Source organism: Coprococcus sp. RTP31081st1_H1_RTP31081_211007 (genome assembly GCF_040227275.1).
Taxonomy (GTDB): domain Bacteria; phylum Bacillota; class Clostridia; order Lachnospirales; family Lachnospiraceae; genus Coprococcus; species Coprococcus aceti.
The window spans coordinates 57672-113922 of sequence record NZ_JBEHVP010000008.1; the positions used below are offsets into that span (position 1 = coordinate 57672).

General features: G+C 42.0%; 72 protein-coding genes (2 of these 72 only partly in view). 4 read left to right on the forward strand and 68 right to left on the reverse strand.

The features are described 5' to 3' along the window. From ABUA31_RS12140 to ABUA31_RS12190, 11 genes are all read right to left on the reverse strand, one after another. Positions 1–115 carry the start of a sensor histidine kinase gene (locus ABUA31_RS12140; RefSeq protein WP_349818931.1) on the reverse strand. The gene continues 1283 nt to the left of window position 1, outside the view, so the window shows 115 of its 1398 coding nt (coding positions 1–115); the start codon lies at positions 113–115; the stop codon falls past the left edge of the window. Next, on the reverse strand, positions 109–777 hold the full coding sequence (locus ABUA31_RS12145; RefSeq protein ID WP_015533818.1) for a response regulator transcription factor: 669 nt from the start codon (positions 775–777) through the stop codon (positions 109–111). The genes ABUA31_RS12140 and ABUA31_RS12145 overlap by 7 nt, the downstream gene beginning before the upstream one ends. A 160-nt stretch (positions 778–937) precedes the next feature. Then, entirely contained in the window at positions 938–2164 is a 1227-nt protein-coding gene (locus tag ABUA31_RS12150; RefSeq protein WP_055146486.1) for a PP-loop family protein, read from the reverse strand. A gap of 90 nt (positions 2165–2254) precedes the next feature. Continuing rightward, positions 2255–3661 (reverse strand): amidophosphoribosyltransferase, encoded by a 1407-nt coding sequence (locus ABUA31_RS12155; RefSeq protein WP_015533815.1) that lies wholly within the window; start codon positions 3659–3661, stop codon positions 2255–2257. 73 nt (positions 3662–3734) lie between these two features. Next, positions 3735–3971, reverse strand: coding sequence for a hypothetical protein (locus ABUA31_RS12160; protein WP_349818932.1), 237 nt, complete (start codon positions 3969–3971; stop codon positions 3735–3737). A gap of 125 nt (positions 3972–4096) precedes the next feature. Continuing rightward, positions 4097–5038, reverse strand: coding sequence for a DUF3137 domain-containing protein (locus tag ABUA31_RS12165; RefSeq protein ID WP_349818933.1), 942 nt, complete (start codon positions 5036–5038; stop codon positions 4097–4099). Between the two features lie 149 nt (positions 5039–5187). Then, complete coding sequence (locus tag ABUA31_RS12170; RefSeq protein WP_252203813.1) at positions 5188–6195, reverse strand: LacI family DNA-binding transcriptional regulator; 1008 nt, start codon at positions 6193–6195, stop codon at positions 5188–5190. A gap of 114 nt (positions 6196–6309) precedes the next feature. After that, positions 6310–7809 carry a 4-alpha-glucanotransferase gene (gene malQ, locus ABUA31_RS12175; RefSeq protein ID WP_215671537.1) on the reverse strand — a complete coding sequence of 500 codons (1500 nt, stop codon included), beginning with the start codon at positions 7807–7809 and terminating at the stop codon, positions 6310–6312. 85 nt (positions 7810–7894) lie between these two features. Then, positions 7895–8788, reverse strand: coding sequence for a carbohydrate ABC transporter permease (locus tag ABUA31_RS12180; protein ID WP_082423632.1), 894 nt, complete (start codon positions 8786–8788; stop codon positions 7895–7897). Next, positions 8788–9630, reverse strand: a complete 843-nt coding sequence (locus ABUA31_RS12185) for a carbohydrate ABC transporter permease (protein ID WP_349818934.1) — start codon at positions 9628–9630, stop codon at positions 8788–8790. The genes ABUA31_RS12180 and ABUA31_RS12185 overlap by 1 nt, the downstream gene beginning before the upstream one ends. A 266-nt stretch (positions 9631–9896) precedes the next feature. Further along, positions 9897–11234: an ABC transporter substrate-binding protein gene (locus ABUA31_RS12190; protein WP_022216659.1), complete on the reverse strand. Its 1338-nt coding sequence runs from the start codon at positions 11232–11234 to the stop codon at positions 9897–9899. Positions 11235–11529: 295 nt separating this feature from the next. On the opposite strand from ABUA31_RS12190, the gene ABUA31_RS12195 reads away from it, so the two are divergent. Continuing rightward, positions 11530–11964, forward strand: coding sequence for a cupin domain-containing protein (locus ABUA31_RS12195; protein ID WP_242859160.1), 435 nt, complete (start codon positions 11530–11532; stop codon positions 11962–11964). Positions 11965–12166: 202 nt separating this feature from the next. Here ABUA31_RS12195 and ABUA31_RS12200 read toward each other — a convergent pair whose 3' ends face one another. The 5 genes from ABUA31_RS12200 to ABUA31_RS12220 all read right to left on the reverse strand — a co-directional run bounded on the left by ABUA31_RS12200 (position 12167) and on the right by ABUA31_RS12220 (position 16378). Continuing rightward, positions 12167–12334, reverse strand: a complete 168-nt coding sequence (locus ABUA31_RS12200) for an ATP-binding protein (protein WP_022216657.1) — start codon at positions 12332–12334, stop codon at positions 12167–12169. 202 nt (positions 12335–12536) lie between these two features. Beyond that, complete coding sequence (locus ABUA31_RS12205) at positions 12537–13316, reverse strand: amino acid ABC transporter ATP-binding protein (protein WP_004850188.1); 780 nt, start codon at positions 13314–13316, stop codon at positions 12537–12539. Positions 13317–13417: 101 nt separating this feature from the next. Next, on the reverse strand, positions 13418–14104 hold the full coding sequence (locus ABUA31_RS12210) for an amino acid ABC transporter permease (RefSeq protein WP_004850185.1): 687 nt from the start codon (positions 14102–14104) through the stop codon (positions 13418–13420). Positions 14105–14155: 51 nt separating this feature from the next. Next, positions 14156–14953, reverse strand: a complete 798-nt coding sequence (locus ABUA31_RS12215) for a transporter substrate-binding domain-containing protein (protein WP_015533807.1) — start codon at positions 14951–14953, stop codon at positions 14156–14158. 240 nt (positions 14954–15193) lie between these two features. Beyond that, complete coding sequence (locus ABUA31_RS12220) at positions 15194–16378, reverse strand: cation diffusion facilitator family transporter (RefSeq protein ID WP_055146501.1); 1185 nt, start codon at positions 16376–16378, stop codon at positions 15194–15196. 248 nt (positions 16379–16626) lie between these two features. Between ABUA31_RS12220 and ABUA31_RS12225 the strand changes: the two genes are divergently transcribed. Next, a complete protein-coding gene (locus tag ABUA31_RS12225; RefSeq protein ID WP_349093396.1) occupies positions 16627–16866 on the forward strand; it encodes a DUF6061 family protein in 240 nt (79 codons plus the stop codon). A gap of 12 nt (positions 16867–16878) precedes the next feature. Here the strand turns inward: ABUA31_RS12225 and ABUA31_RS12230 are convergent, their stop codons facing one another. From ABUA31_RS12230 to ABUA31_RS12255, 6 genes are all read right to left on the reverse strand, one after another. Then, complete coding sequence (locus tag ABUA31_RS12230; RefSeq protein WP_173794872.1) at positions 16879–17271, reverse strand: hypothetical protein; 393 nt, start codon at positions 17269–17271, stop codon at positions 16879–16881. A 42-nt stretch (positions 17272–17313) separates the two neighbouring features. After that, entirely contained in the window at positions 17314–18354 is a 1041-nt protein-coding gene (locus ABUA31_RS12235; protein WP_201859025.1) for a hypothetical protein, read from the reverse strand. A gap of 187 nt (positions 18355–18541) precedes the next feature. Continuing rightward, positions 18542–19348: a type II restriction endonuclease gene (locus ABUA31_RS12240; protein ID WP_349093395.1), complete on the reverse strand. Its 807-nt coding sequence runs from the start codon at positions 19346–19348 to the stop codon at positions 18542–18544. A 21-nt stretch (positions 19349–19369) separates the two neighbouring features. Next, positions 19370–20287, reverse strand: a complete 918-nt coding sequence (locus ABUA31_RS12245) for a DNA adenine methylase (protein WP_238051503.1) — start codon at positions 20285–20287, stop codon at positions 19370–19372. Between the two features lie 12 nt (positions 20288–20299). Continuing rightward, entirely contained in the window at positions 20300–20767 is a 468-nt protein-coding gene (locus tag ABUA31_RS12250) for a hypothetical protein (RefSeq protein WP_173794875.1), read from the reverse strand. A 12-nt stretch (positions 20768–20779) separates the two neighbouring features. Further along, positions 20780–20977 (reverse strand): helix-turn-helix domain-containing protein, encoded by a 198-nt coding sequence (locus ABUA31_RS12255; RefSeq protein WP_022015336.1) that lies wholly within the window; start codon positions 20975–20977, stop codon positions 20780–20782. 275 nt (positions 20978–21252) lie between these two features. Between ABUA31_RS12255 and ABUA31_RS12260 the strand changes: the two genes are divergently transcribed. Then, the gene (locus ABUA31_RS12260; RefSeq protein ID WP_238051517.1) at positions 21253–21624 is read left to right on the forward strand and encodes a tyrosine-type recombinase/integrase; all 372 of its coding nucleotides are present in this window, start codon (positions 21253–21255) and stop codon (positions 21622–21624) included. Between the two features lie 182 nt (positions 21625–21806). Here the strand turns inward: ABUA31_RS12260 and rpsI are convergent, their stop codons facing one another. From rpsI to ABUA31_RS12455, 39 genes are all read right to left on the reverse strand, one after another. Beyond that, positions 21807–22202 (reverse strand): 30S ribosomal protein S9, encoded by a 396-nt coding sequence (gene rpsI, locus ABUA31_RS12265; RefSeq protein WP_004850181.1) that lies wholly within the window; start codon positions 22200–22202, stop codon positions 21807–21809. A gap of 18 nt (positions 22203–22220) precedes the next feature. Next, positions 22221–22655 (reverse strand): 50S ribosomal protein L13, encoded by a 435-nt coding sequence (gene rplM, locus ABUA31_RS12270; protein ID WP_117550692.1) that lies wholly within the window; start codon positions 22653–22655, stop codon positions 22221–22223. A 234-nt stretch (positions 22656–22889) separates the two neighbouring features. Further along, on the reverse strand, positions 22890–24107 hold the full coding sequence (locus tag ABUA31_RS12275) for an iron-containing alcohol dehydrogenase (RefSeq protein WP_238051519.1): 1218 nt from the start codon (positions 24105–24107) through the stop codon (positions 22890–22892). A 368-nt stretch (positions 24108–24475) separates the two neighbouring features. Beyond that, on the reverse strand, positions 24476–25213 hold the full coding sequence (truA, locus tag ABUA31_RS12280; RefSeq protein WP_055146746.1) for a tRNA pseudouridine(38-40) synthase TruA: 738 nt from the start codon (positions 25211–25213) through the stop codon (positions 24476–24478). Between the two features lie 186 nt (positions 25214–25399). After that, positions 25400–26200 carry an energy-coupling factor transporter transmembrane component T family protein gene (locus ABUA31_RS12285; RefSeq protein ID WP_015533803.1) on the reverse strand — a complete coding sequence of 267 codons (801 nt, stop codon included), beginning with the start codon at positions 26198–26200 and terminating at the stop codon, positions 25400–25402. A gap of 10 nt (positions 26201–26210) precedes the next feature. After that, positions 26211–27845, reverse strand: a complete 1635-nt coding sequence (locus ABUA31_RS12290; protein ID WP_349093394.1) for an ABC transporter ATP-binding protein — start codon at positions 27843–27845, stop codon at positions 26211–26213. A gap of 146 nt (positions 27846–27991) precedes the next feature. Further along, complete coding sequence (locus ABUA31_RS12295) at positions 27992–28528, reverse strand: bL17 family ribosomal protein (protein ID WP_015533801.1); 537 nt, start codon at positions 28526–28528, stop codon at positions 27992–27994. A gap of 80 nt (positions 28529–28608) precedes the next feature. Continuing rightward, positions 28609–29565 (reverse strand): DNA-directed RNA polymerase subunit alpha, encoded by a 957-nt coding sequence (locus ABUA31_RS12300; RefSeq protein WP_015533800.1) that lies wholly within the window; start codon positions 29563–29565, stop codon positions 28609–28611. Between the two features lie 71 nt (positions 29566–29636). Next, positions 29637–30230, reverse strand: a complete 594-nt coding sequence (gene rpsD / locus ABUA31_RS12305; RefSeq protein ID WP_015533799.1) for a 30S ribosomal protein S4 — start codon at positions 30228–30230, stop codon at positions 29637–29639. Positions 30231–30250: 20 nt separating this feature from the next. Next, positions 30251–30646 carry a 30S ribosomal protein S11 gene (rpsK, locus tag ABUA31_RS12310; protein WP_004850165.1) on the reverse strand — a complete coding sequence of 132 codons (396 nt, stop codon included), beginning with the start codon at positions 30644–30646 and terminating at the stop codon, positions 30251–30253. A gap of 45 nt (positions 30647–30691) precedes the next feature. After that, positions 30692–31060 carry a 30S ribosomal protein S13 gene (gene rpsM / locus ABUA31_RS12315; RefSeq protein ID WP_015533798.1) on the reverse strand — a complete coding sequence of 123 codons (369 nt, stop codon included), beginning with the start codon at positions 31058–31060 and terminating at the stop codon, positions 30692–30694. A 248-nt stretch (positions 31061–31308) separates the two neighbouring features. Next, positions 31309–31422 (reverse strand): 50S ribosomal protein L36, encoded by a 114-nt coding sequence (gene rpmJ / locus ABUA31_RS12320; protein ID WP_015533797.1) that lies wholly within the window; start codon positions 31420–31422, stop codon positions 31309–31311. An 89-nt stretch (positions 31423–31511) separates the two neighbouring features. After that, positions 31512–31730 (reverse strand): translation initiation factor IF-1, encoded by a 219-nt coding sequence (infA, locus tag ABUA31_RS12325; RefSeq protein ID WP_004850160.1) that lies wholly within the window; start codon positions 31728–31730, stop codon positions 31512–31514. A gap of 99 nt (positions 31731–31829) precedes the next feature. Continuing rightward, positions 31830–32600 carry a type I methionyl aminopeptidase gene (map, locus tag ABUA31_RS12330; RefSeq protein ID WP_015533796.1) on the reverse strand — a complete coding sequence of 257 codons (771 nt, stop codon included), beginning with the start codon at positions 32598–32600 and terminating at the stop codon, positions 31830–31832. Between the two features lie 2 nt (positions 32601–32602). Continuing rightward, on the reverse strand, positions 32603–33247 hold the full coding sequence (locus ABUA31_RS12335) for an adenylate kinase (protein ID WP_022216653.1): 645 nt from the start codon (positions 33245–33247) through the stop codon (positions 32603–32605). Between the two features lie 122 nt (positions 33248–33369). After that, complete coding sequence (gene secY / locus ABUA31_RS12340) at positions 33370–34683, reverse strand: preprotein translocase subunit SecY (RefSeq protein ID WP_022216652.1); 1314 nt, start codon at positions 34681–34683, stop codon at positions 33370–33372. Position 34684: 1 nt separating this feature from the next. Further along, on the reverse strand, positions 34685–35125 hold the full coding sequence (rplO, locus tag ABUA31_RS12345; protein WP_004850150.1) for a 50S ribosomal protein L15: 441 nt from the start codon (positions 35123–35125) through the stop codon (positions 34685–34687). Positions 35126–35146: 21 nt separating this feature from the next. Next, the gene (rpmD, locus tag ABUA31_RS12350; RefSeq protein ID WP_004850147.1) at positions 35147–35329 is read right to left on the reverse strand and encodes a 50S ribosomal protein L30; all 183 of its coding nucleotides are present in this window, start codon (positions 35327–35329) and stop codon (positions 35147–35149) included. 14 nt (positions 35330–35343) lie between these two features. Beyond that, complete coding sequence (gene rpsE / locus ABUA31_RS12355; protein ID WP_015533792.1) at positions 35344–35853, reverse strand: 30S ribosomal protein S5; 510 nt, start codon at positions 35851–35853, stop codon at positions 35344–35346. Between the two features lie 19 nt (positions 35854–35872). Next, entirely contained in the window at positions 35873–36241 is a 369-nt protein-coding gene (rplR, locus tag ABUA31_RS12360; RefSeq protein WP_022216651.1) for a 50S ribosomal protein L18, read from the reverse strand. A 17-nt stretch (positions 36242–36258) separates the two neighbouring features. Next, positions 36259–36798 carry a 50S ribosomal protein L6 gene (gene rplF / locus ABUA31_RS12365; protein ID WP_022216650.1) on the reverse strand — a complete coding sequence of 180 codons (540 nt, stop codon included), beginning with the start codon at positions 36796–36798 and terminating at the stop codon, positions 36259–36261. A 15-nt stretch (positions 36799–36813) separates the two neighbouring features. Next, positions 36814–37215, reverse strand: a complete 402-nt coding sequence (gene rpsH, locus ABUA31_RS12370) for a 30S ribosomal protein S8 (protein ID WP_022216649.1) — start codon at positions 37213–37215, stop codon at positions 36814–36816. A 23-nt stretch (positions 37216–37238) separates the two neighbouring features. Then, a complete protein-coding gene (locus ABUA31_RS12375; protein WP_004850137.1) occupies positions 37239–37424 on the reverse strand; it encodes a type Z 30S ribosomal protein S14 in 186 nt (61 codons plus the stop codon). Between the two features lie 20 nt (positions 37425–37444). Next, positions 37445–37984: a 50S ribosomal protein L5 gene (gene rplE / locus ABUA31_RS12380; protein ID WP_004850134.1), complete on the reverse strand. Its 540-nt coding sequence runs from the start codon at positions 37982–37984 to the stop codon at positions 37445–37447. Between the two features lie 20 nt (positions 37985–38004). After that, the gene (gene rplX / locus ABUA31_RS12385; RefSeq protein WP_004850132.1) at positions 38005–38322 is read right to left on the reverse strand and encodes a 50S ribosomal protein L24; all 318 of its coding nucleotides are present in this window, start codon (positions 38320–38322) and stop codon (positions 38005–38007) included. Between the two features lie 12 nt (positions 38323–38334). Next, entirely contained in the window at positions 38335–38703 is a 369-nt protein-coding gene (gene rplN, locus ABUA31_RS12390; protein ID WP_022216648.1) for a 50S ribosomal protein L14, read from the reverse strand. Positions 38704–38716: 13 nt separating this feature from the next. Continuing rightward, positions 38717–38971 (reverse strand): 30S ribosomal protein S17, encoded by a 255-nt coding sequence (gene rpsQ / locus ABUA31_RS12395; protein WP_022058713.1) that lies wholly within the window; start codon positions 38969–38971, stop codon positions 38717–38719. Between the two features lie 23 nt (positions 38972–38994). After that, positions 38995–39198 carry a 50S ribosomal protein L29 gene (rpmC, locus tag ABUA31_RS12400; protein WP_004850126.1) on the reverse strand — a complete coding sequence of 68 codons (204 nt, stop codon included), beginning with the start codon at positions 39196–39198 and terminating at the stop codon, positions 38995–38997. After that, entirely contained in the window at positions 39188–39625 is a 438-nt protein-coding gene (gene rplP, locus ABUA31_RS12405; protein ID WP_022216647.1) for a 50S ribosomal protein L16, read from the reverse strand. The genes rpmC and rplP overlap by 11 nt, the downstream gene beginning before the upstream one ends. After that, the gene (gene rpsC, locus ABUA31_RS12410) at positions 39625–40290 is read right to left on the reverse strand and encodes a 30S ribosomal protein S3 (RefSeq protein ID WP_022216646.1); all 666 of its coding nucleotides are present in this window, start codon (positions 40288–40290) and stop codon (positions 39625–39627) included. The genes rplP and rpsC overlap by 1 nt, the downstream gene beginning before the upstream one ends. A 10-nt stretch (positions 40291–40300) precedes the next feature. Continuing rightward, on the reverse strand, positions 40301–40687 hold the full coding sequence (gene rplV, locus ABUA31_RS12415; protein ID WP_004850120.1) for a 50S ribosomal protein L22: 387 nt from the start codon (positions 40685–40687) through the stop codon (positions 40301–40303). 33 nt (positions 40688–40720) lie between these two features. Next, the gene (gene rpsS / locus ABUA31_RS12420) at positions 40721–40999 is read right to left on the reverse strand and encodes a 30S ribosomal protein S19 (RefSeq protein WP_022216645.1); all 279 of its coding nucleotides are present in this window, start codon (positions 40997–40999) and stop codon (positions 40721–40723) included. Between the two features lie 16 nt (positions 41000–41015). Then, positions 41016–41861 (reverse strand): 50S ribosomal protein L2, encoded by an 846-nt coding sequence (gene rplB / locus ABUA31_RS12425; protein WP_022216644.1) that lies wholly within the window; start codon positions 41859–41861, stop codon positions 41016–41018. Positions 41862–41959: 98 nt separating this feature from the next. Beyond that, complete coding sequence (gene rplW / locus ABUA31_RS12430; RefSeq protein ID WP_004850114.1) at positions 41960–42259, reverse strand: 50S ribosomal protein L23; 300 nt, start codon at positions 42257–42259, stop codon at positions 41960–41962. Continuing rightward, on the reverse strand, positions 42259–42879 hold the full coding sequence (gene rplD / locus ABUA31_RS12435) for a 50S ribosomal protein L4 (protein WP_015533790.1): 621 nt from the start codon (positions 42877–42879) through the stop codon (positions 42259–42261). Before rplD ends, rplW begins: the two co-directional genes overlap by 1 nt. 23 nt (positions 42880–42902) lie before the next feature. Further along, positions 42903–43586 (reverse strand): 50S ribosomal protein L3, encoded by a 684-nt coding sequence (rplC, locus tag ABUA31_RS12440; protein WP_349818935.1) that lies wholly within the window; start codon positions 43584–43586, stop codon positions 42903–42905. Positions 43587–43746: 160 nt separating this feature from the next. Then, entirely contained in the window at positions 43747–44058 is a 312-nt protein-coding gene (gene rpsJ, locus ABUA31_RS12445) for a 30S ribosomal protein S10 (protein ID WP_004850108.1), read from the reverse strand. Positions 44059–44389: 331 nt separating this feature from the next. Further along, entirely contained in the window at positions 44390–45289 is a 900-nt protein-coding gene (locus tag ABUA31_RS12450) for an OST-HTH/LOTUS domain-containing protein (protein WP_349093393.1), read from the reverse strand. Positions 45290–45352: 63 nt separating this feature from the next. Further along, a complete protein-coding gene (locus ABUA31_RS12455) occupies positions 45353–46513 on the reverse strand; it encodes a class I SAM-dependent methyltransferase (protein ID WP_349818936.1) in 1161 nt (386 codons plus the stop codon). Positions 46514–46664: 151 nt separating this feature from the next. On the opposite strand from ABUA31_RS12455, the gene ABUA31_RS12460 reads away from it, so the two are divergent. Then, positions 46665–47528, forward strand: a complete 864-nt coding sequence (locus ABUA31_RS12460; RefSeq protein ID WP_022216641.1) for a class I SAM-dependent methyltransferase — start codon at positions 46665–46667, stop codon at positions 47526–47528. 149 nt (positions 47529–47677) lie between these two features. Here ABUA31_RS12460 and ybaK read toward each other — a convergent pair whose 3' ends face one another. From ybaK to ABUA31_RS12495, 7 genes are all read right to left on the reverse strand, one after another. Beyond that, a complete protein-coding gene (ybaK, locus tag ABUA31_RS12465; RefSeq protein ID WP_055146749.1) occupies positions 47678–48175 on the reverse strand; it encodes a Cys-tRNA(Pro) deacylase in 498 nt (165 codons plus the stop codon). Between the two features lie 123 nt (positions 48176–48298). After that, a complete protein-coding gene (locus tag ABUA31_RS12470) occupies positions 48299–49657 on the reverse strand; it encodes a citrate/2-methylcitrate synthase (protein ID WP_055223145.1) in 1359 nt (452 codons plus the stop codon). A gap of 186 nt (positions 49658–49843) precedes the next feature. Continuing rightward, complete coding sequence (locus ABUA31_RS12475; protein WP_022216638.1) at positions 49844–50440, reverse strand: metallophosphoesterase family protein; 597 nt, start codon at positions 50438–50440, stop codon at positions 49844–49846. 49 nt (positions 50441–50489) lie between these two features. After that, positions 50490–52448 (reverse strand): BMP family ABC transporter substrate-binding protein, encoded by a 1959-nt coding sequence (locus ABUA31_RS12480; protein ID WP_055273750.1) that lies wholly within the window; start codon positions 52446–52448, stop codon positions 50490–50492. Between the two features lie 355 nt (positions 52449–52803). Continuing rightward, positions 52804–54168, reverse strand: coding sequence for a sensor histidine kinase (locus ABUA31_RS12485; RefSeq protein ID WP_349093391.1), 1365 nt, complete (start codon positions 54166–54168; stop codon positions 52804–52806). A 3-nt stretch (positions 54169–54171) separates the two neighbouring features. Next, positions 54172–54846, reverse strand: a complete 675-nt coding sequence (locus ABUA31_RS12490; protein ID WP_022216635.1) for a response regulator transcription factor — start codon at positions 54844–54846, stop codon at positions 54172–54174. A gap of 93 nt (positions 54847–54939) precedes the next feature. Continuing rightward, positions 54940–56251, reverse strand: the 3' portion of a protein-coding gene (locus ABUA31_RS12495) for a Na/Pi cotransporter family protein (RefSeq protein WP_055146525.1). The gene runs 461 nt beyond the window's last position; the window shows 1312 of its 1773 coding nt (coding positions 462–1773); the start codon falls outside the window, past its right edge; the stop codon is at positions 54940–54942.

Genomic DNA, 56251 nt, shown 5'->3' on the forward strand with positions numbered 1-56251 from the left:
TATCATCCTTCTTAAGATTGTTCTGGATGACCAGCAGACAAGATATACCCACCACCAGAATAAGCGCTGTAATTATAATAGTGTATGTTACAAATGATATTTTTCTCTTTAACATTCCAGTTTATAGCCGACACCTCTTATAGTATGGATCAGCTTCTCCTCATAATTATCGTCTATCTTCCTTCTCAGATAACGGATATACACATCTATCACATTTGAATTGACATCGTCATCTATGTTCCAGATGTTCACCCGTATCTGTTCCCTAGTTACTACCACATTTCTGTTTCTGGCTAGGTACTCAAGGATAGCATACTCCCTGACCGTGAGATCAATTACCTTTCCATCCCTGATCGCCTGTCTGTTGTTCATGTCGACCACCAGTGAACCACAGGTTATCACATTCTCATTTACCGGATTCTGGGTTCTCAGCATGACCCTGAGTCTTGCCATAAGCTCCGAGAACTCAAATGGCTTTGTCATATAATCGCTGGCTCCGGCATCCAGTCCCCTGACTATATCCTGTGTCTCCGTCTTGGCCGTGAGGAAAAGCACAGGAACCTGTATCCCCGCATTTCTCATCTCGCGCAGGACTGTTATTCCGTCCTTGTTCGGGATCATTATATCCATGATCGCCCCGTCGTAATTCTCCGCTTCCATATAATCAAGTGCCGCCTGTCCGTCATAACAGGCATCCACATTATAGCCCTCTTTGACCAGCTTACTGCATATTATGCTGTTCAGATCCTTCTCATCCTCAACTACAAGTACACGCATACATCCATCCTCCCTGTCATTTTCATCTGTTGGTCACTACAGTATATCGCTGCACGATCGCTGAACAGATATATATTGCCATGCTTTTATGAAAATAACATTAAAAGCCGTCACTTACATCTGCCAAATGTAAATAACGGCTCTCAAATGCTGTTTTTATCTATTCTGTCTTACCGCTCTTCTCATCGTAGGTATCAAGAAAGCTGTGTCTCACGCCTCCCTGCTTGTACTCTATAAGGGTATCGATATTGACATTCTCCACACTCTTGAATATGTTGCCCTCCACAAACGGATTTGTCTTCTTGAGTGTCGCTATAAGCTGCTTGATCTCCTGACGCTTGGACTTCGTCTCCTCATTGTTACATGTTGTGCATGTGTCAGTGAACTTACATGCGCACTGTATGAAATGAAGCTCGTTGTAATCTCTCCACGCCTTGATGTCGTCCTCTCTCACCATATAGAGAGGTCTGATTAGTTCCATTCCCTCAAAATTGGTGCTGTGGAGCTTCGGCATCATGGTCTGCATCTGCGCTCCATAGAGCATACCCATGAGTATGGTCTCTATGACATCATCGTAGTGGTGTCCAAGAGCTATCTTGTTACAGCCAAGCTCCTTCGCATAGCTGTACAGATGGCCTCGTCTCATTCTTGCACAGAGATAACACGGCGACTTCTCTACGTTATACACTGAATCAAATATATCAGACTCAAATATCTGGATAGGGATGTTCAGCATCCTGGCATTATCCTCTATGACCTTGCGGTTTGCCGGGCTGTAACCCGGATCCATAACTATGAACTTGAGTTCAAATGGGAACTTGTTGTGCCTTTTCAGCTCCTGAAAACACTTTGCCATGAGGAAGGAATCCTTGCCGCCCGATATACATACGGCTATCCTGTCGCCCTCCTTCACCAGCTCATATCTGTTGATGGCCTTTGTGAAGTTGCACCATATCTTCTTGTGGAACTTCTTGCGGAGGCTCTTCTCAACATCGGCACATATATCAGTCTGTTCCTGCTTGCCCATGGTGTAGAGCAGCCATGATATATATCCGCCTTTGAGGCTCACCGCATCGTATCCCAGCTCTGTAAGTCTCTCCGCCAGCGGAATGCTGTTGGTTCCGTGGGTGCAGCAGATGATGAGTTTCTTTCCCTTTGAGTTGTCCCCGGGCATATATTTCTCAACCGGGAATATCTCACTGGCTGTCTCCGCCAGATTCTCTGGCATCAGCCTGTCCGTCTGGACTGCCATCGCACCCGGGATGGCTCCGTGGGATATCTCAACTTCATCCCTGATGTCAACTATCAGATATGAATCCTTATCCAGTTCCTGTATCTCTTCTATTGTGATTTCATTTGAAGTTTCTTTTGAGTTTTCTAATGCCATATCCCTGTCACCATTTTTCTTAGTATTACAAATAAGCTATTTTTATATATGCTACTGTCTGCTGCATATGGCATCGCCGTCATCCGCAGCTTACTCCTTGCCATCCCAGCAGTATGTACAGAGCTTGCACTTCTCAACTCCGCACGCCTCAAGCATATCGTCAAGTCTGTTGAATCTGAGTGATGTGAAATGCAGCTCCTTGCAGATCTCATCAACCATCTTCTCATACTTCTCTGAATCAGGATCTGTGTACTCCTGAAGTACCTCATCTGTCACATTTCCGTTCTCAAGTCTCTCGATAACTCTTCTTGTTATAAGATCCATCTCTGATGATGATCTTGAGAAGTTAAGGTATTTACATCCGTATACAAGTGGTGGACATGCAGGTCTGATGTGCACTTCCTTGGCACCGCTGTCAAACAGATACTCGGTTGTCTCTCTGAGCTGTGTTCCACGCACGATGGAATCGTCTATGAGCAGAAGGCTCTTATCCTTTATAAGATCCTCAACTGCCAGAAGCTTCATCTTGGCTATGAGATTACGCTGGCTCTGTATGGTCGGCATAAATGAACGTGGCCATGTCGGTGTGTACTTGATAAATGGTCTTGAGAAAGGTATTCCAGACTCATTTGCATAGCCGACTGCATGCGCTGTTCCTGAATCCGGAACTCCGGCTACGATATCAGGCTTAACGTTATCTCTCTTTGCCATGCTGGCTCCGCAGTTGTATCTCATCTGCTCTACGCTCATACCCTCGTATGAACTTGCAGGGTAACCATAGTATACCCACAGGAATGTACATATCTTCATGTCCTTGCCCGGCTGCACAAGCGTCACGCAGTTGGACGGTGTGAGTACGACAACCTCACCAGGGCCGAGTTCTTTATAGTCATGATAGCCAAGGTTCTTGTAGGCAAAGTTCTCAAATGACGCACAGAATGCACCATCCTTCTTGCCTATGACCACAGGAGTTCTTCCATGCATATCCCTGGCTGCATATATTCCATTCTGGTTCATGAGCAGGAGTGACAGAGAACCGTCTATCTTCTCCAGCGCATATCTTATTCCATCTATCAGATTATCCTTCTGGTTGATAAGGGCTGCCACCAGCTCTGTGCTGTTGATATCCCCTCCGCTCATCTCAAGGAAATGTGAATGTCCCTGATCAAATATCTCCTTGGATATCTCGTCAACATTGTTGATCTTGCTGACAGTTGTCAGAGCATATGTTCCGTGATGTGAACGCACTATGAGTGGCTGTGGCTCATAATCGGATATACATCCTATTCCAAAATAGCCCTTCATGTTCTGCATATCTTTGTCGAACTTTGTTCTAAATGGAGCATTCTCGATATTGTGTATGGATCTGTCAAATCCCTTATCTCCATACACTGTCATGCCTCCGCGCCTTGTTCCAAGATGTGAATGATAGTCTATTCCAAAGAACAGATCAAACACACAATCATCTTTTGCCGCTACGCCAAAAAATCCACCCATTGTTTTCCTCCTGAAGTGATAAAAATTTGTCATTTTCGCAAACATATCTATATTAGCATAGTATCGGCGGTGATTACAATACCTTCATCGCCAACTTCACTATCCCCGCAATGAAGATCAGCACAGCCAGTCCGAAAAAGCAAACCTCCATCTCTCTGTACACCTTGTTTGACTTCTTCTCATAGGCCGTTCTCTTTTCCCTAGAGTATAAAAGTTTATACTCGCTACCGATAGAATGTTTCTTTCTGTTTATCTCCTGATTTACCATATAAGAATCCGGCTCACCGCTGTATGGATCAATGTACCCCACCGTGGGATGTGCATAACCCGGAATGTTGGTTCTGCCGGTCAGGGTATCGTATCCTATGATCTTTCCGGTTATTTCCTACATTTAACACATTCTCACTGTATATAAACCTTCTATCATTTAACCAACTACTGAAAAAGATCTGTATTCATACCAAAGACATCAATAACTTTCAAAATATCGGAAAGTTCATCCCTAAATTTCTGACGATACTCCTCCATGTCACCATTATCCCTGCCATTGTTACTAAGTTCAAATAAATCTCTGTCATTCTTTATCGCTACTGCCACCATATTGCCAGCGATCTGTATCTCCATAAGTCCTTCAAGTCCCATAAGTTCCTGCATAAGCTGTGGTGTCAATACCCTCAAAGCAAGCTGGCTGTCAGAGGCAAATATATCGAACCTGTTATCAAATAACGCGTTGCCCGTCATAAAACTGTTACGTGAATTCTCAGAATCCAATACTCTTGATAATATGCCACTTTTCTTTTCGTTTTTCATTCTTGGACTAATTCTCTCCTGGATATGTACAAAACCATTAACATTCTTGTGGGAAGTAGCCGTTATGAGCTGACCTTTAAAATTAACAACATTATCGCCAGGGAACTCGCCGTCCGGTGAACCCTTTGTTTCTGTTCTGAGTGTGAGATCACTGAATGTAAATTCCACTCCCCTGTATATTCCATGTATAAAGTCAGAACCATCCATATTATTAAATGAAGGAAGAATCGGACAATTATGTAAAAATGCCTCATTTGTATATCCATTTGGCATGTATTCAATCACCTGCAAGCGCTCTCCAAGGACACTCCGTACAACATACTGTCCCATGAGTTCCTTGAGGTCTTTAAGTTTATTTGTCTCCATATATGAGAACAGGAAAAATCCGCCTACAAACAAAGCCGGAATCAGCAGCCAAGCAGAGTCTAATTCACAACCATTTCTTGATGCCACCATAAATGCAACAAATGACGCAAATATTCCTATAAAAGAAACAATCTTAAGCACCTTAAGCACTTTACATATTTTTCGTTTTTCTGATATTTCCGATTCTATATTCTGATCCATCTTCTCATCTCCAAACTGTGATAAATACTCTATACAAATCTCAGAGCCTTGCCCAAACTTTTATCTCATAAAAAATTCGCCCTATACTGATATATAATATACCAGTATAAGGCGAATTCAAACTTAATTAAAAAGATTTTCCCTGAATCCTAGCCGATGCTCTTAACGCTTTCACCCTCTATCAGGGAATATGGCACTATCTCATGTTCACCAGCCGCTGCATAATTTATATGCTTGAGCATGATGTCAACACTCCTTGATGCCATGATCTCTGTATTCTGCTTTATTGTTGTAAGTCTTGGTACACAGTATCCTGCCATCTCTATTCCATCAAATCCTGTAACTGACAGCTCTTTCGGAATATGTTTGTCCATATCAGCAGCCGCCCGCATGGCGCCGATCGCTATCATATCACTGAGAGCCATGACTGCTGTAACCTCCGGGTGATCCTTCAATAGACGTTTTGTAGCCTCATACCCCGCCTTCATAGAATATCTGCACGGAATATATGTAAACTCCGCCCTGTCATCATGCTGCCACTCGTCTATAGCCCGCTTGCAGCCTTCATATCTATTGAAACTTATCTGTTTCTCGGACACCTGCCCTCCGATGACTCCTATGTGCCTGTGGCCTTTTTCAAGAAGATACCTTGTCATATCGTATGTCGCTGCCGTGTCATCTATCGTTATGGAGGATATGTTGTCATTTGCAAGAATCTCTCCGCCAGTCGTGATTATGACTCCCGGAATCTCAAACTCTTTCACACGCTCATCAAAAAGTGCAAGATTGGCACCCAAAAACATGATTCCCTTTGGATTCACACTCCGGATCAGTTTGATGGCATATTCTATCTCATCACCATCCTCGTCTATGTACTCCACTATGACGTCTTCATCATATCCCGCAAGCTGGCTCTGTATACGCTCTACTATATCCGCAAACAGCATGTTCTGATTTCCTTTTATGATGACTACAACCGCCGATTTCGATGACATCTTGAGGTGTCTAGCGTTGACGTTCGGCTCAAAGCCGTTTTCCTCTACAACCCTGAGTATCTTCTCCCGGGCAGCATCACTGACTCCTGTCTGATTGTTTATCACTCTGGACACGGTTCCGATACCATAACCTGATATACGTGCAATATCCTTTATTGTCATAAGCTGTATCCCACTTTTCTCTTTTATTCCCAATAATTATATTATCCTGTTATGTGGAGATCAAGAAAATACTCAACTTATCATTCCCGATATTTATTTTTTAAGAGTACTTTTTCACATCTTGCTTCTCCCGGTCATCAGTGTAAGTCTGCCAATCTCCTCAGCAAGGTCATCATCCATATCATCGGATATCGTGCGCCACCTCCAGTTATCGCCAACTGTAGATGGCTTATTCATCCTCGATTTATTGTCGAGCCCCAAATAATCCTGCATCGGTATAATACAGAGATCTGCAATACTTCTCATAGCAAGCGTGATAAATGGAACGTTGATCAGACGGTCCGGTGTATAATGAGCTGCCATATAATCCCGCGCCATATCTCTGGCTCTCTGATCTATACTGCTCCACCAGCCAATAAGGGTCTCATTGTCATGGGTTCCCGTATATACAACACAATTTCGTATATAATTATGTGTAAGATAGTCAGATGCCGCCCCGGTGTCTCTCACATCAAAGGCAAACTCCACAACCTTCATTCCCGGAAATCCGGAATCATGAACAAGTTTTCTGACCGAATCAGTCACAAAACCAAGATCCTCGGCAATGACATCTCTCTTACCCAGTGCTTTTTCTATATTCCTAAACAGATCCATCCCAGGACCCTTTTTCCACTTGCCATTCACAGCTGTTTCCTCCCCATATGGAATGGCATAATATTCATCAAAGCCTCTGAAATGGTCAATCCGGACTACATCATAAAGCTTATAGCTGTGTCTCATTCTGGCTATCCACCAGCTGTAACCGGTCTGCCTATTCAGCTCCCAGTCATATATTGGATTGCCCCACAGCTGTCCGGTCTCCGAAAATCCATCAGGCGGACATCCGGCAACCTCATATGGACATCTGTCCTCATCCAGCCTGAAAAGCTCCGGGTGTGCCCACACATCTGCGCTGTCCATGGCTACATAGATTGGGATATCTCCTATGATCCTTATATGGTTCTTGTTGGCATAGCTCTTTAGTGCATTCCATTGAGTATAGAACAAATACTGCATGTACTGCTGAAAATGTATCTCCTCCGCAAGCTCAACCTGCATTTTCTGCACTGCATCAGGCTGCCTGTTTCTTATATCCTGTGGCCACTCTGTCCACGGAATTCCACCAAGCGAATCCTTTACAGCCATAAATAGTGAATAATCATATATCCACTCTTTGTTCTCGTCCATGAACAAAGAAAACTCCATGCTGTCAGTCATTTTCCATCTCTCATATGATTTTCTCAGGATTGGATATCTTCCTTCATATATTGTTCTATAATCCACATACCTGCCATCGTCGCCCCAGTCTCTCTCTCTGCACTCGCGGTCTGTGAGCAGTCCCTGATCCACAAGTGTATCAAGATCTATAAAATATGGATTTCCCGCAAATGTCGAAAACGATTGATACGGTGAATCCCCATATCCCGTAGGTCCCATAGGAAGTATCTGCCAATAACTCTGATGTGCAGCTCTGAGCCAGTCGACAAAACGATATGCCTCTTTCGAGAAACTTCCAATTCCATACTTTGACGGGAGGCTTGATATAGCAAGCAGTATTCCTGCTGATCTTTCCATCTGAAATCTCTCCTTTTAACCAATTTCAGGCGGCTGAGAATCTCACAACCGCCTGTTTTTTTACACTTAATAGTATTTTATCTTACTATCCCTTTACAGCACCGGCTGCAACACCCTTGATGATGTACTTCTGTGCACAGAGGTAGAATACAACAACTGGAATGATCGCCATAACAAGACACGCCATGATCGCTCCCATATCTACTCTTCCGTAGCTGCCCTTCATATACTGAACAACTATAGATATCGTCTTGTATTTCTTGATGTCGAGTACCAGATATGGCAGAAGGAAATCATTCCATATCCACATAGCCTCAAGTATTCCTACAGATATGTAAGTAGGTTTCATGATAGGGATAACAACCCTGAAAAATGTATTGAGCGGCGTACATCCATCTATCATCGCAGCCTCCTCGACCTCCAAAGGAATGGACTTGATAAATCCGCAGAACATGAATACTGCAAGACCTGTTCCAAATCCAAGATACACGATCACGATTCCCCATGGAGTAGTAAGGTGAAGTGCATCCGCAGTTCCAGCCAAAGTAAACATAACCATCTGGAAAGGTATTACCATAGAGAACACGCAGAGCAGATATATGATCTTTGTCACCATATTCTTGACTCTGGTTATATACCAGGCTGTCATAGAGCAGAACAGTAGAATTGCTGCTACTGAGAGAACCGTTATCACAACTGTCCAGCCCACTGCCTTTATGAAATCATACTGTGTTATAGCCGTTTTATAATTGTCCAGGCCTATGTAGCTGTGCTCATTTGGCAGTTCAAATGTCTCCAGACTGATAAACGTCTTGGCTTTCAGAGAGTTTATAATTACGATTATTATCGGTGAAACAAATATTATGGAAATAATGGTAAAGAATAAAGTAGCCAGAATTCCCATAGCCGTCGGTTTTCCTTTCACTCTGTATACCGGTTTTTTATCCGCTGTATTTGCCGTTTTCTGTATCTTTGCCATTACTGCTGCACCTCCTTTGATCTTGTAAGCCTAAGCTGTATGAGTCCTATCGCTACTACCAGTATAAAGAATATGACTGCCTTGGCCTGACCTACTCCCTCATATCCTACTCTTCCATAAAACGTCTCATATATATTGAGCGCAAGCATCTCTGTCTTATGAAGAGGCTCGCCTCCTGTGAGTGCCAGGTTCTGGTCAAACAGTTTGAACGAGTTGGTTATTGTGAGGAATGTACATATAGTTATGGATGGCATCATGTTCGGGATCGTAACTCTGAAAAGTCTCTGTGTTCTATTTGCGCCATCAATCATGGCCGCTTCCTGAATGTCTTCAGGTATTGCCTGAAGTCCTGCAATATAAACGATCATCATATATCCTATCTGCTGCCAGCACACAAGTATAACCAGTCCCCAGAAACCGAGGACTTCATTGAGTTTCAGGGCTGTGTCAAACTTTGAGAATATGGCATCAAATATAAGCTGCCATACATATCCAAGTACGATACCACCTATAAGATTCGGCATAAAGAATATCGTTCTGAATATATTAGTTCCTTTGATTTTCTGTGTAAGTGCCAGTGCCACAAGAAATGCAAGAACATTTATAAGCACAAGTGTGACAATCGCAAATAATGTTGTAAACTTAAATGCATCCGGGAATGTTGCGTCCTTGAATGCGTCTATATAATTCTGTAATCCTACAAATTCAGCGTCCCTTATGGTCGTGAACTTACAGAAGGACAGATATATTCCCTCGGCAAATGGCACGATAAATCCTATAACAAACGCAGCCATTGTCGGTATCAGAAACACCGGCCAATATCTTTTTATCGTTTTCTCCATAATTTTTTTGATAACCTCCACTCTGTTGCATATCAATTTTCTTTCCAATATCTTTTGAGTCTAAAAATGGATATGTAGACATATTTGCATATGAATACATATCCATCTCTAGTCTGGCACCTCCGGGTATGAGCTGCCTTTGCAAAGCTGTTAGCCTTCCTGGTGTCCTGCAGCTTGCAGGACTTTATTCATATTTTAAGTTGGGTTTATTTTGTGATGTTTTTTTATTTTGGGGTTGTGTACTATTGTTTATTTGTTAATATGTTTTATTTTGACTTTGCTGCAGCAGCCTCTTTAGCCCATCCGTCTACAAATGCGCTCTTTACAAGATCCCAGTTGGCATCTGTCTGATCTGCCGCATATGTTGTAAGTGCTGATCCGAGGTCGTTCTTCCACTGCTCTGATGGCATTGTTGTGAAGTTCCAGCTTACAGGTGTCTTGCCCTCTGCTACATACTCATTTGCAATGTTTACAAGAAGGTTTGTTGACTCAATGTTCTTCTTGAATGGTGTTACAAATCCCATTCCATCAGCTCCTGATGGCATAGCACCCTCTGAACCACAGATTGCCTTAAGTGCGACATCATCTGTAGCACACCACTCCATGAAGTCAAGAGTTGCCTGGATATCTTCCTCTGAAGCCTTAGCATTTACACACCAGTAATTCTCACTTCCTGTACAGAGTCCCTGATTCTCCTCACCATCTACTCCGATATAGATAGGGAGCATTCCGAGGTTGTCATCGCCAAGTGATGATACATCTGAGTATGCCCATGTACCATTCTGATAAAATACTGCCTGTCCTGAAACAAACTCTGCAACCGCATCATCACCAGTCTTTGTGCTGAGCTGCTTTGGATCGGTTGTTGAGTTGTTGATGTACAGATCCCATACATTTCTGTAATTATCAAGATATGTACCCTTGATCGCATCTGTAGTATCGATTCCATCAGCCTTGTATTCATAGTAGATTGGAAGATTTGCAAGATGTGTCTTGAATCTCCAATCTGATGATCCGTCCATTCCAGCTGATGTAAATGCTGAGAATCCTAATTTGTCTGAGTTAGCTGTTATATCCTCTGCCACCTTCTTGAGGTCTGCAAATGATTTGATATCATCCTCTGTGTATCCAGCTTTGCTTAAAAGCTCTTTGTTGTAAATGATTCCGTATGACTCTATAACATATCCGATTCCTGCGACCTTATCGCCATCCTTAAGTGCAAAGTCCTCAGATGTGAGTTCTTTATACACCTGTGATGATCCAAGATCATAACAATAGTCCTTCCAAGAAGCAAGACCAACCGGTCCATTTACCTGGAACAGGGTAGGTGATTCTGACTTACCCATCTCACTCTTAAGAGTAGTCTCATACTGACCAGAAGCTGCTGTAACTACCGTAACATCAACGCCTGTCTCTTCTGTGTACACCTTAGCAAGCTCCTGCCACTGTGCATCCTGCTCCGGCTTGAAGTTCAGATAATATACAGAGCCCTTTGCATCTGCCTTCTTTCCTGCTCCATCTGAATCTCCTGAGCCACATCCTGTCAACATGGTACCTGCCATCATAAGTGACAGTCCAAGTGCTGCAATACCTTTCTTGTTCATATTGGTTCCTCCCATAAAATAATAAAAATTTTTCCTTCAGGCATCTCCTATACGAGATACTTAATGGTTACTTTGTTTTTTCGGAAACGTTTCTGGAATCGTTTCCATCTGATGTATATTATATTAGTTGTTTATGTACAAAAAGTCAATACTAATTTCAATTTTTTTATCACTTTTTGCATTTTCTATATGTGGCTCTCCCTCCAGACTACATAAAAATGTATAATTTTTGTCATATTCTAACCTTTTTGAATACTATAAATAGAACAACTATTAAATCTGAAAGGGCTATCCTATGAAATGCTACAATAATTGTTCTCCGAACAGACCTGACTGTCATGACAACATATGCACTATAGATATCCGGGAGAAAGCTTTACAGAACCACAATTATCGCGAAACCGTATGGACCGGCTGTTTCATGCAGATGACCGTCATGTGTATACCTGCCTGCTCCGATGTAGGTTTGGAAATTCATGAAAATACCGATCAGATCATCAGGATCGAACAGGGACAGTGTTCAGTCAGGATGGGCTGCTGCCCGAACGAACTGTGCTTCCGTCAGAATCTTTGTGCAGGAGAATGCGTATGTATACCAGCCGGCACATGGCACAACATCATCAACATCGGCAATAATCCACTAAAGCTCTCATCCATCTATGCCCCACCACATCATCCCAGGGGGGAGACGCAGGCCACCAAAGCCACGGCTATGGGAATGGATTGCTGATATGTTTTCATGTGACATGAAGTAGAACGCATTGCCGGATTTATTGTCCCATTGTTTTTAGCATGCTTCTGTCCTCCATCAAAAAAGACACCAAATTCTGCCTGCCCGTCTGATATTGGGCAAGCGGCATTTAGTGTCTTTGCTGTTTCTGTATTAATTTTTCATACACATGCCATAATACATTGCCATGACCAAGTTATTTTTAATCTCGGTCAGTCGACATAGATATATTTATAGTAAATACCTCGCCGGCAACCTCCGCGCTCACCTCATGTCCCAGCTTGTCTGCAAGGCACCTTACTATGTAAAGTCCCAGCCCTGCGCCCTCCTTCTGTCTGGACTTTCCACGGCAGAACGCATCGAATATCATATCCACATCTATCTCATCGTCCGAATCTATGTCAGAGTGCCGCCACGTCCACGTCTACAGTCTCTATCGCATCGTCCAAGAACGGATTCCACCCTGACAAGCAGCTCATCCAGATCAAACGGCTTTGTGATATAGTCATCAACTCCATAAAAAAATCCCGAAATATCGATTCCTGTCGATACACCGGGATCTTATACATCTTTTATGAATATGATGAAAGGAACTGTTTTGTCCTCTCCATCTTCGGATTGTCAAATACCTGATCAGGTCTTCCCTGCTCAAGTATATATCCATCGTCCATGAATATGACCTGACTTGCAACATCCTTTGCAAATGCCATCTCATGGGTAACAATTATCATGGTCGTCTTTTTGTCCGCAAGGTTTCTGAGAACCTTAAGTACCTCTCCTGTGAGCTCCGGATCAAGAGCCGATGTAGGTTCATCGAAACACAGGATGTCCGGCTGCAACGCAAGCGCCCTTGCTATAGCAACTCGCTGGCACTGTCCGCCTGAAAGCTGGTGAGGATAGTTGTTCATTCTGTCCTCAAGTCCCATCTGGCGTAGAAGTTCCTCTGCCTGAACTCTTATCTCATCGAGTATATTCTTCTTATTTACTTTGAAATCCGGTCTCTCCTTTGCAAGAAGCTCTCTTGCAAGCATTACGTTCTGAAGCGCAGTGTACTGTGGAAAGAGATTAAATGACTGGAACACAAGTCCAAAATGCAGTCTCTTCTTGCGCACCTCCGACTCCTTGAGTGTCTCCGGCTTGTCAGTGTCAAGCAGGATCTCATCATTTACACGGATAACTCCATTGTCCGGCATCTCCAGAAAGTTCAGACAGCGAAGAAGTGTTGTCTTTCCACTTCCTGATGATCCTATGATAGAAAGGACCTCGCCCTGCTCCAGAGAAAAGCTTATATCCTTGAGCACATCTGTCTTGCCAAACTTCTTTTTTATATGTTCAACCTCTAATATAGCCATTTGCGGCTCCTCCTATTTAATATGTATCGCCCCTCTGCTCCGCAGCGGGGCAGGTTGTCAGAGCCGATTCCGAGTATGAACTGCGTTCATTGCGGCTCCTCCTATCTAAAAAAATCAAGTTTCTTCTCTAATTTGCCAAGTAAAACTGTGAGTACGCCATTCCATATCAGATAGTAGAATGCGCAGAAGAAGAGTGGCCATATCGCACCAGAGATTCCCTGTGAACCCTTCATGAATGCCTGTCCTGCCCAGATTATCTCCTGAAGTGCGATGATACGGGCAAGGGACGTATCCTTGACCAGAGTTATGATCTCGTTGGACATCGCCGGAACTATCTTCTTTATCATCTGCAAAAGCTTGACCTTGAAGAATATCTGCTTTGGAGTCATGCCAAGCACAAGTCCGGCCTCCTCCTGTCCTACAGGAATACCCTGAATACCTCCACGGTAAATCTCTGAGAAATAGCAGGCATAGTTCACTATGAATGACACCGATGCCGCAACAAATCTTCCGCCTTCGCCGCCGCCCCATACCGGGTTGTGGAATACAAGTCCCGGGAAATAATATATGATGAGCAGCTGTATCATAAGTGGTGTACCTCTCACTATCCATACGATGAACTTCATAAGATAGCTGAGTGGTTTAAACTTTGACATGGAACCGAGTGCTATAAGAAGTCCAAGCGGAAATGCACCAAGCAATGTCACGAAGAACAATTTTAATGTCTGTATAAATCCTGTATTAAGAGCTCCAAGTACGACCGGGAGCTGTTCAAAAAACAAATCCATAATAATTTTTCTCTCTAAGTGATGGTAAAAATACTAATTACATCTTATCTATTACTTTGCAAGTGCAGCCTGTACCTTATATGTCTCAGCACACTTCTCCATTGAGCCGTCAGCCTTACTGTCTGCAAAGAACTTGTTGAGCTCAGCTACAAGATCTGAGTCTTTTCTGAAACCAACGCCATACTCCTCACTGTTAAGACCTACGGTATATGTGAGCTTGTCATAACCTGTTCCCTCGCCAACCATAGCTGCTGCCATGAGTGAATCAATGATCGCTGCATCCGATGTTCCAGCTGCAACCTCCATGAGTGCATCTGCCTGTGCCTTTACCGCTGTATAGTTGAGACCAAGCGCCTTGGCCTGATCCTCGCCTGCGCTTCCTGCCTCTACAGCAAATGTAAGCTCCTTGATGCTGTCTACTGTCTGATACTTGTCTGCCTTATCATTTGGCACGATAACTACCTGAGCATTGTTGCAGTATGCATCTGAACATGCCATTGAGCTTGTAACCTCATCTGTAAGTGTCATACCATTCCATACACAGTCGATGGTCTTGCCGTCAAGCTCCATGATCTTGTTATCCCAGTCTATCTCTACGAACTCTGCCTTTACGCCAAGGCTCTCTGCAAATGCTGATGCCATATCTGCGTCAAATCCGATCCAGTTGCCTGACTCATCCTTGTAATCCATCGGTGCGAAGTCTGTAACGCCGACAACGAGAGTTCCCTTATCCTTTACATACTCCAGATCACTCTTTGACTCACTCTTAGATCCGTTATCAGATCCGCCACATCCAACCAGTGAAAGTCCCATTGCTGCCACTAAGAGCAGTGATAATAACTTTTTCATACTTCTTTCCTCCTGAAATATCCTTAAATATACTTGGCAGATGCATGAAACACACTACACCGGGCATCTGCATGATATATAAGCCCTATTAGGGCATAACACGGTAACATAGTAACAGTTTATCATGGTAAAGTCAAACCTAAGATTGAGGAAATGCCTGTAAATGTATTATGTATTATGTAATAATAATAACCACAGAAGGTCTTACTATTCTGTGGTCAGGATGCTCACCATCTGGAATTATTTTACATATGCTCTATCAATATGTATCACACAATAGTAATTTTTATTGTACTCACTAACTTTTTCCTTGATATAGGATATTATCTGTTCTTCTGACATTTGATATCCATGTGGCAAAACCACATCAAAAATCAGATTGGAATGTGTTGAACCCTTTACCATTCTAAAGTCGTGAAACTGAACATTTTCATTTTTTCTGCTATCCTTATTAAGTGATTCTATAATTTCAGTGATCCGCGCTTTCGCAGCATTTGTCTCCTCATCGTCATCTACTATCGGATCCATGTGAATGACAGGCTCACAATTTAATTTTTTTCTGAGAGAGAATTCTATCTGATCGATCAGATCATGCAGTTCAAGAATATCTTCCTTATAAGGAACTTCTGCGTGCAGACTAACCATAAGTCTGCCAGGTCCATAATCATGGACCACAAGATCATGAATACCAAGGATCCTTTTATCACACCTCACGATCTTCTCGATCTCGTCCACAAGCTCTGGTTCCGGTGCCTGACCAAGCAAGGGGCTGACCGTATCCTTCATTGCAGTGATGCCAGCTATGAGTATCATTACGCCCACCAATAACCCGCAATATCCATCTATAGGTATTTTCCAGAAATGAGCAGCAAGTGCAGATGCAAGAACAACCATTGTGGAAAATGTATCAGATAAACTGTCTTTCGCCGTCGCTATCATGGTCGCACTCTCTATCTTTCTGCCTATACTCCTGTTGTAGAAATACATATATATCTTTACTCCAATTGAAACAACGAGTATAACGGCAACTAGACTGCTGAATTTTGGAAGTTCCGGATGTAGGATCTTTCCGATTGAATCTTTAATAAGCTCGTAGGCCATCAATATGATCATGACTGCTACAAATAAGCCCGATATATACTCTATTCTTCCATGTCCAAACGGATGATCCGGGTCCGGTTTTCTGCCAGATAACTTAAAGCCTATCATAGATATAAACGAGCTTCCTGCATCTGATAAATTGTTGAACGCATCCGCCGTGATCGAGATGGCACCCGAAAGTAATCCAGCGAAGAATTTTCCCAGAAACAATAATACATTCAAAAATATACCAACAGCTCCGCAAAGAACACCATATTTCTCCCTCACCTTGCTATCCTTATAATTATCTGATTTGATCCACAACTTCGACAATAATGTCACCATATCTTTTGTTCCTCCTAATCTGAATCTCAAAAGTTCTGAAAAAAAGAACCCACAAAAGCGTTGGACTTCTGCGGGTTCTTGATATATCTGAAATGATATATAATTATCTCTTTGTTAACGTTTTGAGAACGAGAAAAGCCCATAAATAGAGGATTTGTGTATGGCAGTGTTGCATATGTGTTGTATGCGGTTGGCTGCCCACACATTCCCAGAGCTACTCATTACTTTAGCAAAAAAGGACTACTACTATGAAAATACATTTTGCTTACTACAACCAATACAAGAATGGAATTGACATTGCTTTTGCTGATAATACACTTCTATTCTTATCCTGTGCTGAAGCTAAAAAGAATCTCCATACTACACCTAACTCACAAAGGCTTATTGATAACCTTGCAATTGATAATCCACTTATGTATGCTGCACTTGCTCTTGATTGCGAGTTGCAGGCTTGGGCTGATGCTATGGATGAGGATTGGAATGTGTAAAAAAGTTTATCCTCACTTATTTTTGAATATAGGATTATTGGCAAGTTCCAGTAATCCTTGTAATTTTTGCGGTTCCTTAATTATATCAGTCATCACACTAAACATTGCCGCATCACTTTGCTGTTTTTCGTTGCTTTCAAGAGCATTTTTGTGTTCAATCTGCATTATTTCAATTTTATGTTTATGCTCCTGCTCACATTTCTCAGTTTCAAGCTGATGTTTTTCTTTTAATGATTCAATATCAACCTCATGTTGCTTCATTAGCTTTTCTATCTCATGCTTATTGCTTTCTTGTAATGTTGCAATTTCTGCTTTAACTTTCTTATTTGCCGTCAAATAAGAAATTATTCCTGTAATAATAGCAGGTACGCATGAAACCAATAACGTATTTAATATTTCTTTCAATTCTTTTACTCCTCCCACTCTTTATCATTTATCTTATATAGGTTACTTTATTGTTGCTTCTATTCGGTTCTTCAATCGTAATGGAATATCATCTTCCTTTTCCCACATAATCGTATTGACCTGTGCTATATCAAAATGTAATTCAACACCTTTTTTACATAATTGAATTACGTTTTTCCCTAGTCCCATTGCATATCCTTCTTCAAAGTAGGCTCCATTATTTTTATGCGTTAAATCAGCTACAACAAATCGACTCTTACTAATTCTGTTTAATAACTCTGGTGTTATAAACCCATTGTGTTCAACTTCGTCAATAAATACTGCATGATATCCTGCATCAAAAACGCCTTTTCTAATTGCTTCTCTTAATTTACTAGTTTCATTCCCAAATCTCATTGCCACCAATACATCTTTTCCATCATCACTATTTTTTTGTAATTTATCTATTCTGTCATAACCCTTAGGAGTAATTGAAATCCCTCCGTAATAACTCTCTTCGCTTGAGACATCACCATTTACACAATTTATCCCTTGAATATATCCTATTTCATACAAATATGCCGTCATATATAATGCTTGATTTACTAATTCTTTATCATCTAATTTTTCCCCACTATCCGGATTAAATCTTCTTACAAACATACAACTTAAAAAAGATGGAACATCTAGCATTATGTCCTGACCAACAAAATCTGTCAATTCATTTAATTTAAGCAAAATCATATCTATTTTTTGAGAAAAACTTTTTGGAAACCACAATGAAATAATATCTTGATCCATATGAACCGGCATTCCAGCAATGTTATTACCATTTCTGAATTCTGTTGTATATGTATCACAACTTTCTCTTGATTTTGTAGAATAATACCTGTGTTCTACTCTGCCTTGCTTATTTCTAAACCCCTCATAAAATAAAAATGGTGCTAATTCATTATAATCTAATTCTTCATATGTACTATTCTCCATTGAATATTCATATTGTCCACAAACTGGACATTCGTAAAAAACCGAATTAGGATCATAGCATACTTTCTTTAATATTCTTCTTCTACCACATACAGGGCACTGTTCATCATCATTCATATTTCTCATCTCCTAATTATTTATACATCATCTTTTTCACATCAGTATCTTCAAATTTTGATTGAGCTTAACTCCCTCTTTTTTATTAGTTCATAACCAAACACACTTTGCAGTATAATACTGATACCCGATTAGCATGGAATTAATAGCATACACTATCTAACCAGTAGTATATCTATATAGAAAATTATTTGTGCGTCTTTTTCCAATATTCATAATTTCTTTTTAATCTTGCAATGTCATTTCCTTGTTCTTCTTGAACATCAAAATATCCATCTAACGAAGTATATGTCAACTCTCCTCTATACTTCTTATATCCAGCCCAATAATCTTCATATATGTCAATTCCTAACCCGGAAAATGGACCTTCTCCATTTACTAAATATTCCATTCTATTTGTTTTAAAAGAACCGATATTTTCTGTATTTCCACTTCCTGGCTTATCACCTGATATTTTATATTTTTCTTGTACAAATACCTCTACATCTTTGTATGGCACTGGCAACTTACCCAAATCCTTAATATCAAACATTTGACCTTCTGAAGCATTGTCATTTCTAGTATATACAAAACCAATTACATAATGCTTTGCATATTGGTCATATGGAAATGAAATATTTTTCTTCCCATCTCGCATATATGAAGCAAAAGAACCTAATGTAAACACATATCCCGATGGCTGTCCATTCTTCAAAAACTTTCTGTATGTAGTCTTTATATCAACAGCAATTTTTTCTGTATCCGCTTCACTTTTCATTAATGTAAAATCTGGATATACTGTTTGCTGTTGAGATGGATATAAAATCAGTCCATTCTCATCTGCTATTTCTTGTAAAATATTGTACGAAATCAACTCGAAAATTCGTCCAATAAGTTTTGAATCACTTCCAAGTGAAAACAGCTTTCCATCTGGAGATGCTAATGCACTGACTTCCCAATCAATATCTTTTTCTTCTAACTTCTTGTTAAATAACCTTATAAAGTCTAATCCCATTTCATTCCTCCTCGTATATTGCTAAGCATTTGCCACTTCATCCAAAAAAGACATCTGGATATATGACTCCTCATTTTTTTTCATTGCTGGAACATTTTGTGGATTATAATTCATTAAAAGCGCTTCCAACATCGAATTCCTATTAGATTCCTTTGCCCCAACATGATAAAAATGTTCTTGATTTACCTTCCAACATTCTTTCCAAACTGTGTCGATATACTCATTTTTTCTATACTTGTTTTTGTCCCATGTAGATAACATAAAATGAGCTCCGGAATCTACTAGCACATCATGTAATCTAACCTCGTGATTCTCATCCCAACTATCATAATAATCAACATGTCTTCCAATATATGGTGGATCACAATATATAAAAGATTGAGTATCAGCTTCGCTTATTGTCTGTTCAAAAGATTGGCACTTAAATTTCCAATCGACATCTGGAAATATATCTTCCAGTCGTTTAACCTGATTCACTATCTTTGTAACATATGCCTTTGCAAATCTCTTCGGTTTATGTCCATATGGAACATTGAATTGATAATTTCGATTAAATCGAATCATTCCATTAAAACAACTTCTATTCAAAAACAAAAAATCAAGTGGATTATGCTCTTCATTAAATCTATCTCTAATATAATAATAATGCTTTTCGTCTTTTTCTTCTAATTTCTTTCCCTCCTTCTCCAAAAATTCTCTAACATCATATGATGTGATTTTTCCACTCTGTATGGCATTATATAATGCTATAGTATGCGGATTTGTATCAGCAAAAACCGCGTGCTTAGGTGCTAAATTTAATCCAACAACACCAGACCCCATAAAAGGCTCAATCCAAGTAATATTATCATCTACCCACGCAACTTCTGAAATAAGAGGAACAATTTTTGTTTTTATTCCCTGTATCTTTATTGGTGGAACATATACTTTATCAATCATTTTATCATCCTTTCAGCATACACATATATCTTTAGATGATATATGCGTAAAATCATGTTCTATTCTTTTATTTTTGTATTTAGTCCTTAAATCAATATATTTCAATAACTCTGGTTTATCATCTAGAAACATATATGATATAGGCACTCTAAAGCCAGAAATATCTTTCTCCATCCTACGCATATCAATTGGTTCTATTTCTTGAAAAGAAAATATCGGCATAGCAACTTTATTTCTAGTAAGATAATCTTTTATCCTTTCAACTGCTTCTTCATCATAGCTGTATTTTTCAAGCCAATCTTCGATATTTTCAGGTTTTCCCAATTCAACAATCGCAACCAATTGTCTATATGGCAATCCAATATATATATATGCTTCCACTGGCTCTTTACAGAATCTTTTCCTATGCTCATATATTTTCTCCCCTGATTTTAACTGTTCATACCATTCGAAGCTAAAACTTAATATCATTTTTCTCATAGAGAATCCTCGCTATTTAAATTGCAAAATATCATCAGCAGAACAATCTAAGGTTCTACATATCTTTTCTATTGTCTCCATAGAAACATACTCATTATTACCCAATCGTGCTAATATATTACCACTTATCTTCGCAGCCTTTTGCAATTCAATTTTCTTCATATTTCTATTTTTTAATATATCCCATAGTTTGCTATATTCTACACTCATACAGTCCTCTCCATTTTATATAACAATCTTCATATAGGATATCACGATATCGGTATGTTTTCAACTTATATTTTCCTAACCGTCGATAATAATATATATTTCATCGACACTTAAATAGCTGTTTCCCATTCCCAATATTATTTACTATACACCTCCCACAATCTCTCCTGCTCCGCGCCAATCCTCAATATCTCCTGCAAATCCCTAGCCATAGTCTCGACATTGGCATCCATCTGCTCAACTGTCCCCGTCCTATTACCAGCCTTAATCTCCCATTGGATTGTCTCTTTAGTAAAACAGAAAATGGCATCAAAAAAGTTCCAATAGCAGACAAAATTCTGCCATATTACAAGGCTTGGTATGAATCCTGCCCTGAATGTGAATATTTACTTCATACAGAAGATGGAAAACATTTTGAATACAGAAACTACTACGATAGCTATTTCAAGCCATTGATGGAACAGCTAGGTATTAATCGTACACCGCACTGTTGCAGACACACATGTATCTCAATGTTAGCAGAAGCTGGTATTAACCAGACGATTATCAAAAAGATTGTGGGGCACTCTGGTGCAATTACACTCACCGAAAAAGTGTATACCCACTTTGATATAAAGGAGCTTGTAGATGCGATTAATAGAATTTAAATTAAGAAAGGACATTCCCCAGTGTTTCTACTGAAAAATGTCCTATACATATCAATATCTTTGTTGCATACCTGCTGCATATGTGTTGCATTCGATGTAAATTCCAACACATCTGACAGCATTCCACAACTTCTGTAACCCTTGAAAAATGGGCTTTTCTTGATATCTTCGTTCTTGAAAAATTATCTCTTTGAGAACTGTGGAGCACGACGAGCGGCCTTGAGACCGTACTTCTTTCTCTCCTTCATTCTTGGATCTCTTGTAAGGTATCCAGCCTTCTTAAGGATTGGTCTGTACTCAGCATCAACCTCAAGGAGTGCTCTTGAAATACCATGTCTGATAGCTCCAGCCTGACCTGTGAAACCACCACCACATACGTTAACGAGTACATCGTACTTGCCCTCTGTGCCTGTAGCAACGAGTGGCTGCTTTACGATAACCTTGAGTGTATCAAGGCCAAAGTACTCATCCATATCCTTCTTGTTTATAACGATCTTACCAGTACCTGGAGTGATGTAAACTCTGGCGATACTGCTTTTTCTTCTTCCTGTTCCATAGAACTTTGTTGTCTTAGCCATCTGTTAATCTCCTCCTTCTTAGTACTTAATCTCTAATACTTCTGGCTTCTGTGCCTGATGCTTGTGATCTGCACCAGCGTATACGTGAAGCTTTGTGATCATCTCTCTGCCAAGTGGTCCCTTTGGAAGCATTCCCTTAACTGCAAGGTAGATAACATCCTCTGGCTTCTTAGCCATCTTCTCACGAAGAGTTGTCTCTTTCATACCACCTACATAATCTGAGTGGTTGTAGTATACCTTCTGATCTAACTTCTTACCAGTTACCTGGATCTTGTCAGCGTTTACTACTATTACATAATCACCTGTATCAATGTGTGGTGTAAATGTTGGCTTGTTCTTTCCTCTTAAAATGCTTGCAATCTCTGATGCAAGACGACCTAAAGTATGTCCTGTAGCGTCAACTACATACCACTTTCTCTCTATTGTTGATGGGCTTGCCATAAAGCTCTTCATCGTGGTACCTCCTAAATTATTCTTTTATAATCTTCTTTACTAATGTATATTCAGCACATTCCTTACCGGGGCATTGGTTCGAAACGCACTTATAAACTTCGCATACTTTGCAAGTATATTATAATTACATTTTGTTGTCAACTATTTTTTCCAACAAAAATATCCGGCAATACATGTGCACCGCCGGATACCATATTATCATTCATTCTTCTGTCTGTAAATACTATCTTTTATTTAGAAATCCACCTCTGTGTCATAGTAGCAGCACTTCAGCAGCTTCTCCATCTCCTCCTGGCTTGGCTGTCTTGGGTTGGAGCCTGTACATGCATCAAGTATCGCATTTGCAGCGATCTCAGGAAGTCTCTCAAGGAATACGTCCTCCGGAACAAAGCCCTGCTCACATGGATAGCTGTCCGGTCCATAATTCTTGATACAATGAGGAATGTTAAGCTCGTCATTCATCTTGCGCAGATACGCAATAAGAAGGTCTACCTTCTCGTCGAGTGTCTCTCCGCCAAGGCCCATGAAATCTGCTATCTCGCCGTAACGAATCTTTGCTGTCTCATCCTTTGCATTGAAAGCGATAACCTTCGGGAGATACATCGCATTTGCTGCTCCGTGGATGATATGTGCACCATAATCGGCAAATGCTGCTCCGGTCTTGTGTGCCATTGAATGTACGATTCCAAGCAGTGCATTTGAAAATGCCATGCCTGCAAGGCACTGCGCATTGTGCATTGCGTCACGCTTCTCCATGTCTCCGTTATATGATCCAACCAGATCATTCTGGATCATCTTGATGGCATGAAGTGCCAGTGGATCTGTGAAATCGCAGTTTGCTGTCGATACATAAGCCTCGATTGCATGTGTCATGGCATCCATACCGGTATGTGCAACCAGTTTCTGTGGCATGGTCTCTGCGAGCTCAGGATCAACGATCGCAACATCTGGTGTGATCTCGAAATCTGCAATAGGATACTTGATTCCCTTCTCGTAATCTGTGATGATCGAGAACGCTGTAACCTCTGTTGCAGTTCCCGATGTTGAAGAAATAGCACAGAAATGAGCTTTCTTTCTAAGTTCAGGGATTCCAAATACCTTACACATATCCTCAAATGTCGCATCAGGATACTCATACTTTATCCACATAGCCTTTGCTGCATCTATAGGTGAACCACCGCCGATGGCCACTATCCAGTCAGGCTCAAATTCAAGCATGGCTGCTGCGCCCTTCATAACTGTCTCAACCGAAGGATCTGGCTCAATTCCCTCAAATAACTTAACTTCCATTCCAGCTTCCTCAAGGTACTGAACCGCCCTGTCAAGGAATCCAAATCTCTTCATGGATCCGCCTCCGACACAGACCATAGCTCTCTTACCCTTGAATGTCTTGAGTGCCTCCAAAGCACCTTTTCCGTGATATAAATCTCTTGGTAACGTAAATCTTGCCATTGTTTGCCCTCCTAAAATCAAAATTAAAAAAACAATCATGTTATCTTCACTGAAACACCTTGAAATATTCCGAACACTTCGAAACAATTCCTGACATATCCGTCATGTAGCAGCATTTCAATGTAATTATAACATGATTGGCTCTTATTTTCATTATTTTTTGTGCATTTCAGACAATGTTTTTCATTTATTTTTCACTGTTTTGCTAGATGTTTTCCACTTTTCATTCTTATTTCTAGATTATTTCAAGTCCACTTTTCCAAGTTATAATATACAGAATATAACCACGCTGTTTTGTGAACTGCCAACACATTATCAGCAATTTTATCTTATCCCGGCAGATATTATACGTCTGCAACCGTTTACGTTTACAGATATTTTATCTCCACAAGAGTAAGCCCCTTTGCTTCGGCTTTCGGCCCTGCTTTCGTCCTATCCTTCGCCGCAAGTATTGACTCCATACAGTCCTCCGGCCAGATTCCAAGACCTATCTTCATCAAAGTTCCCACTATGATGCGGACCATATTGTACAGGAAACCATTGCCACTGATCCTTATATGTATCATGTCGCCCGCCTTGTCTATGGTTATATCTGTTATTGTACGGACTGTATTCTCCACCTGAGACCTTGATGAACAGAAGCTCTTGAAATCATGCTCCCCAACCAGCACCGCCGCAGCCCGCTTCATCTTATCTATATCAAGTGGATAATAGACGAATGTCGAGTAAAGACGCTCCGTCGGCATATCAAATCTTCTGTTTAATATCTTGTATTCATATGTCTTGATCGTGTCACAGTATCTCGGATGAAAATCGTCAGCCACCTGGCATGACTCCTGTATCCTTATGTCTTCCGGGAGCCGCTGATTAAGCGCAAATGAAAACTTCTCTCCAGGTATTCCTGATTCTGTATCGAACACCGCCACATTTCCCAGTGCATGTACACCGGAATCCGTTCTGCTGGCTCCTATAACCTTTATATCCTCATGACAAAGCTCGCTGAGTGTCTTATTCAGGACTTCCTCAACCGTTATTCCATTTATCTGAACCTGCCATCCACAATAATTTGTTCCATCGTAGGCTACGATCAATTTTACTCTCTTCATATTCATACTAGGGATGTATCTGACACATCCGTATCCTTTTCTATATTATCGATGTATCTGAATTACGCTCCAATTCTTAATCAAGCCCGATCGTCATTGACTCTGTAATGTTTAAAACAAATCTATATACAAACGACTTTTGATCCCGAAGTGCGCATGTATCCCGAAATAAGATTGCATGATTTCCTACATCACACATCTGTATACTATCATGCATCCCAGATACACCAACACTATAGCATAACTTACATAGTCTGTTCCACTGTATTTTAACGGATTCATGCGGCTCCTGCCTTCGCTGCCGTCAAAACATCTGGCATCCATGGCCTGGGCAAGATCTGTGGCCCTTCTTATCGCCGATACAAATAATGGTACAAATACAGGTACATAACTCTTTATCCTCTTGAATATATTGCCACTCTCGAAGTCCGCACCTCTGGAAAGCTGTGCCTTCATGATCTTATCCAGCTCCTCCATAAATATCGGGATAAATCGCAATGCGATCATAAGCATCATGGCCATATCAGACACCGGAACCTTTATTTTCTTCAAGAATCCCAGACTGCTCTCCAGTCCATTTGCCAGATTCATCGGTCTTGTAGTGTACGTCATGACAGATGAGCCTATTATGAGGTATACAAGACGTATAACCACAAGCACCGTAGTCATCACACTGTTATCTGTTATGCGAAGTCTGTGCCAGCTCCAAAGTACCCGTCCGTCCCCGTTGAACACGCTGAATATTGCTGTAAACAGAATAAACATCCATATGACCTTCAGTCCCCTGCAAATGTATGTTATCGGCACCCTGCTCACCGCCACATATATACAGAGGAATGCCGTTGCGGCAAGTATCATGATCCAGTCCTTGCAAAGAAACAGCGATATGGCATATAGAAATGTTATTGCAAGCTTTGTTCTCGGATCCATTCTATGTATCACAGAATTGCCACTGTAATATTGTCCTATTGTAATATCTCGTATCATAGTAAATCTCCTATTCCGGGCCCCCGGGAACATCTATACCGTACTGCTCAAGTAAGCTCCTGTCCTCAAAAAACTCACCTGTCCCTCCATCATACACTATCCTTCCATGCTCCATAAGAAGAATCCTCTCTGACATCTCATACACATCCTCCATGTCGTGGGATACCAGTATGATCGTCACATTTTTCTCTCTGTTGAGCTTTCTGACGAGATTCCATAACTGCTCTCGGCTCTCTCCGTCAAGTCCGCATGCAGGCTCATCGAGGATCAATACGTCTGGCTCATATGCCAGTATTCCCGCTATTGCCACCCTCTTTTTCAAACCACCAGACAATTCGAATGGAGAATACTCCGCATATTTCTCCGGTACTCCCACCAACTCAAGCGCCTTTCTGGCTGCATCCTCAGCCTCTCTCTTTGACATTCCAAAGTTTATCGGACCATACATTACATCCTTGAGCACCGTATTCTCAAACAACTGGGCCTCAGGGAACTGAAATACATACCCTATCCTCCTGCGGATATCCTTGATATTCCTTACACTCTGCACATCCGTATCATACAGATATACCTTGCCACTCTGTGGAACTATCAGCTTATTTATCATTTGAAGCAGTGTACTCTTTCCCGAGCCGGTCTGCCCTATTACAGCGACAACCTGTCCTTCATATATCTTGATGTTTATATCAGAAAGCGCCTGAAATGACTCATTTCCATTCACATACGAATATGATACATTCTGAAGCTCAACTATACATTTTTCTGAATTATCTGCAGTCTTCTCATCCTCAGCATGATTACTCTGCGCATTGTTCATATCGCTGCTTATATCCATATGCCTGTTCTTATATTTATAGCAGATATCGATCGGTATTCCGGCCCTACGCTTCATATCAACCGGTATCTCCAGTCCATAGCTCTTAAGCCGGTCAACATCTGTGAATACATCTCCAGGTGTACCCTCTGCCACGATCTTACTATTATCCAATATGTATACTTTATCCGCCATAAGTGCCTCAGCTATCCTGTGAGTCACCATTATTACGGTTATTTTCTTTTCTTTGTTCAATCTCTGCACAAGCTCCAGCATATCCTTTGCTCCCTGCGGGTCAAGCATGGATGTCGCCTCGTCTAGCACTATACAATCCGGAGTCATCGCCATGGACGATGCGATTGCAAGCCGCTGTTTCTGTCCACCGCTTATTCTTGACGTATTGGCATACTTATAGGCTGTGAGCCCTGTGAGCTCCAGCATCTCATCTATCTTCTTCCATATATCTTCGCTGGAGATGCCAAGATTCTCCAGCCCAAATCCTATATCCTCAGCGAGGGTGTTGCCGACTATCTGGTTATCGGGATTTTGAAACACCATTCCTACCTGTCGTCTGACGGATGTAAGCTCTCCCATCTCCGCCATGTCTTTTCCACCTATGACTATCGAACCCTCATGCGGTGCAAGCAGTCCATTCAAATGTCTTGCAAACGTAGACTTCCCTGAACCGTTTCTGCCAAGGATCGCGATTATCTCCCCCTTGTCGGCAAGAAAATCTACATCCTTTATTGCCCAGTTCTCCCCTATCTTATTGCCGTCTTTGTCCTTTATATTAAATTTATGAGATAGTCCTTTTACATTTATGAAGCTCATAATCTTTCCAATCTATATCAATGAAATCTCTCTATATTTCACTAAATTTTATTAAAAAACAGGGCCGCCGTACACGAACGTAAACTAATACGTCTATGTACTGCAGCCCTGTTTATTTATCTGTATAATATCAATCTATCAATCGATTATACTAACTCGAGAATAACCTCAAGAGCCTGATCACCCTTACGCTGACCGATCTTGATGATTCTTGTGTAACCACCCTTACGTCCTGCGTACTTTGTACCATACTCATCGAATAACTTCTGTGTTAAGTCGATCTTCTTAGTACCGGCCTTCTTACCAGCAGCATCTGTAGGAACTTCAACAACTGGATATAAAACCTTGAGCATCTCTCTTCTGGCATGAAGTCTTGAAGGCTGATCCTTCTTAACTGTCTTCTCAACTGTGTCGTATACTGTAACCTTCTTACCGTCTACAACTTCCTTGATTCTCTTGCCATCTTTATCCTTCTTAGCAACCTTAGCCTGAACTGTAACCTCATCGTAGTTGTCCTTCTCAGCAACTGCTAAAGTGATGAGCTTCTCTGCGATCTTAACAACTTCCTTAGCTCTTGCCTCTGTTGTCTTGATCTTTCCATGATACAGTAACTGAGTTACCTGGTTACGAAGTAATGCGTTTCTCTGTGCGCTTGCTTTTCCAAGCTTTCTATACTTTGCCATTTTAATTATCCTCCTATACCCTTTGCGGGTCTTCACTGTGCTTACTATTATTCAGCTTGAGTGGTATACGGGAACTGCTATTAGTCCTCGTTCTGATTAAGTGATAAGCCTAACTCCTTAAGCTTAGCTAATACTTCATCCAGTGACTTACGACCAAGGTTACGAACCTTCATCATATCCTCTGGTGTCTTGTTTATAAGTTCCTGAACTGTGTTGATGCCAGCTCTCTTCAAACAGTTGTATGAACGAACTGATAACTCGAGCTCATCGATATTCATCTCAAGAACCTTTTCCTTCTCGTCTGTTGTGCTCTCAACCATAACATCTACAAGACGTGCGTTCTCTGATAAATCTACGAACAGCTTCAAGTGCTCTACCAGAAGATTTGCAGCAAGACTTACTGCCTCATCTGGAGCAAGAGCTCCGTTTGTATATACATCAAGAGTTAACTTATCATAGTCAGTAACCTGACCAACACGTGTATTCTGAACTGTAAGGTTTACTCTTTCAACAGGGGTGAAGATTGAGTCAATAGCGATGACATCAATTGGTGCATCTGCTTCCTTGTTCTTGTCAAGGCTTACATATCCACGTCCGTTGACAATTGTAAGCTCCATCTCAAGCTTTGCGTCCGGACCACTAAGGTTTGCGATTACAAGATCAGGATTTACGATCTCTATATCTCCGTCAACCTTGATATCTCCTGCCTTAACAACGCGCTCACCAACAACATCGATGTATGCCTGCTTTGGCTCAAATGTATCTGAGTTATTCTTGATAACGACATTCTTGATGTTCATTATTATCTCAGTAACATCCTCTTTTACACCTGGTATTGAGCTGAACTCGTGTAAAACACCCTTTATCTTAACGTGGCTTACAGCGGTACCTGGTAATGAAGAAAGCATTATTCTTCTAAGTGAGTTACCAAGTGTTATACCGTAACCTCTCTCTAAAGGCTCGATTACAAACTTGCCATATTTGTTGTCATCTGAAGTCTCAACGATCTCGATTTTTGGTTTTTCAAACTCAAACATCTAAGCCCCTCCTTTACGGGTTTTAAAATGCTACACTCCAAGTTACAAAATGTATAAATAAAGAACAAATCTTACTTAGAATATAACTCGACGATGAGAGTCTCATTTACAGGAACATCGATCTGCTCTCTGCTTGGCTTCTCTACAACTTCACCTGCGAGGTTATCTCTGTCTGCTGTTAACCAACCTGGTACGAGAACACCCTCTGTTGCAGCCATGATATCCTTGTATCTCTGAAGAGACTTGCTCTTCTCTCTGATCTCGATCTTATCGCCTGGCTTAACTGAGTATGAAGGGATGTTTACACACTTGCCATTTACAAGTACGTGCTTGTGATCTACGATCTGTCTAGCCTCTCTTCTTGTTCTTGCAAAGCCTAATCTGAAGATGATGTTGTCAAGTCTAAGCTCAAGTAATGTCATGAGGTTAGGACCTGTTAATCCCTTCTGCTGCTCAGCCTTTGCATAAAGGTTACGGAAAGGCTTCTCAAGTACACCATAAATGAACTTAGCCTTCTGCTTCTCGCGGAGCTGAAGTCCATACTCGCTCTGCTTTCTATTTGATCTGTTTGGTCTTCTGTTTGACTTCTTGTCTATTCCGAGATACATTGGCTCCATGCCTAAAGATCTGCATCTCTTAAGAACTGGGGTTCTATCTACTGCCATCTTGTTTGTACCTCCTCTAATTAAACTCTTCTCCTCTTTGGTGGACGACATCCGTTATGTGGAACCGGAGTAACATCCTTGATACTAACTACATCTATACCACATGCTGAGAGTGCACGAATTGCAGCCTCTCTTCCTGAACCTGGTCCCTTGACAAATACGTCGATTGTCTTGAGTCCGTAAGGTGCAGCAGCCTTTGCGGCTGTCTCTGCAGCCATCTGAGCAGCATATGGAGTTGACTTCTTAGAACCCTTAAATCCTAATCCACCAGCGCTTGCCCATGAAAGCGCATTGCCTTCAGCGTCTGTTAATGTAACAATTGTATTATTGAAAGATGACTGAATATGAGCCTGTCCGTGCTGTACGCTCTTTCTGACACGCTTCTTAGCCACTTTTTTAGTTGCCTGCTTAGCCATTAGCCTAAACCTCCTATGGTTTTTTACAAATATATTCTATAAATATTACTTCTTCTTATTAGCAACAGTCTTCTTAGGACCCTTACGAGTTCTAGCGTTAGTCTTAGTCTTCTGTCCACGAACAGGAAGTCCCTGTCTATGACGCTTACCACGATAGCAAGCAATCTCCTGTAAACGCTTAATATTGAAGCCTATCTCTCTACGTAAATCTCCCTCTACTACCTGAGTTGCCTTGATAACCTCGCTGAGTCTTCTAACCTCATCGTCAGTCAGATCTGCGCAACGTGTATCAGGATTAACGTTTGCTTCCTTAAGAATACGCTGTGATGAAGGAAGTCCGATACCATAGATATAAGTAAGACCAATTTCAACACGTTTCTCTCTTGGTAAATCAACACCTGAAATACGAGCCATTATAATAACCTCCGTAAAATCTTCTTTTAAGCTGAATCCACAAATGTATCCCATAGCACACGCTATGGGGTGAAATGCATACACCGCAAACTTCAACTAAGTTGTATATTTCTATAATTGTATTGGCATATCTACGTATGCCACAGCCGCTTTTAAATAATACAGTACATTAGATATATGTACTGACGCACGAAAATAAGTATACTTCCGGATGGGCTATCATCCATATACTTCTTTTCCTTTTTTGATTAACCCTGACGCTGCTTGTGCTTTGGATTCTCGCAGATAACTCTAACGATTCCCTTTCTCTTGATAACTTTGCACTTATCGCAGATAGGTTTTACTGATGCTCTAACCTTCATTAGAAACTCTCCTTTCAAAAAAAGTCCGCTACGAATTAGCATTCTATCATTTTCATTGATAAAATGCAATAGGGAAATTCATTTTTTTATTATTTATCTCTCCAAACGATTCTTCCCTTGGTAAGATCGTATGGTGATAACTCTATTGTAACTTTGTCGCCAGGAAGAATCTTTATATAATTCATTCTCAGCTTTCCACTTATATGAGCAAGAACCTTGTGTCCATTCTCAAGTTCTACCTGAAACATGGCATTTGGAAGTTTCTCAACTACTGTTCCTTCTACTTCAATTACATCTGCTTTTGACATTTTCAAAAATCCTCCTATATATATAAATCAACTTATGAGTTCTCCATGATATAATGAATATGTCATCGTGCTTACGAACGACGACATATGATATCACATCTACAGCTCAATTCCATCGGCCCTTGAAAGTATCTCAGGCTCTCCATCTGTTATAAGTATTGTATTCTCATAATGTGCCGCCAGTGATTTGTCTGCGGTGACGACCGTCCATCCATCCGGCATCCACTTCACTTCGTAATCGCCAAGTGTGATCATTGGTTCTATCGCTATCGTCATTCCTGCTTTCAGCTTCGGTCCTCTTCTTCTTGTTGCGAAGTTTGGGACCTCCGGCTCTTCATGAAGATTTTTTCCAACTCCATGTCCCACCAGATCGACAACAACTCCAAGTCCACACTCATCGGCATAGGACTCGACCGCTATTCCTATATCCCGCACATGATTTCCCGCACGGGCCGCTGACAGTCCTTCAAAGAAGCTTTGCTTCGTTGCCTCTATGAGATACTTTGCCATATCAGATATCTCGCCAACTCCATATGTTCTGGCTGAGTCTGAATGGTAACCCTTATAGATAACACCGGCATCAAGACTTACTATATCTCCATCCTGAAGCACTCTGTTCTTTGATGGAATTCCGTGTACCACCTCATCATTTACAGATACACACACCGACGCCGGATATCCCTGATAGTTCAGAAATGATGGTTCACAGTGATAACTTCTGATAACCTCTTCACCGAGCTTATCTATATCATATGTGGTCATTCCCGGCTTCAATGCTTTTCTCATCTCCTCATGAGTTATCGCCAGAATTCTTCCAGCCTCTCTCATAAGCTCAATCTCTTCCTGGGATTTTATGGAAATACCCTTCATATTTACTCACCTAATATATCAGTGATAGCAGCGAATACATCCTTCATATCTACGGTTCCGTCAACCTCTTTCAGGATGCCCTTTGCCTTGTAGTAATCGATGAGAGGCTGTGTCTGCTCATGATATACATTAAGTCTCTTCTCTACTGTCTCTGGCTTATCATCGTCTCTAAGGATGAGATCAGCTCCACATGCATCACACTTGCCCTCAACTTTTGTTGGGTTGTATACGATATGGTATGTTGCTCCACAACCTACACATGCACGTCTGCCTGACATTCTCTCGATGATATTCTCATCAGGTACCTCAACATTGATAGCGTAATCAACTGAATCGCCGATTGCTGAGAGTGCCTTGTCAAGTGCCTCTGCCTGTGGGATAGTTCTTGGGAATCCGTCAAGGATATATCCCTTTGCACAGTCATCAGCCTTGAATCTATCTATTACCAAGTCGACAACGAGCTCATCTGGTACAAGAAGTCCCTTATCCATGTACTCCTTTGCCTTTGCACCAAGCTCTGTGCCGTTCTTTATGTTCGCTCTGAATATATCTCCTGTTGAGATATGTGGTACGCCGTACTTTGCAGCGATCATCTTTGCCTGTGTTCCCTTGCCTGCGCCCGGTGCGCCTAACATGATTATCTTCATATATTCAACCTCCATTTTTTGAACGTTTCCCATTCTTATCAAATACTATTCTCTCTATAATACACGAATAGGAAGTGTACTATACGGCACACTCCCATTCGTGTTTATTGCCACGTCATATTTTAGTCTAAAAGGAATCCCTGATAGTTCCTTACCAGCATACGTGACTCAATATTCTTAATTGTCTCTATAACAACACCTACAACGATGATAAGTGATGTTCCTCCAAATGAAACATTTGCTCCAAAGAAACCACTGAAGAACATTGGTATACATGCTACTATGATAAGTCCTACAGCACCTATAAATATGATGTAGTTTAAAATCTTATTAAGGTAATCCTGTGTTGACTGTCCAGGTCTTATACCAGGGACAAAACCGCCACTCTTCTTCATATTGTTGGCAATCTCCATTGGATTGAATGTGATCGCTGTGTAGAAATATGCGAAGAAGAACACAAGTAAAATATATACGATCAAACCGATCGATGCCCAAGGATAAGATCTGTTAAACCAGTAGCCCTGACTCATACCCTGGATTATCTTTGCTCCTACACCAGATGTCTTGATGTTGAACAGATTCACTACGATCTGTGGAACAGACAGTATGGATGATGCAAAGATGACCGGAATAACACCTGCAGTATTGACCTTAAGTGGAATATGAGAGGACTGTCCGCCCATCGTCTTTCTTCCTCTTACTGTCTTGGCATACTGTACAGGAATTCTTCTCTCTGCGCCCTGAAGTGCACATACAAATACTACTGTAATAACTACAACTGCAAGGATAATGAGTCCTACAAGTGTAAATCTTACAAAGTCTCTGCCCTTCATGAACTGTGTGTATAAATTCTTGAAGTCATTTGGCATTGTTGAAACGATGTTTATCAGAAGGATTACTGATATACCATTTCCAACACCCTTCTCTGTTGCTCTCTCGCCAAGCCACATTACTATAGCACTTCCTGCCGTAAGAATGACTACGATGCAAAGAACTGTCCAGAAGTTATAATTCTCAATGACTCCCTTGTTTCCAAATCCTACTACAAGACCAGCACTCTCAAGAATAGCAAGACCTACTGTCATATATCTTGTGATAGCGGTGATCTTCTTTCTACCATCTTCTCCGTCTTTCTGCAGTTCTTCCAAAGCCGGTATAGCAATGGTGAGAAGCTGTATGATGATGGAAGCTGTAATGTAAGGTGTTACCGACAATGCAAAAATCGACATCTGCTCGAACGATCCTCCGGTGAATGAACTGAAGATGTTCAGTGAATCACCGAGTGCATTCTGCATGTACTCTCTTATTGCATCCGCACTTATTCCCGGAACGGTAATCAGACTACCAAGTCTGACTACCACGAGAATGAAGAACGTATATAAAAGTCTTCTTCGTATATCCTGTACCTTAAATGCATTGATTAAGGTTTTGAACATATTACATCACCTCTGCTTTTCCGCCAAGAGCTTCAATTTTCTCAGCTGCTGACTTTGAAAAAGCATTAGCCTTAACATTGAGCTTTTTAGTTAACTCTCCATTTCCAAGAATCTTAACTCCATCACGAGGATTCTTAATGATACCTGCCTCTACTAATGTCTCAACAGTTACGTCTGAGCCATCCTCGAATCTCTCAAGAGCTGATACATTGATTGCAACGATCTCTTTGTGATTGATGCAATTAAAGCCTCTCTTAGGAAGACGTCTATATAATGGCATCTGTCCACCTTCGAAACCTGGTCTAGGTGATCCAGAACGTGCCTTCTGACCCTTATGTCCCTTACCTGCAGTCTTGCCATTTCCTGAACCATGTCCACGGCCTACACGGAAATTAGCACTGTGCTTTGAGCCTTCAGCCGGCTTTAATGTAGATAAATCCATGATCTGCGTATCCTCCTTCTCTTATACTTCCTCAACCTTTACCATATAACTTACCTGCTTAACCATTCCAAGTGTTGCAGCGTTATTTGGGAGCTCTACTGACTTATTAACCTTCTTAAGTCCAAGAGCCTCTACTGTCTTTCTATGCTTTGGTACAGCACCGATAGGGGACTTTACCAAAGTTACCTTTAACTTATCTGCCATCTTCTAATACCTCCTTAGTTAAGTATCTCATCAACAGATTTTCCACGAAGTCTTGCGATATCCTCTGGGTTCTTGATCTCTGTAAGGCCCTTGATTGTTGCAAGAACTACGTTCTGCTTGTTGTTTGATCCTAAGGACTTTGTACGGATGTTCTTATATCCTGCAAGCTCAAGTACGCTACGAGCAGGACCACCAGCGATGATACCAGTACCTTCTGGAGCTGTCTTCAGAAGAACTGAAGCACTGCCGAACTGTCCATTCCAGTCGTAAGGGATACTACCAACTTCATTTACAGGAACTGTAACTAAATGCTTTGCAGCATCCTCCTTACCCTTACGGATAGCTTCTGGAGTCTCAACTGCCTTGCCAACACCAACGCCAACGTGGCCATTTCTATCACCAACAACTACGAGAGCTGCAACTCTAGAATTACGTCCACCCTTAACAACCTTTGTTACACGCTTGATGGCAACAACTTTATCTTCTAACTCTAACTTACTTGCATCAATTATTTCACGCTTCATACGTTGTTCTTCCTCCTTACTAGAATTCCAGACCAGCTTCTCTCGCTGCATCTGCTAATGCCTGAACCTTACCGTGGTATACGAAACCGCCTCTATCATAGATAACAGTCTTGATACCCTTCTCAAGTGCTCTCTCAGCAATAACCTTACCAACGTAAGCTGCTGCATCAACATCATTTGTCTTCTCAAGCTCATCCTTAATAGCCTTCTCTGTTGTAGATGCTGCTACTAATGTCTTACCAACTGAATCATCAATAATCTGAGCGTACATATGATTATTACTTCTGAATACAGCTAAACGTGGTCTCTCTGTTGTTCCAGCTAAACGATTACGAACACGCATATGCTTCTTTACACGAATTGCGCTTCTTGATTCTTTATTAATCATCTTATCTCACTCCTTTATTATTTCTTACCAGTCTTACCAACTTTACGTCTGATAGTCTCATCCACATACTTGATACCCTTGCCCTTGTATGGCTCTGGTGCTCTCTTCTCTCTGATCTCAGCAGCGTACTGGCCAACCTTTTCCTTGCTGATTCCGCTTACTATGATCTTGTTTCCATCAACTGATGTTTCGATACCATCTGGATCAACCATCTCAACTGGGTGTGAATAACCAAGAGCAAGAACAAGCTTATTACCCTGCTTCTGAGCTCTGTAACCTACACCGTTAACCTCAAGCTCCTTCTTGTAACCCTCTGTAACACCTACTACCATGTTGTGGATAAGTGTTCTTGTGAGTCCGTGAAGTGATTTCATCTTCTTTAAGTCGTTAGGTCTTGATACTGTGATTGTATCGCCGTCTAACTTTATATCCATTTCCGCAGGGAGAACTCTCTCAAGAGTTCCCTTTGGTCCTTTAACAGTCACTTTATTATTTTCTGCTATATCTACAGTTACGCCTGCAGGTACAGCGATAGGCATTCTTCCGATACGTGACATTTTGCCGTCCTCCTTTTACCAAATAAACGCAAGTACTTCTCCACCTACGTTCTGTTTTCTAGCTTCCTTATCTGTTAATACACCCTTGTTTGTGGAGATAATAGCAGTTCCAAGTCCACCAAGTACTCTTGGAAGCTCATCCTTGCTTGCGTATACTCGAAGACCAGGCTTTGAAATTCTCTTAAGACCTGTGATAATCTTCTCGTTCTTATCTGCACCATACTTCAATGTGATCTTGATTGTCTCGAACTTACCGTCCTCAACGATATCTACAGCCTTAACATATCCTTCTGATAAAAGTATGTCGGCAATAGCTTTCTTCATCTTTGAAGCAGGGATTTCTACTGTATCATGCTTTGCTGTATTAGCATTACGAATTCTTGTAAGCATATCTGCAATTGGATCGCTCATTGACATAATAAATTTCCTCCTTCTTACTCTTACCAGCTTGATTTCTTAACGCCAGGAATCTGTCCCTTATATGCTAACTCACGGAAGCAGATTCTACAAATTCCGTACTTCTTTAAAACTGAGTGTGGACGTCCACAAATGCTGCAACGTGTGTACTCTCTTGTTGAGAACTTCTGCTTGCGCTGCTGCTTAACTTTCATTGATGTTTTAGCCATTTCTCGAATCTCCTCCTTTATTATTTGCTATAAGGCATGCCGAACAGTGTAAGTAACTCACGAGCTTCCTCGTCAGTCTGTGCTGTTGTTACGCAAATTATATCCATACCTCTAACCTTATCTACCTTATCGTACTCGATCTCAGGGAAGATAAGCTGCTCCTTAATACCGAATGCGTAGTTACCTCTTCCATCAAATCCGTTTGGATTGATACCTCTGAAGTCACGTACACGTGGGAGTGCAAGATTTACAAGACGATCAAGGAACTCATACATCTTCTCGCCACGAAGAGTTACCTTACATCCGATAGGCATTCCCTCTCTCAGCTTGAAGTTAGCTACTGACTTCTTTGCTCTTGTTACAACTGCCTTCTGACCTGTGATTGTCTCAAGATCCTTGATAGCAGCGTCGAGAACCTTAGCGTTCTCTCTAGCTTCACCAACGCCCATATTGATAACGATCTTATCGAGCTTTGGTATCTGCATTACATTCTTATATCCAAATTTCTCAACCATGGCGCTCTTAATTTCAGCGTCATACTTTTCTTTAAGTCTACTCACCTAAGACGACCTCCTTCCAATTAATCTATCTTCTCTGTCTTGCCATCAACTTTGGCTACACGAACCTTATCCTTACCAGTTCCTTCAAAACCAACTCTAACTGGCTTGCCCTTGTAAAGATACATTACATTAGAGATGTCAAGTGGGGCTTCCATCTCGATGATTCCGCCCTGCTGGTTAGCCATGCTTGGCTTGCTATGCTTAAATACTTTGTTGATTCCTTCAACTACTACGGTACCATTCTTCTTATCTACTGAAACGACCTTTCCGCTCTTGCCCTTGTCCTTACCAGCGATAACCTGTACCATATCATCTTTCTTAATCTTCATTGTTGCCATAGTCACACCTCCTTATAATACTTCAGGTGCAAGTGATACGATCTTCATGAATTTCTTATCACGGAGCTCTCTTGCAACTGGTCCAAAGATACGTGTACCTCTTGGATTCATATCGTCTTTTATAATTACAGCAGCGTTCTCGTCAAACTTGATGTATGAACCATCCTTACGACGAGCGCCATGCTTTGTTCTAACTACAACGGCCTTAACTACATCGCCCTTCTTTACAACTCCGCCTGGTGTTGCATCCTTAACAGAGGCAACGATGATATCGCCGATATTCGCATATCTTCTAACTGATCCGCCTAACACTCTGATACAAAGTAACTCTTTTGCACCTGTGTTATCAGCAACTTTAAGTCTTGTTTCCTGCTGAACCATTTAATTTGCCTCCTTACTTTGCCTTCTCGATGATCTCAACAAGTCTCCATCTCTTATCCTTTGATAATGGTCTTGTCTCCATAACCTTTACTCTATCGCCAATCTTGCACTCGTTATTCTCGTCATGAGCCTTCAGCTTTACTGTTCTCTTTACAATCTTACCATAAAGAGGATGCTTAACATTATCTACGATAGAAACAACGATTGTCTTATCCATCTTGTCACTTGTAACTATACCAACACGTGTTTTTCTCAGATTTCTTTCCACAATAATTTCTCCTTCCAAGATAATTAAGCATTAGCCTTCTGGGCTATAACTGTCTGTATTCTTGCTATATTCTTTCTAACGTCCTTGATTCTGCTTGTGTTGTCAAGCTGATTTGTAGCATTCTGGAATCTCAGGTTGAATAATTCCTTCTTTGCAGCTACTAAATCTTTCTGGAGATCGTCAACGGACTTGCTATTTAATTCGTTCATAAAATCCTTAGTTTTCACTGCCTGCTACCTCCTCTAACTCTTCCTTTGATGCGATCTTACACTTAAGTGGAAGCTTGTGCATAGCGAGTCTGAGAGCCTCTTTAGCTACCTCCTCAGGTACGCCCTGAACCTCAAACATAACTCTGCCTGGCTTAACTACTGCTACCCAATACTCAAGTGCTCCCTTTCCAGAACCCATTCGAGTCTCAGCTGGCTTTGCTGTAACTGGCTTGTCAGGGAAAATCTTGATAAATACCTTACCACTACGCTTCATATATCTTGTCATTGCAATTCTGGCTGCCTCGATCTGGTTTGACTTGATCCAAGCTGGCTCTAATGCTACGAGACCATACTCACCGTTTGTAATCTTATTGCCTCTAAGTGCCTTACCAGCCATTGTTCCTCTGAACTGCTTACGACGCTTTACTCTCTTTGGCATTAACATTATTTATTTCCCCCTTCCTTTACTGTCTTTGTTGGAAGTACTTCACCATGGTAGATCCATGTCTTTACGCCAACCTTACCATATGTTGTATCTGCTTCAGCAAATCCGTAATCGATATCAGCACGGAGTGTCTGAAGAGGAATTGTTCCCTCGCTGTAGAACTCTGTTCTAGCCATATCAGCACCGCCAAGACGACCTGAACATGCACACTTGATACCCTGTGCGCCTGACTTCATTGTTCTACCCATGCAAGACTTCATAGCCTTTCTGAATGCGATACGATTCTCAAGCTGTGCTGCGATGTTCTCTGCAACGAGCTGAGCGTCAGCATCCGGCTTCTTGATCTCCTTAACGTCGATAAAGAGCTTCTTATCTGTTAACTTCTGAGCGTCAGCCTTGATCTTCTCGATTCCGGCTCCACCCTTTCCGATTACTACTCCAGGCTTAGCTGTGTATAATACGATCTTTACATTCTTTGCTGATCTCTCGATCTCGATCTTTGAGATGTTTGACTTGTAAAGAGTTGTCTTTAAGTATTTTCTAAGGATCTGATCTTCTGCTAAGTTCTTAGCAAACTCGTCATTTCTCTTGTCAGCATACCAGTTTGAATCCCAATCTTTGATAATGCCGACTCTTAAACCATGAGGATTAACTTTCTGTCCCATATTTTACCTCCTATTTCTCGTCAAGCACGATTGTGATGTGGCTTGTTCTCTTCTCGATTCTATATGCTCTACCCTGTGCTCTTGGATGAACTCTCTTCATTGTAGGTCCCTTGTTAGCGTAACACTCTGCTACGTAAAGGTCCTCCTTCTTCATGCCATTGTTGTTCTCAGCGTTAGCAATAGCAGACTTCAAAAGCTTCTCTATAACGCTTGAGCCATATCTTGGGTTGTATTCTACGATAGCAAGTGCTGTCTGAACATCCTTACCTCTGATAGCATCAAGCACAAAACATGCCTTGGTTACTGATACTCTTGCGTATGAAACCTTAGCTGATGGTCTTGTATCTTTGTTCTCATTTCTGAGTCTCTTGTCATGGGATCTATGTCCTTTAGCCATTTTGAAAAGTCCTCCTTTCAAATATTCCTAATATTATCTTCTACCCTTCTTTTCGTCCTTACCATGACCTCTGTATGTTCTGGTAACTACGAACTCACCGAGCTTATGTCCTACCATATCTTCTGTTACATATACTGGTACGTGCTTTCTTCCATCATGAACGGCAAATGTGTGGCCAACGAATGATGGGAAGATTGTTGAACGTCTTGACCAGGTCTTTATAACTTCTGTCTTATTAGCAGCGTTTAAAGCATCTACCTTCTTAAGCAGATGTGCATCTGCGAATGGTCCTTTTTTTAATGAACGAGCCATATTTCTTCCTCCTTAACTATTTAACATTCTTACCGTCTCTACGTCTTACGATCAACTTATTAGACTGCTTGTTCTTCTTTCTTGTCTTGAGACCCATTGCTGGCTTGCCCCATGGAGTAGAAGGACCTGGACGACCGATAGGTGCTCTACCTTCTCCACCACCATGTGGATGGTCATTAGGGTTCATGACAGAACCACGAACTGTTGGTCTAACGCCCATATGACGCTTACGACCGGCTTTACCAATGTTAACAAGGCCATGCTCGATGTTTCCTACCTGTCCAACTGTTGCTCTACAGATAATCGGAACCATTCTCATCTCGCCTGATGGAAGTCTAAGTGTTGCATACTTTCCTTCCTTAGCCATGAGCTGTGCAGCGTTTCCTGCTGAACGAACTAACTGTCCGCCCTTACCTGGATAAAGCTCGATGTTGTGTACCTGAGTACCAACTGGAATATTCTGAAGTGGAAGACAGTTACCAACCTTGATCTCTGCCTCTGCGCCATTCATCAGCACATCGCCAACTGCAAGCTTGAAAGGAGCAAGGATGTATCTCTTCTCTCCATCTGCATAGAACAGAAGTGCAATATTTGCTGATCTGTTTGGATCATACTCGATTGCAGCTACTGTTGCTGGAATACCATCTTTGTCATTTCTCTTGAAATCTATTATTCTATACTTTCTCTTAGCACCACCACCGTGATGTCTTACTGTTATCTTACCCTGATTGTTACGACCGGCTGTCTTGCTTGTTGAAACAACGAGTGACTTCTCTGGAGTTGTCTTTGTGATCTCTGAAAAATCAAGGCCAGTCATATTTCTTCTGGAAGGTGTATATGGGTTATATGTCTTAATTCCCATTGTTGTTCTCCTTTCGGTTCAATTTATTCTCACGCTTTGATTGCGTATACAACTAATGTAATGAGCGGCTATACTGTGCAGCCACCCACAGCTATATCTTAAAGTCCCTCGAAGATCTCGATGTCCTTGCTGTCAGCTGTAAGCTGAACGATAGCCTTCTTGTACTTTGCTGTGTTACCAAGTGTCATACCACGTCTCTTGACCTTACCGTCATTGTTCATTGTGTTGACCTTTGCAACCTTTGTTCCCTCGAACATCTTCTCTACAGCTTCCTTAACCTGTGACTTGTTTGCTTCTGGATGAACAAGGAATGTATATTTCTTCTCAGCCATAGCGTTCATGCTCTTCTCTGTGATCACTGGCTTAAGTATAACGTCATAATATTTGATATCTGCCATTATGCGTACACCTCCTCAATTGCTGCAACTGCTTCCTTAGTAAGAACAAGCTTCTCATACTTGAGAATATCGTATACGCTAAGTGAATTAGCTACTGTTGTCTTAACTGTTGGAATGTTGTTTGCTGAAAGAACAACGTTATTGTTCTTATCCTTTGTTACTACAAGAGCCTTAGGAGCTGAAAGCTTTGCAAGGATCTTTGCAAATACGCTTGTCTTAGCCTCCTGAAGATCAAGCTTGTCAACTACTACCAGCTTGTTCTCAGCAACCTTTGATGAAAGTGCTGACTTCATAGCAAGCTGCTTCTCTTTCTTATTCATCTTAACTGAATAATCTCTTGGCTTTGGTGCGAATACAACTCCGCCGCCTGTCCACTGTGGAGATCTTGTTGAACCCTGTCTAGCATGACCAGTTCCCTTCTGTCTCCAAGGCTTTCTTCCACCACCAGAAACTTCTGAACGTGTCTTAGCGCTCTGTGTTCCCTGACGGTTGTTGGCTAACTGACCAACTACAGCCTTATGCATTATATGCTCATTTATTTCTACACCGAAAACTGCATCATTGAGCTCTAATGTCTCAACTTCTTTGCCTTCAATGTCATAAACCTTAACTGATGCCATTGTTGTCTCTCCTTTCCAAAGCCCTACTTACCAGACTTTACTGTATCTTTAATCATAACCAATGACTTCTTTGGTCCTGGAACAGCGCCCTTAACCAAGATTACATTGTTCTCAACATCTATTTTAACTACCTCAAGGTTCTGGATTGTAACTCTTACGCTACCCATATGTCCAGGCATCTTCTTGCCCTTGAATACTCTACCTGGAGTAGTTGCAGAACCGTTTGAACCTGCATGTCTGTGATACTTTGAACCATGTCCTGAAGGACCTGACTTAAGGCCGTGTCTCTTAAGACCGCCTGCGTATCCCTTACCCTTTGACTTAGCAGTAACATCAATCTTGTCGCCAGCAGCAAATACGTCTGCCTTGATCTCTGCGCCAAGCTCGTACTCAGCAGTGTTCTCAAGTCTGAACTCTCTATAGAAAGCCTTTGGAGTTGTTCCTGCCTTCTTAGCATGACCAACCTCTGCCTTACCAGCACCATGTGGATTTCTGATAACTTTCTTTCCTGATACGTCCTTTGTTGTTACTCTTTCCTTCTTCTCGCCGAATCCTACCTGAATTGCATCGTAACCGTCATTCTCAACTGTTTTGATCTGGGTTACAACACATGAACCAGCCTGCAATACTGTAACTGGTGTTAATACACCGTTCTCGTCGAAAATCTGTGTCATTCCGACTTTTGTAGCTAATATAGCCTTCTTCATTTCTGTTTCCTCCTAATTTAATTCACAGCGGATTGCATCTGCAATCATACTAAATTACATCCGAAAATGCATTAGGTACTGTTATTTAATTGTTTCTGCGGTTTGTTTTAAATTAGTCCGCATCTAATTGGGTTTCTTTTGAATTGCTGTCTGACTTTGATTATTTCATCTTAACATCGATGAACACGCCAGCGGACAGATCGATCTTCTGTAATGCATCAATTGTCTTCTGAGTTGGTGCTACAACATCGATAAGTCTCTTATGAGTTCTCTGCTCAAACTGCTCTCTTGAGTCCTTGTACTTATGAACTGCTCTTAAGATTGTGATCTTCTCAATCTTAGTAGGCATTGGAACTGGTCCGCTTACCTTTGCGCCAGTCTTCTTAACTGTATCAACAATCTGTGCTGCTGCCTTGTCGATAAGTTTGTGGTCATAAGCCTTAAGTGTAATTCTCATAATCTGATTTGCCATAAAAAAAGCCGCCTCCTTTTCGCACTTAATCTTAGTACAACAAGCGGTGACTGTACACTCTCCCGTGTGTGTCCTAAGTTAAAACCCAGAACCATCACGTCGTTTCTGTCCTCTTGACAGACGGTTATATTGTACAGTGACTTGTCGCCAGTTTTGTAAATTGACATTCGCTCCACGAAAAACCTGCGTCATATATGTACGCAGCAACCTCCGCTTCTCAGCTATCATGCCACAGCACGTTTGATTATATACTAGGGATTTCTTTAAATCAAGAGGTTTTTTTAATTTTTTTATGTTTTTTTGAATTTTTTTAACGGGTATTTACAGGGTATCACTCGCCAGATTCACTCAGCTTGAATGTCCTCTTCATCTTGATCCCCTTGTTCTCCCATATCTCAAACTTCGAAAAGCTTAAGATGAACCCGTAATCTGTATGGTAACCATAATTCTCCATCGCAAACCCAGGGAATCTGCTTCGAATCGCATCGAGCAGCTCTGCCATATCATCTATCTTATATCCCCTGCCCGTCATATACTCATATGCAAATGTGTCTATCTCCTCCCTGTCATCGACCAACGTCAGCTTTGTCACGCCATTCTCATCGGTATAAACCTTCACTCCACTCACATTATTCTCCACAAATGTATCAAGATGAGTATAGCCATAATTTCTGACATCAAAATCCGGGTATCTTCTCACAACGCCTTCATACACCTGTTCCATGACAGCATCTCTTCCCTGTCCTTTATAATAGGAAGAAACCGAATATATCTCCTTTGCTATATCACCTATATCCGGTATATCAGCAGTGCATTTCCCTCCGGCAAGAACATCTATATACATATATCTCTGGGCGCTGTCCACAAGGATTTTGTCTGCGTCACATGGACCGACAACCACAACCTCTATATCCGTGAGCCTCAGCTTGTCGAGAAGCGGTACTGTCAGACTGTCCCCCGTTGCTATATATATGCGCTCTGGCTTTGACAGCGCAGCATCCGCCATAACCTCCACGGCCAGCGCAACCATCGCCGATGACACCTTATACTCTCCGTGCATGCAGTCCTGTATTCTGAACCTCCCTGCACTCTCCACAAAGCTGTCATCGTCTTTGTCGGAATTAAACATCTTGCAGATCACAAGCTTGTCCGTTCTGATTATATCCTCATATATAACAGGCACAGCCTTTGCCTCTATGCTATCACAATCTATATACAGCGCAGCCCTCATGATATCCTCCTTAATAATATGCCACAACCATCACACACACAACAAACCACAGGTTTAATCCAATTATATCCTGCCATCTGCCTTAATCATCTCCATCAGAGTCTGTCTGAATCCAAACTCCTCACAAAGTGCTTCCGCATCCTTAAGAGCCTTCTTTCTCCTGTCCGGAGATACATTTTTCTTCACAGCTCTTATGAGCAGATTTTTAGGCGAATGTGCAATGTCTATAAATTCCATTATATCAGTCTTATATCCACACGCCTCAAGCATATGTCCGCGGATGGAATCTGTTGCCAGCGCAGCTATCCTCTCCTTGATGATACCGTATCTTGTCAGCGCAGCCAGTTCATCAGAATGCATCTGTTTATTCAGCTCATGCTGGCAGCAAGGCACGGACAATATATACTGTGCGTTCCAGCAAATGGCATTGTACAGCGCATAGTCCGTGGCAACATCACACGCATGCAGCGTCATGACCATATCCACATCCACATCCGTCTTGTATCCATTTATATCCCCAAGCTCAAACTTCAGTCCGGTATAGCCAAACTGTTCCGCCAGCGCATTGCAGTCTTTTATCACCTGCTCCTTGAGATCCAGGCCGGTTATATGGACATCAAGCCCCTTAACCTCATGCAGATAATAATAAACTATAAATGTCAGATACGATTTGCCGCATCCAAAATCTACTATATTAATAGAAGGTTTGTTGTAGCTCTTCATGACATTGTCCACGATCTCCGCAAATCTGTTGATCTGCTTAAACTTGTCATACATGGAGTGCACAACCTTGCCATCCTTTGTAAATATGCCCAGATGGATAAATACAGGGATATCCATTCCCTCTTCAAGTATGTATTTCTTTCTTCGGTTGTTCCCCTGAACAGTTATGAGTTTATTCTCCGTGTGCCTCTTATTCACAGCTACTTTGCCCTTCTTTGAGATCTTCACATCCCACTCCTCCCGGGCCGAGAACATGTTTATCTGTCTGAATCCATCCTGCAGATCTCCGGCCAGTGCTTCTTCAAGCTCGTCCTCATCTATATTCTGGTGGAACACCTGCTTCTCCGTATACCTTTCTATCTGAAAGCACCTTTTACCGCCTATGATTTTTCTCTCAAATACCACTTTTCTGTATTCACCGCGTCCGCCACTGAGGATAATCTTGTGGGGATCACTCTGTACCATCTCTTCTATTAATTCTTTTATACTTATATCTGCCATTATTCCAACTTCTCCATTACCAACAATCTGTATCGTCATTAATCTCTGTCATCAATCTATGCACACAGCAGCCTTGACGCAGTGCTTTGATACAAGTATAATCTATAGGATATATTTTTTGAAGTTATTTTTATAAGGAAGGATTACATATATGTGGATAGCAGATGGATGGAAGGATTATGAAGTTATTGACTGCTCTGACGGAGAAAAGCTTGAGCGTTGGGACAAATACACTCTGCTCAGACCAGATCCCCAGGTTCTGTGGAGCACTCCAAAGAAAAATCCTGCATGGAATAAACTGAACGGACATTATCACAGAAGCAACAAAGGCGGCGGAGAATGGGAGTTTTTCAGCCTGCCTAAGCAGTGGACGATAAATTACAGGGATCTGACTTTCAATCTGAAGCCATTCAGCTTCAAGCACACTGGTCTGTTCCCTGAGCAGGCTGCCAACTGGGACTGGTTCAGCGAACTGATAAAGAACTCACCTAAAAAGGATATTAAGGTATTGAACCTGTTCGCATACACAGGGGGCGCAACATGCGCAGCCGCCAAAGCCGGAGCTGCAGTCACCCATGTTGATGCATCCAAGGGAATGGTTACCTGGGCAAAGGAAAACGCAGCATCATCAGGGCTCGCCGACGCACCGATCAGATGGATAGTTGACGACTGTGTGAAATTTGTCGAAAGAGAGATCAGACGAGGCAACAAATATGACGCGATCATCATGGATCCTCCTTCATACGGCAGAGGACCAAAGGGTGAGATATGGAAGATCGAAGAGAAGATTCATCCTTTCATCAAGCTCTGCAGCCAACTTCTCTGTGACAAGCCGCTTTTCTTCCTTGTAAATTCATATACAACAGGTCTCGCGCCTGCGGTGCTCACATATATGATATCCACAGAGGTAAAGAGCAGATTTGGCGGACATGTTGTGGCAGATGAGATCGGACTTCCTGTCACAGAGACAGGTCTTGTTCTTCCTTGCGGTGCCGCCGGAAGATGGCAGAGATAACAACGGATCGGTCGAGGCAGATACATTTTGCAGATAAACTAAAAGCAGGAATATGAAACCCAGCAAACTTCGTTATAGGGGCTCATATTCCTGTTTTTTTAATTTTTCAGCTTCTTAATTTCAGCTTTTTTGTCACGTAATTTAATCCTTTACACCGTCACATCCACATACTCCAGACGTATGACCTTCTCCAGATCCGCAGGGGCTATCTCTATCTGATACCCAACCTTACCCGCACTCACATACATCTTATCAAGATCTTCAGCACTTGCATCTATCGTGGTCCTGAAAAACTTCTTCATACCGATAGGTGAGCAGCCGCCATGTATATATCCGGTAAGAGGGAGGAGTTCCTTTGCCTTGAGCATATCTATCGACTTCTCTCCCACAGCCTTCGCAGCTTTCTTGAGATCAAGTTCCTCCTTGACAGGAATTACAAACACGTAATTTGCGCCGGACTTCGCAACGGTCACCAGGGTCTTATACACATACGCAGGATCCTGTCCAAGTATGGCAGCAACCTTCTCTCCATTCGTCTCGCCCGTCTCCACATAACAATAATGGTTGTACTTTATCTTCTTGCTGTCAAGTATGCGCATGACATTTGTCTTTTCCTCAGTCTTTGCGTTCTTATTCTTATCTTTCATGTTCCAGTTCATCTCCTTGTCATCAAATGCACTAAGCGCCCCAACCTTGTCTATTGAAGATTGAAGCGCTGTATGCATGTCTATTGTATTCTCCGGCTTTATCTTAATCTGCCGTACATAACTTTATCTGTCTTCCATCGGCAGATACTCTTTGTGTGTTCCCACATACTTATATGCAGGTCTGATGATCTTGCCGGCATTGACAAGCTCCTCTATTCTATGCGCCGACCATCCTGCAATACGTGCGATGGCAAATATAGGAGTAAACAGCTCGATAGGGATACCGAGCATCGTATATACAAATCCACTGTAGAAGTCTACATTTGCCGATATAGGCTTGCCGCTGCGTCTTCTGGCCGCAAGCAGTCTTCCTGATATCTCCTCAACCTTCTTGTACAGCTCAAATTCCTTTGTCCTGCCCTTCTCCTGGGCAAGTCTCTCTGCATATCCCTTGAGTATCCTAGCTCTAGGATCTGAGTTGGTGTATACCGCATGACCCATTCCATATATAAGGCCTGAATGGTCAAAGCCATTCTTGTCAATAAGTCCTGTGAGATATTTCTCCAGTGCAGCCTCATCATCCCAGTTCTTGACATGGCTCTTGAGGTCATCAAACATCTGCTGAACCTTGAGGTTTGCACCACCATGCTTAGGTCCCTTCAGCGATCCAAGTGAACTTGCAACTGCAGAATATGTGTCTGTTCCTGTCGACGATACTACATGAGTTGTAAATGTGGAGTTATTACCACCACCATGCTCAGCGTGTATAACCAGACATATGTCAAGCACCTGCGCCTCAAGCTCTGTATATTTCTTATCCGATCTGATAAGCCTCAGGAAATTCTCTGCAGTGGAAAGCCCCGGCTTCGGATTGTGTATTACAAGACTCATGTCGTGGAAATAGTGCTTGTAGCCCTGATAACCATATGCGGCGATCACAGGGAACTGTGCTATCAATTCCATACACTGTCTGAGAACATTCTCAATGCTTATATCATCCGGATTATCATCATATGAATAGAGTGTGAGAACACATCTCTGCAGAACGTTCATCATATTCTTGCTTGGTGCTTTGAGGATAACATCTCTTGTAAACTTTCTAGGAAGCTCCCTGTAGCACTCCATCATCTCAACAAATCTCTTAAACTGCTGCTCATTTGGAAGCTTTCCAAACAACAGAAGATACATAGTCTCCTCAAATCCGAATTTACTTCCGTGAAAACCTCTCTCGAGATCCTCAACATTGTACCCCTGATAATACAGACGACCATCAGTCGGCACTCTCTCTCCATCTATTACATCATATCCTATGACATCAGATATCTCTGTGAGTCCCGTGAGTACACCTTTTCCTGTGGAATCTCTGAGGCCTCTCTTGACATCATAATTGACATAGAGGTTCTGGTCTATCTTGCCAGATTCTGTACAATAACCTGTAAGCTCATCCAGTATTCTGTTATATTCCTCGCTGTTTCTTTCCAAACCTCATGTCTCCTTCCTTTATCCAATCCCTGTTCATCATCCCGGAGCTTCTCCGGATCTTATCAATAAACTATATCAACTCACCACAGTTTATCAAAAAAACTCCATTTTCGCAAGAAAGACAGCAATAAATTTGATTTATTCCTGTCTTTTCGCCAAAATTATTTAATTTCAAAATATTTCTGCCTAAATTTCAATAATATATCTCTCATAGGCATTTATGATCGTCGTGTCCTCGTATTTTGATTCGCGGACAAAATCTCTTCCATAATTTATATGCACATGGCCATGGACAAAATACTTAGGTCTGTACTCCTCCATAAGCGTTCTGAAACACTTAAAACCTGTATGTGGGAGATCCTCGGAATCATTTATCCTGTATGCAGGCGAATGGGCAACAAGTATGTCAAAGCCCTTGTTCCTCATGATCTTAAACCTGAGTTTCCGTACTCTTTTGGCCATCGCACGCTCGGAATACTGATGATCCGCACCACCAAACTTGTATTCCATCGAACCGCCAAGTCCCAGAATTCTGACACCCTTATACACATAAAGCTTGTCGTCTATGCACTCGCAGCCCCCCGGCGGTGTATCCTTGTAGCACACGTCGTGATTGCCATGGACATAGAGAACGGGCGCATGACTGAATGTCGCAAGGAACGACAAATACTGTGGCGATAAATCGCCACAGGATATTATCAGGTCTATTCCCTCGACCTTACTCTTATCAAAATAATCCCACAAATACTTGGATTCTTCATCCGCCAACAACAAAATCTTCACGTATCTATTCCCCTGTACTACAGTATACCTTCTCCGTAGGAGATTTATCTTATTTCACTTCCGGAACCGACTTGAGCTCCAGACTCTCCGGTGTGTCTATACCCTGAAGTGCAACTACCGTCTTTGCCTCATCGACAAGATCGTCCTCTGTAGGGAGCATGCCCACTACATTTTCAGCAAGCCAATCCATCTTGAGTATATCTTCATGGAGCATCGCTCCGTCATCTTCATTTCTCACTATTCCGTTCTGGGATGTAAGCTTTCCGCTGAACGGTGTGATAGCGCCCTCTCTTATGAGGTTTGTCATAACCGATATGAGCTTCTGTGTTCCGGCCGGAAGGTGCTTTGAGCATATGACGTCAACTATTCCCGCTGACATACCCCACCAGTAGCTTATCGCATTGCTGGTCTCGTTCTTCTCCTCCTGCTTCCAGTTGCCCTCCAGTATGGATCTAAGGATCCTCTCATAGAATGCACCCCAGTTGTAGAAAGGCATGGCAAGGTTGACGACCTCTCCATTCTGATCATAGTGATAAAGTCCGAAGTTTCGTGACGCATCATCCGGCATGATCATGTCTCTATCGGATATATATGTTATTCCATTTCTCTCGAAGAACTTCTGTGGATCAGCATTCTTAACCTTCGTCCACTGCAGATATATCTTTGCCCTAGGGTTGACCATCCTTGCTCCGATGGCAAATGCATTGATGTTCGCTGTTGTTCCGAATATCGGATAATCAGCTACATATCCTATCTGTCCGTCAGCACAAAGGCTTCCCGCTATCATACCGGTGAGGAACTTCACCTCGTACATTCTTGCATAATAGGTACGCACATGGCTGTTCGCAAGGCTGAGGGAACAGTTAAGTATCTTTATCTCCGGGTGGAGCACTGCAGTCTTAAGAGCCTCAGGAAGCATCTCAGGCCCTGTCGTAAATATCACATCATACTTCTCATCCACAAGTCTTCCAAGGCACTCTGTCAGCTTGGCAGGTGTATCCACATTACAGAAGGTTCTGCTGTCGACAGAATCTCCGAGTTTATTCTCCATGTCCATTCTACCCAGTTCATGGCTGTATGTCCAGACCGAGTTGGCTGGCGACTTATCATACACAAATGCCACCTTCAGGTTCGAAGGGCCTGATGGCTTTATAACCCTGTCGAGTATGGACTTCTTAGGCTCCACAGGATCAAGCTTTGGAAGAACCGTCTTATCCTTCTTCTCATTTGTGAGGACTATCTCATTCCATACCTTGTCAACACTGTCCTTCACCTGGGATGTAGTCATGTTCTTAAGAGCTTCATAGCCATACACATTGAGGAATACAAGCATGGCATCGTCCACTGTTATAGTAAGCTCCTCATTGCCCTTCTTAGCAAGATAAGCCTTCTCAAATGCGAGATGTGCCGAGTTGAAATCCAGTCTCTCATCCTCTGTGAAAACCGCATCCTTAGTGATCCCTATGAACTCCCTGAGCTTATCATATCCACCGAGCTGTGAGAAATATACATAGTTGATCCCCGTCTGCTTGTGGAAATCTATAAATTCAAAATATATCTTATTCTCAAGTGAGTCGGTCCTTCTAGGTATCTTTCTTGTAACCATGGCAGGAACTGAGTCCGCACCAAAGTATTTGAGCACACTCACTCTCTTATTTCCTTCTACTACATAGAATTTGTTCATATACTCATATACCTTTATCGGGTCATGTATACCTTCCTCTATGTGGGACTCACACAATGCGGTCCATTTCATTCCAAATTCAGTATGATAATCCAATATAGGCATAAAATTACTAGCAAACGCCGTCGTCCTTGCAGCGGTAGCGGTTCCAACCACGCGGTCAAGCGATATGGTCTGGAGACCAAGATTCACCTCACCCACAGTGTCGGATGGTGATATTATTTCATCCAAAACCGGAAGATATGGATATTCATTTTTTGCTACGGCTGCCTGATATCTCTTCTCACCAAGCTTCTGAGCCCTTAAATATTCGTTTGCTGACATACTATCACTCTCCTTATTCAAGACCATATAGTAATACTATAAAATTCAATAATCAAGAATTTGTTTCCTTCCGATCCGCCAAAATTATCTGCCTTTCAACTGCATGTTTTGTGAATTATGTATAAACCGCATTGTATGTTATGCATAATTACCACTTGATTTTTTTCGTAACATGCTGTATTATATTATTAAATTCAGAAGATTTCACATATTTTCGAACTTAATGTCGGTGTGTGTGAATACCAATATACTTAAGGAGTCTGGCTAATACACTTCCACCAGGCTCCTTTTTATTGTAGCATCTATTCTGTTCTTTTACAGCATTCCCCATCAAAATTCATTGATTTCGACTGCATCATTGTTCATCTTCCCTATATGCGTCAAATGTAACCTTTATGTCAGTTCCCTTACCTGGTTCACTGTCCATATCAAGCTGTGCATTGTTGCGGGCAACTATATGCTTTACTATGGCCAGGCCAAGTCCTGTGCCACCTGTGGACTTCGATCTGCTCTTGTCCACTCTGTAGAATCGTTCAAATATCCTCTCCTGATGCTCCTTCGGGATTCCTATTCCCGTATCCTTCACCCTGAGTATAACCTTGCCATCCTCTGCCTTTACAGATACATCCACACTTCCATTCTTATTGTTATATCTGATGGCGTTGTCTGTGAGGTTATACACAAGCTCCTCCATCATCATCTTGTTCGCATATATATATCCGTGACTGCCATCATAGCTGAGTGTCACACTGTTCTTCTCTGCGTTTATCGCCAGCATATCCGTGGCTGTTCTGGCTATGACCGCCAGATCGATCTTCTCCATCAGTGGCGCATCCTCAGATACATCCAGCTCTGACAGTCTGATTATGTCATTGATGAGGGTGAGAAGTCTGTTGGAGTTCTTGTGGATCTCAGTTGCAAAATGATGTACATCCGCCTCGGTGGCCATACCTGTCTCGATAAGCTCCGAATACCCCGATATGGATGTGAGCGGCGTCTTGAGCTCATGTGATACATTTGCCGTGAACTCCTGTCTCATCTGTGAGCTCTTCACTATATCCGCATGCTGCTTCTGTATCATATCTATAAATGGCCGCATCTCCTTGTACGCAACTATGTGGGTATCGTCGTCCAGACTGTTTGCCATCTGCTCTATTGGTTTCAATATGTTTCTGGTCAGATAGTGTGTCACTATGATGGTGACACAGACCAGGATCGCCATCACCACCAGCATGACCGGCACAGCCGCAAGGAACATACTGATTACATTGTTGGTCTCCCTCGCTATTCTCAGCACCCTTCCAGACTTGAGCAGTATCGCATAGTAATATGTGCTCTTATTGAGGGTTTCCGACTTTCTTATAACCTGTCCATCACCATTTTCAAATGCCTCTGCTATCTCTGGTCTGTCAAGATGGTTCTGCATGGAAATCTCATTGGCCTGATTGTCATACAGAACACTGCCGTCGGGCGCTATAAGCGTCAATCTGAGGTCATTGGTATCCACGCTTGCATACACACCGGGGTCATCCGCATCGAAATCTCCGGTATTCTTAAGCACCTCAGCATACCCCTTCAGATCCCTTATGATCTCCGCCTTGTACACCTCATAGAATATAAACGTCGACAGGACCATGGTCACCGCTATGGCCACCAGTGAAAAGATAATAAACTCCAGATTGATAACCTTTTTCAGTCTTTTATCGTCTCTCTTACCCATATGCTACTCCATCTTATACCCTACATTTCTAACCGTCTTTATCATATTACCTGCTTCGCCAAGCTTCTGTCTCAAAGTCTTGATATGCATATCAAGGGTTCTGGATTCGCCCTCGTAATCCGTTCCCCACACATCCGACATAATCGTGTCTCTGTGAAGGACTATTCCTGCATTAACCATGAGAAGCTTTAAGAGTTCAAACTCCTTGAAGGTAAGCTCACACAACTCACCGCCCACATGCACCTCGCGTCTCTCTGAATCAAGGGTTATATCCCCGAGTACCATCTGCTTGTCATCCTGCAGCGCCCTGCTTCTTCTGAGCAGCGCCTTGACTCTGGATATGAGCTCCATCACGCCAAATGGCTTGGTGAGGTAATCATCCGCTCCTATATCCAAGCCCTTGACCTTGTCAAGCTCTGTAGTCTTGGCTGTCACAAGGATAATCGGAACTCTGACAGTATCAGGTCTGCTCCTGAGCTTCTTCACAATTTCAAGACCATCCATGTCTGGGAGCATGATATCCAGGAGTACCAGATCAGGGACCTTCTCCGCAGACCTTGAGAAGAAGGATTTCGCATTCTCAAACTCCTCCACCGCATATCCGCTGTTTTTCAGAGCAAACATCTCTATCTCTCTTATATTCTTATCGTCTTCTACAATATAAATATGTACTGCCATTTTGTCTCCTTTCCCTGTGTAATACCACTTTCATTTACATGCGTATTGCAATTTTATTTTTATCATTATTTTTTTATTTATACGTGCCAGATATCACTTCAGCTTGTACATCTCTCTGTAATATGTGTACATGCTCTGGAAATCTATGTTGGAATCCTTCTTCATGTTATCCAGATATTCATGTGTATCAAAGTTATCTGATTTTAACTGAAGCATTGCCACCGCCACGTTGGAACAGTGATCTGCAACTCTCTCATAGTTGTTGATAAGATTCTCCAGTGATATTCCGAGCTCAATGGTACATTTCCCCTTCTGAAGTCTCTTGATATGCTGCTTCTTAACCGCGCTGTTGAGCTCATTGATGGCTTCCTCAAGCGGCTCCACATGGGATGCCTCCTGAAGGTCTTCTTTGTCGTAAGCCTCCACAGTCATGCTGACTATGTTCTGAACTGCATCCTTGTATACACCCAGCTCTGACTTTGCCTTTTCTGAGAAGGACGCGCCCGCCTCATTCATCTTCCTGCATATATCCGCTATGGTTATGGCGTGATCCGACATTCTCTCAAGATCACCTATGACATGAAGTCCGATCGATACCTTCTGGCTATCCTCATGGGAGAGCTCCTTGCTGCTGAGCTTTACCATATAAGAACCGACCTCATCCTCATAGGTATCTATGATGCCCTCAAGATCCTCAACCTTATCCCTGACCGCTTCATCATAATTATCAACCAGTGACAGTGCCATATCAACACTGTTCTTTGAAAGCTGAGCCATGTATTTTACGACCTCTATACAGTGTCCAACAGCAAATGCTGGTTTCTCAAGGAATCTGGCATCCAGACGCTTGAGCATCTCCAGCTCTGCAGGAGTATTTTTCTCCACCTCATCCTTATCTCTGACAGTGAGCGTTGCAAGCTTCTCAAGTCCGCCTGAGAACGGAAGCAGAAGAAGTGTCGCTGCAACGTTGAACACACTGTGTACAACAGCTATACCAGCTGCATTCGCTGAATCATTCAGGAACTGGAAGTGTACAAATGAATTGACCGTGTAGAACACCACCATGAACACGACTGTTCCTATGATGTTGAAGTACAGATGCACAAACGCAGCTCTCTTGGCATTCTTCTTGGTTCCTATACATGATATCAGTGCCGTTACACAGGTTCCTATGTTCTGACCCATGATGATTGGGATCGCCGTCCCAAATGACACAGCCCCGGTTGCACACAGCGCCTGGAGTATACCTACAGACGCCGAAGAACTCTGTATGATAGCTGTTATCAACATTCCCACAAGCATTCCAAGGAATGGATTGGAGAACATGGTGAGTATATTCGTAAATTCCGGTACATCCTTAAGCGGAGCAACCGCACCGCTCATCATCTCCATACCAAACATGAGC

Excerpts from the sequence above, each read along its gene's own strand:
- ABUA31_RS12145 (WP_015533818.1), bottom strand. The coding sequence starts at position 777 with ATGCGTGTACTTGTAGTTGAGGATGAGAAGGATCTGAACAGCATAATA.
- ABUA31_RS12150 (WP_055146486.1), bottom strand. The coding sequence starts at position 2,164 with ATGGCATTAGAAAACTCAAAAGAAACTTCAAATGAAATCACAATAGAA.
- ABUA31_RS12155 (WP_015533815.1), bottom strand. The coding sequence starts at position 3,661 with ATGGGTGGATTTTTTGGCGTAGCGGCAAAAGATGATTGTGTGTTTGAT.
- ABUA31_RS12165 (WP_349818933.1), bottom strand. The coding sequence starts at position 5,038 with ATGGATCAGAATATAGAATCGGAAATATCAGAAAAACGAAAAATATGT.
- ABUA31_RS12170 (WP_252203813.1), bottom strand. The coding sequence starts at position 6,195 with ATGACAATAAAGGATATTGCACGTATATCAGGTTATGGTATCGGAACC.
- malQ (WP_215671537.1), bottom strand. The coding sequence starts at position 7,809 with ATGGAAAGATCAGCAGGAATACTGCTTGCTATATCAAGCCTCCCGTCA.
- ABUA31_RS12180 (WP_082423632.1), bottom strand. The coding sequence starts at position 8,788 with ATGGCAAAGATACAGAAAACGGCAAATACAGCGGATAAAAAACCGGTA.
- ABUA31_RS12185 (WP_349818934.1), bottom strand. The coding sequence starts at position 9,630 with ATGGAGAAAACGATAAAAAGATATTGGCCGGTGTTTCTGATACCGACA.
- ABUA31_RS12190 (WP_022216659.1), bottom strand. The coding sequence starts at position 11,234 with ATGAACAAGAAAGGTATTGCAGCACTTGGACTGTCACTTATGATGGCA.
- ABUA31_RS12195 (WP_242859160.1), top strand. The coding sequence starts at position 11,530 with ATGAAATGCTACAATAATTGTTCTCCGAACAGACCTGACTGTCATGAC.
- ABUA31_RS12200 (WP_022216657.1), bottom strand. The coding sequence starts at position 12,334 with ATGATATTCGATGCGTTCTGCCGTGGAAAGTCCAGACAGAAGGAGGGC.
- ABUA31_RS12205 (WP_004850188.1), bottom strand. The coding sequence starts at position 13,316 with ATGGCTATATTAGAGGTTGAACATATAAAAAAGAAGTTTGGCAAGACA.
- ABUA31_RS12210 (WP_004850185.1), bottom strand. The coding sequence starts at position 14,104 with ATGGATTTGTTTTTTGAACAGCTCCCGGTCGTACTTGGAGCTCTTAAT.
- ABUA31_RS12215 (WP_015533807.1), bottom strand. The coding sequence starts at position 14,953 with ATGAAAAAGTTATTATCACTGCTCTTAGTGGCAGCAATGGGACTTTCA.
- ABUA31_RS12220 (WP_055146501.1), bottom strand. The coding sequence starts at position 16,378 with ATGGTGACATTATTGTCGAAGTTGTGGATCAAATCAGATAATTATAAG.
- ABUA31_RS12225 (WP_349093396.1), top strand. The coding sequence starts at position 16,627 with ATGAAAATACATTTTGCTTACTACAACCAATACAAGAATGGAATTGAC.
- ABUA31_RS12235 (WP_201859025.1), bottom strand. The coding sequence starts at position 18,354 with ATGAATGATGATGAACAGTGCCCTGTATGTGGTAGAAGAAGAATATTA.
- ABUA31_RS12240 (WP_349093395.1), bottom strand. The coding sequence starts at position 19,348 with ATGGGATTAGACTTTATAAGGTTATTTAACAAGAAGTTAGAAGAAAAA.
- ABUA31_RS12245 (WP_238051503.1), bottom strand. The coding sequence starts at position 20,287 with ATGATTGATAAAGTATATGTTCCACCAATAAAGATACAGGGAATAAAA.
- ABUA31_RS12250 (WP_173794875.1), bottom strand. The coding sequence starts at position 20,767 with ATGAGAAAAATGATATTAAGTTTTAGCTTCGAATGGTATGAACAGTTA.
- ABUA31_RS12255 (WP_022015336.1), bottom strand. The coding sequence starts at position 20,977 with ATGAGTGTAGAATATAGCAAACTATGGGATATATTAAAAAATAGAAAT.
- rpsI (WP_004850181.1), bottom strand. The coding sequence starts at position 22,202 with ATGGCTAAGACAACAAAGTTCTATGGAACAGGAAGAAGAAAAAGCAGT.
- rplM (WP_117550692.1), bottom strand. The coding sequence starts at position 22,655 with ATGAAGAGCTTTATGGCAAGCCCATCAACAATAGAGAGAAAGTGGTAT.
- ABUA31_RS12275 (WP_238051519.1), bottom strand. The coding sequence starts at position 24,107 with ATGGCAAGATTTACGTTACCAAGAGATTTATATCACGGAAAAGGTGCT.
- truA (WP_055146746.1), bottom strand. The coding sequence starts at position 25,213 with ATGAAGAGAGTAAAATTGATCGTAGCCTACGATGGAACAAATTATTGT.
- ABUA31_RS12285 (WP_015533803.1), bottom strand. The coding sequence starts at position 26,200 with ATGATACGAGATATTACAATAGGACAATATTACAGTGGCAATTCTGTG.
- ABUA31_RS12290 (WP_349093394.1), bottom strand. The coding sequence starts at position 27,845 with ATGAGCTTCATAAATGTAAAAGGACTATCTCATAAATTTAATATAAAG.
- ABUA31_RS12295 (WP_015533801.1), bottom strand. The coding sequence starts at position 28,528 with ATGGCAAAGTATAGAAAGCTTGGAAAAGCAAGCGCACAGAGAAACGCA.
- ABUA31_RS12300 (WP_015533800.1), bottom strand. The coding sequence starts at position 29,565 with ATGTTTGAGTTTGAAAAACCAAAAATCGAGATCGTTGAGACTTCAGAT.
- rpsD (WP_015533799.1), bottom strand. The coding sequence starts at position 30,230 with ATGGCAGTAGATAGAACCCCAGTTCTTAAGAGATGCAGATCTTTAGGC.
- rpsK (WP_004850165.1), bottom strand. The coding sequence starts at position 30,646 with ATGGCTAAGCAGGCAACTAAAAAAGTGGCTAAGAAGCGTGTCAGAAAG.
- rpsM (WP_015533798.1), bottom strand. The coding sequence starts at position 31,060 with ATGGCTCGTATTTCAGGTGTTGATTTACCAAGAGAGAAACGTGTTGAA.
- rpmJ (WP_015533797.1), bottom strand. The coding sequence starts at position 31,422 with ATGAAGGTTAGAGCATCAGTAAAACCTATCTGCGATAAGTGCAAAGTT.
- infA (WP_004850160.1), bottom strand. The coding sequence starts at position 31,730 with ATGTCAAAAGCAGATGTAATTGAAGTAGAAGGAACAGTAGTTGAGAAA.
- map (WP_015533796.1), bottom strand. The coding sequence starts at position 32,600 with ATGAAGGGTATTTCCATAAAATCCCAGGAAGAGATTGAGCTTATGAGA.
- ABUA31_RS12335 (WP_022216653.1), bottom strand. The coding sequence starts at position 33,247 with ATGAAGATAATCATGTTAGGCGCACCGGGCGCAGGCAAGGGAACACAG.
- secY (WP_022216652.1), bottom strand. The coding sequence starts at position 34,683 with ATGTTCAAAACCTTAATCAATGCATTTAAGGTACAGGATATACGAAGA.
- rplO (WP_004850150.1), bottom strand. The coding sequence starts at position 35,125 with ATGGATTTATCTACATTAAAGCCGGCTGAAGGCTCAAAGCACAGTGCT.
- rpmD (WP_004850147.1), bottom strand. The coding sequence starts at position 35,329 with ATGGCAGATAAGTTAAAGGTAACTTTGGTAAAGTCCCCTATCGGTGCT.
- rpsE (WP_015533792.1), bottom strand. The coding sequence starts at position 35,853 with ATGAAGCGTGAAATAATTGATGCAAGTAAGTTAGAGTTAGAAGATAAA.
- rplR (WP_022216651.1), bottom strand. The coding sequence starts at position 36,241 with ATGATTAATAAAGAATCAAGAAGCGCAATTCGTGTAAAGAAGCATATG.
- rplF (WP_022216650.1), bottom strand. The coding sequence starts at position 36,798 with ATGTCACGTATCGGAAGAATGCCTATCGCTGTACCTGCAGGCGTAACT.
- rpsH (WP_022216649.1), bottom strand. The coding sequence starts at position 37,215 with ATGTCAATGAGCGATCCAATTGCAGATATGCTTACAAGAATTCGTAAT.
- ABUA31_RS12375 (WP_004850137.1), bottom strand. The coding sequence starts at position 37,424 with ATGGCTAAAACATCAATGAAAGTTAAGCAGCAGCGCAAGCAGAAGTTC.
- rplX (WP_004850132.1), bottom strand. The coding sequence starts at position 38,322 with ATGGCAACAATGAAGATTAAGAAAGATGATATGGTACAGGTTATCGCT.
- rplN (WP_022216648.1), bottom strand. The coding sequence starts at position 38,703 with ATGGTTCAGCAGGAAACAAGACTTAAAGTTGCTGATAACACAGGTGCA.
- rplP (WP_022216647.1), bottom strand. The coding sequence starts at position 39,625 with ATGTTAATGCCAAAGAGAGTAAAGCGTCGTAAGCAGTTCAGAGGAACA.
- rpsC (WP_022216646.1), bottom strand. The coding sequence starts at position 40,290 with ATGGGACAGAAAGTTAATCCTCATGGTTTAAGAGTCGGCATTATCAAA.
- rplV (WP_004850120.1), bottom strand. The coding sequence starts at position 40,687 with ATGGCTAAAGGACATAGATCCCATGACAAGAGACTCAGAAATGAGAAC.
- rpsS (WP_022216645.1), bottom strand. The coding sequence starts at position 40,999 with ATGGCTCGTTCATTAAAAAAAGGACCATTCGCAGATGCACATCTGCTT.
- rplB (WP_022216644.1), bottom strand. The coding sequence starts at position 41,861 with ATGGGAATTAAGACATATAACCCATATACACCTTCCAGAAGAAATATG.
- rplW (WP_004850114.1), bottom strand. The coding sequence starts at position 42,259 with ATGGCAGATATCAAATATTATGACGTTATACTTAAGCCAGTGATCACA.
- rplD (WP_015533790.1), bottom strand. The coding sequence starts at position 42,879 with ATGGCATCAGTTAAGGTTTATGACATTGAAGGCAAAGAAGTTGAGACA.
- rplC (WP_349818935.1), bottom strand. The coding sequence starts at position 43,586 with ATGAAGAAGGCTATATTAGCTACAAAAGTCGGAATGACACAGATTTTC.
- rpsJ (WP_004850108.1), bottom strand. The coding sequence starts at position 44,058 with ATGGCAAATCAGATTATGAGAATTACACTTAAGGCTTATGACCACAAA.
- ABUA31_RS12450 (WP_349093393.1), bottom strand. The coding sequence starts at position 45,289 with ATGAGGGCTGCGCTGTATATAGATTGTGATAGCATAGAGGCAAAGGCT.
- ABUA31_RS12455 (WP_349818936.1), bottom strand. The coding sequence starts at position 46,513 with ATGGCAGATATAAGTATAAAAGAATTAATAGAAGAGATGGTACAGAGT.
- ABUA31_RS12460 (WP_022216641.1), top strand. The coding sequence starts at position 46,665 with ATGTGGATAGCAGATGGATGGAAGGATTATGAAGTTATTGACTGCTCT.
- ybaK (WP_055146749.1), bottom strand. The coding sequence starts at position 48,175 with ATGAAAGATAAGAATAAGAACGCAAAGACTGAGGAAAAGACAAATGTC.
- ABUA31_RS12480 (WP_055273750.1), bottom strand. The coding sequence starts at position 52,448 with ATGTCAGCAAACGAATATTTAAGGGCTCAGAAGCTTGGTGAGAAGAGA.
- ABUA31_RS12485 (WP_349093391.1), bottom strand. The coding sequence starts at position 54,168 with ATGGGTAAGAGAGACGATAAAAGACTGAAAAAGGTTATCAATCTGGAG.
- ABUA31_RS12490 (WP_022216635.1), bottom strand. The coding sequence starts at position 54,846 with ATGGCAGTACATATTTATATTGTAGAAGACGATAAGAATATAAGAGAG.